This window comes from Massilia sp. LjRoot122, assembly GCF_964252725.1.
Classification (GTDB): domain Bacteria; phylum Pseudomonadota; class Gammaproteobacteria; order Burkholderiales; family Burkholderiaceae_D; genus Telluria.
In genome coordinates this window covers 115,344-170,146 of sequence record NZ_CAXUPB020000002.1, presented here as the reverse complement: position 1 = coordinate 170,146, position 54,803 = coordinate 115,344, and the positions used below count along the sequence as shown (strand labels likewise).

Sequence of the window (54,803 nt, the reverse complement as noted above, 5' to 3'; positions counted from 1 at the left end):
ACCTGGCTTTTAAAATCCTCTTTGCTGCGCCATGCCGCCGTCTTGCGGCGCGCCACCAGGGCGTTGGCCTGCGACAGCGACAGGTTCTTCACCAGCGCCGACAACAGCTCGGGCGGCACGGTATTCACGTTCAGCTGCGTCACTTCGGTACCTTGGGGCAGCACAATCACGAAGGGCCGCAGTTTCGCCAGCACCTCGGGCGTGATTCCCTGCACCGCCAGCAGGTCGTCCACCTGCAGTACCGGGATCGGTATGCCGTTGACGGCCGGCACCGGAGGCAGCGTCGATGGCGGCGGCGGTGGCGGCGGTGGCGGCGGATTGGCCGGGTCCACCGTCGCCGTCCCTACCTGCTGCCCCTGCGCGACGAAATTCGCCACCTGGTCGGCCAAGCGCGCATCGAGGCGCAGATTGTCCAGCAGCCGGCGGAAGATCTCCACCTGCGCAGGGTCCTTCTGACGGTCCCTTGCAAGATTGACGAGATTGTAACGCGACGTGGCGTCAATAATGTTGCCGGACAGTGTCGCGTCAAAACTTTCACCCTGCACCCGTTCGCGCTCGATGTACTGGTCGAGCCGGGTCTCGGCCAGCGGCGTGGCCCAGACCTGGTCGAGCGAGGTGTACTGCGAGGTATACGCGTCCTGGCGCAGCACCAGGCTGGCCCAGTCGAGGGCACCGCGCAGGATCCATTTGGTCTGCAGGTGCAGGCGCTGGTTTTCCATCGAGCGCACTTGCACCTGCTGCTGCCAGAACAGGCTGGCGACGATCGAGATCGCGAGCGTGGTCAGCAGCAGGGCCGTGACGACGGCGACACCGCGCTGGCGCAAGCTGGTGGGTGCGCGCATCAGGTGCCTCCCAGCAGGAAGAACTTGATCATTGGGACGTCCTTGCCCTGCACCACGAGGCCGACCTGCAGGCCGGTCGGGTCCTCGGCCTGGGCACCATCGGCGGCCGGTGCAGGCTCGTTGCGCCATTGGTTGCCCTGGTAGACCAGTACGTTCATGCCGGTCAAGCCGCTTTGCAGCGCCACCGGCGGCGCCGATTCGGACGGAGCGTCACCGGCGGCCGCCTGCCACAGCGCCTCCAGCTGGGCCAGGTCGCGCGTACCGCGCGATTCGCGCCGTACCAGGGTGCCGTCCACCACGCGGTAGGACACGACCACCAGCTGCGAGGCTTCGTTCTCGTTATAGACCTTGCGCACCAGCGTGAAGCGGGCGTCGGCATACTGCAGGTTGGGACGGCGGCCGAGGATCTCGCGCCCGGCCAGGTGCTCGCAGTCGCTCTGCATCTGGGCAAAGGCCAGCTGCAGGCCGCGCGTGACCTCCATCTGCTCGACCAGCGCGATACGGGCGCGCACGATGCCGTCCAGCCCGCGCCAGCCGAGCACGGCCAGGATGGCGAGGATGCTGATCGCCACCAGCAGTTCGACCAGGGTGAAGCCCCGACGGCGTTTGTGGATGCGTGTCGTCATGTCCGCGAAGGCCTCAACACGAGCTGGACCAGTTTGACGATGCGGCGGGTCGGACGTTCGGCGTCAAACACCGAGACTTCGATCCGGCGCAATTGCGGGTTGGGGCTGGTCAGCACTTCCTCTTCACAAACCAGGTTCAGCTCGCCCTGCGGACAGGGGAAGTTACGCTTGCCGACCTCGGGGAATTCGCGGTTCAGGCGGATCAGCACCAGGCGGTTCTCGGCCGACCAGGTGGCCATCATGGAGGCGCGCAGGCCGTCGCTGTTGGAAGTCAGGCTGCCGACGGCGCGCAGGCCGGCGCCGAGCGCGGTGCCGACGATGACGAGGGCGACCAGCACTTCGAGCAGGGTGAATCCGCGTGCGCGCATGTGCATGCCCTATTCCACCGTGAAGTGGCCGATGCCGTCGGCACGGATCGCGACCGCATTGCCGCCGGTGGCAAGGGTCAGCACGAAAGGCTTGTCGACCGGTTCGCGCCCGAAGGTGATGCGCACCTGGTTGGGATCGGCGCCGGTGGTCGGCTGCAGCACCAGCTGCAGCGGGGCACTGCGGAAAGTGCGTTCACGCAGCAGGTCGTCGCGCGTGACCGGCTCCCAGCCGGTGTCGTTGCGCACCACGAAGCGGTAGCGCTCGGGATTGGCCTCGAAGGCGACCTGGCGATTGCGCACGATGGCTTCGTCACGCGCCAGCTGGAGCAGCAGGGCGATGCGCTGGGCTTCCTGCTGCAGGTCCTGGCGCGGAGAAGGGATGGCGTTGAGCGAAGCGAGGCCCAGCGTGATGCCGATGATGACCATCACGACCAGCAGCTCCACCAGGGTGAAGCCGTTGCTGCGTTGGGCGGCGCGGGCCCGCATCGGAATCCTTATTCCCAGGAACCGACGTCGGCATCCTCACCGGTGCCGCCGGGCTGGCCATCGGCGCCCAGCGAGAACACGTCCACTTCGCCGTGGATGCCTGGCGACAGGTACTGGTAAGCATTGCCCCACGGGTCCTTCGGCAGCTTCTCGATGTAGCCGCCGTCTTTCCAGCCGCCGGCGGACGGGCCCGCGGTCGGCTTGGTGATCAGGGCCTGCAGGCCCTGCTCGGTGCTCGGGTAGCGCTGGTTGTCGAGCTTGTAGAGCTTGAGTGCCTGCATCATGGTGGCGATATCGACCTTGGCGGCGGTGACGCGCGACTCGCCGGTACGGCCCAGCAGCTTCGGCACGACCAGGGCGCCGAGGATGCCGATGATGACCACGACGACCATGATCTCGACCAGGGTGAAGCCGCGTGCGCGGCGCTGCTTACGTTGCGAATCAATGTGCATGGGTTAATCTTTGTAAGGACGTCGGTTGAAGACAGACAGTATAAGGCCACATGCGGGCATGGGCTACCACGTGCGCGTAGGCAATTGTACTCGGGACGGCCTGGTTAACCCTGTCTTAATGAGAGCTTGTTCAGATGCTCATGCCGCCTGGCTGGCGCGGGCGGCGCAGACGGGGCAGGACGGGTTGCGGGCGACCTTGAGCGCGGTCCATTCCATGGCACGGCCGTCGAGCAGCAGCAGGCGCCCGGCCAGCGGCTCGCCGATGCCGGCCACCAGCTTCATGGCCTCGGCCGCCTGCATGGCGCCGACCACGCCGACCAGGGGCGCGAACACGCCCATGGTACTGCAGGCAACATCCTCGAAGTTGCTGTCCTCGGGGAACAGGCAGGCGTAGCAGGGGGCCTCGGGCCGGCGGATATCGAAGACCGAGAGCTGGCCGTCGAAACGGATCACGGCGCCCGAGACCAGCGGCTTGCGCGCCTCGACGCAGGCGCGGTTGACGGCGTGGCGGGTGGCGAAGTTGTCGCTGCAGTCGAGCACGACCGTCGCGGCGCGCACCAGTTCCCGCAGGCGCTCGCCTGCAGCCCGTTCGCGCAGCGCGGTGACATCGATGTCGGGATTGATGGCCAGCAGGGCTGCGCGGCCGGAATCGACCTTGGGCTGGCCGATGCGCGCGGTGGTGTGCATGACCTGGCGCTGCAGGTTGGTGAGGTCGACCTCGTCGTCGTCGACCAGGGTGATGCGGCCGATCCCGCTTGATGCCAGGTAGAGCGCGGCGGGGGAACCGAGGCCGCCGGCGCCGATGATGAGGGCGTGGGCGTCGAGCAGGGCTTGCTGGCCTTCGATGCCGATCTCGTCGAGCAGGATGTGGCGGGAGTAGCGCAGGAGTTGGGTGTCGTTCATCGTGCGTAGGGGTGTGCGACGAAGGTCAACTTGGGTTCCCGCCTGCGCGGGAACGACGGTCTTGAAGCTAGAGGTTTAAACAGCGCTGCGGCCGGCTACGCACAGAAGCACGTCGTCCCCGCGCAGGCGGGGACCCAATTTGCATGCGAAACGCAAACCTTATTTCTTGGCCGGCGCCTTGATCTCCGGCGGCTTGGTCTCCGTCCCCGGCAAGACCTTCGGCGCCGCCGGCTTGGCCTCGTCCGGCTCCGCCTTGGCCAGCTGTACCGGCTGCCCCTTGAAGTGATTGATCGCCTGCGCCAGCTGGAAATCGTCCTTGCTGCCGTAGTCGAGCGGCTTGCGGTCCTTCAGCTGGGCGATGGCGCGCTGCTGGGCCTCGAAGGCGTCCTTCTTCTCCTTGGCAGCAGGCGACTGGGTTTTCGCAAGCTCGCCTTCGCTGGCCAGGTGGCGCTGCAGGTCGGCCTCGCGCACGCGCAGCACGGCCAGGGCGTCGCCTTCCGCCGTTTCGTCCACGCGCATGTCGGGCACGATGCCGGTCGCCTGGATCGGGCGGCCCTTCGGGGTGTAGTAGCGCGCCGTGGTCAGCTTGACCGCGGTGTCGGCCGACAGCTGGCGCAGGGTCTGCACCGAGCCCTTGCCGAAGGTCTGGCTGCCCATGATGATGGCGCGCTTGTAGTCCTGCAGCGCGCCGGCCACGATCTCGGAGGCCGAGGCCGAGCCGCCGTTGACCAGCACCACCATCGGCACCGTCTTGAGCGAGGCAGGCAGGCCGGCCAGCGGATCGGCGCCGCGCTGGGAATAGAACTCGCGGCGGCCGTAGAACTGCTGGTTCGAATCCGGTAGCTGGCCCTTGGTCGAGACGATCAGTTGTTCCGGCTGCGGCAGGAAGGCCGCCGAGACGCCGATCGCGCCCGGCAGCAGGCCGCCCGGGTCGTTGCGCAGGTCGAGCACCAGGCCCTTGATCTGCGGGTTGTCGGCATACAGGGACTTGGCCTTCTTGGCCAGCTCCTCGACGGTGTTTTCCTGGAACTGGCTGACGCGCAGCCAGGCGTAGCCCGGCTCGATCATCCTGGCCTTGACGCTCTGGACCACGATTTCCTGGCGCTGCACCGGCACCACCCAGGGCTTGTCCTCGCCGCGGCGCGCAATGGTCAGCGTGACCTTGCTGCCGGCCTTGCCGCGCATGCGCTTGATCGCTTCGTCGAGCGACATGTTGCGCACCGGGACGTTGTCGATGCGGGTGATCAGGTCGCCGGACTTGATGCCGGCCTTGTGCGCGGGGGTATCCTCGATCGGGGCGACGATCTTGACGTAGCCGTCTTCGCTGGCCACCTCGATGCCGACGCCGACGAACTTGCCCTGCACCGCTTCCTTCATCTCGCGGAAGGCTTTCTGGTCGAGGTAGCTGGAATGCGGGTCGAGCGAGGCGACCATGCCGCCGATCGCTTCCGACAGCAGCTTCTTGTCCTCGACCGGCTCGACGTAGTCGGACTTGATCAGGCCGTAGACGTCGGCCAGCTGGCGCAGCTCGTCGAGCGGCAGCGGCGCGCCGGTTTCCTTTTGCGCATGGGCCGAGAACTGGAAGGAGGCGGCGACGCCGGCCACCATGCCCAGTCCGATCAGCCCGAAATTCTTTGCCTTACCCATGTGTGGTGCCCCTAGAATTTGATCCAGCTTGCCGGATCGAAGGCCTTGCCGCGATGCCTGAGCTCAAAGTATAGCCCCGATTCCTCGATACCGCCGGTATTGCCCGCGCTTGCGATCACCTCGCCGGCGCGCACCATGTCGCCGGGGCGCTTGAGCACCGCCGAGGCAAAGCCGTAGGTCGACAGGTATTCGCCGCCGTGGTCGATGATGACCATATTGCCCCAGCCGCGCATCCAGTCGACGTGCACCACCCGTCCCGGACCCACGGCCCGCACTTCGGCACCCTCCGGGGCAGTGAAGAACATGCCCTTCCAGGTCAGGCTTTCGGTACGGCGCGCGCCGAAACGGGCGCGGATATTGCCGCTGATTGGCGAGCTCAAGCGTCCCTTGAGGGCGGCGAAGGCGCCGGCCGGCGCCGGCGGTGCCAGCGGAACCTCTTGCTCCACCGTGCCCGGACGGGTTTCAGCCGGCTTATCGGCCGGCTTCTGCTCGGCCACTTTCGGCGGCGGCGCCTCGGGCTCGGGCTTGGCGACCGGCTTGCCGTTCTGGCGCGCGATGCGGTCGCGCTCGGCCTTCTCGGCGGCGGCCTTGGCGCGGGCCAGGGCGCGCGCCTGTTCCTCGGCCTGCGCCTTGGCCTTCGCCGCGGCCAGGGCCGCCTGGCGGCGGCGCTCGGCCTCGGCCTGCTCGCGGATCAGGCGCGACAGCCGGTCCACCAGCTCGGTCATGCGCTGCTCGTCGCGTTGCAGACGGTCGGCCTGCTTGCGCTGGTCGCTCAGGCGGGTCGACAGGTTCTGCATCAGCGCCGTGCGCTTGGCCTTTTCCTTTTCCAGCGTCTGCTTCTGTTGCTGCTGCTCGCCGGCGATTTCCTGCAGTTCCAGCTGGGCGTTCTCGACCTTGTCGCGATTGGCCTCGACTTCGACCAGGTTGGCGCGCAGCGAGCTCAAGAGCTTCGCCTGGGCCTGCGACACGTAGGCCATCATCTGCAGGTCGCGGTTGATGCGGTTCGGGTTGTCGCCCGACAGCAGCAGCTTGATGCGGTCTTCGTTGCCAGCCACGTAGTGCTCGCGCAGCAGTTGTGACAATTGTTTCTTTTGATTAACAATTGTCTGCTGCAGCCGCTCGCCCTGGGTCGACAGCTCGTTCAGGCGGGTGCTGGTCGCATCCTGTTCCTCGGCCAGCTCGCGCAGCGCGCGGTTGGCGTCGGAAATCGCGGCCTCGGACTCCGCCAGCTCGTCGGCGGCATCGGCCCGCGCATCCTCGGTGCGGGCGATGTCGCGCTTGATCGCCTCCAGCTTCTGCTGGATACCGGTGCGCTGCTTCTCCGCAGTCACCTTTTGGCGGCTGCGTTCGGTCTGGCGTTGGGCAAAGGCGGAATCGGACAGCGCGACCGCCAGTAATGCGCACAGGAGCGCACTACCGGCTGACTTCGTGAATGGCAAACGCAAGCTTACTTCGCCTTCCCTTGGTTGGCCACGGCCGCCACGGCGGCGGCGATCGCTTCCTGGTCGCCCAGGTAGTAGTGCTTGATCGGCTTCAGGTCGGCGTCCAGTTCATACACCAGCGGCTGGCCGTTGGGGATGTTCAGGCCGACGATGTCGGTGTCGCTGATGTTGTCTAGCATCTTGATGATGGCGCGCAGGCTGTTGCCGTGGGCCGAGATCAGGATCTTCTTGCCGGCGCGGATGGCCGGGGCGATTTCCTCGTCCCAGCATGGCATCACGCGGGCGACGGTGTCCTTCAGGCATTCGGTCAGCGGAATCTGCTCTTTCGACAGGCCGGCGTAGCGCGGGTCCTTGAAGGAGGTGCGGTCGTCGCCCTCTTCCAGCGCCGGCGGCGGGGTGTCGTAGCTGCGGCGCCAGACCAGCACCTGCTCGTCGCCGAACTTGGCCGCGGTCTCGCCCTTGTCCAGGCCCTGCAGGGCGCCGTAGTGGCGCTCGTTCAGGCGCCAGTCGTTCTTGACCGGCAGGTACATCATGTCCATCTCGTCCATGGCCAGCCACAGGGTGCGGATTGCGCGCTTGAGCACCGAGGTATAGGCCACATCGAAGCTGAACCCGGCTTCCTTGAGCACGCGGCCGGCGCTTTTCGCCTCGTTGATGCCCTTCTCGGTCAGGTCGACGTCGGTCCAGCCGGTGAAGCGGTTCTCGAGGTTCCAGGTGGATTCGCCGTGGCGCATGAATACGATTTTGTACATAAGCTCTTCTTTAGAGAATAAAAAATGCGATTGAAATCCGGTCCAGCATCTATTTTATAATGCGCCGATTCAGTTCAACCATTGGAACCCTTGTGAATTTCATTCTCGATAATATCTTCGTCGTAGCGATCGCCGTGATTTCGGGCGGCGCCCTGCTCTGGCCGGCCCTGGCTCCACGCGGCAAGCGCGCCACCCCGCTGCAGGCCACGCAGATGATCAACCGCGGCAAGAGCCTGGTGCTCGACGTGCGTACGTCGGACGAATTCGCTGCCGGCCACCTGCGCGACGCGAAAAACATCCCGCTGGCAGACTTGAGCAATCGGATCGGCGAGCTGGAAAAGTCGAAGAGCCGCACCGTCATCGTCGTGTGCCAGAACGGCGCGCGCGCGGACAAGGCGGTACGCCAGCTGCAGGCCGCCGGCTTCGAGGACGCGCATGCGCTCGAAGGCGGCCAGGCAGCCTGGGTCGCGGCCGGCCTGCCGGTGACTAAGTAAACATTTGGAAGGAAGCACCATGACCGCACACGTCGTTCTCTACCACACCGCCAGCTGCCCCTATTGCGTCCGCGCCGAGCGCCTGCTCGAAGCCAAGGGCGTGACCGACATCGAGCGCATCCGCGTCGACCTCGATCCTGAGCAGCGCCAGATCATGATGCAGCGCACCGGCCGCCGCACCGTCCCGCAGATCTACGTGGGCGATACCCACGTCGGCGGTTTCGACGACCTGTACGCGCTCGACCAGGCGGGCCGCCTGGATCCGCTCCTGGCCGGCCAGTAAGTACGCACTCAGCCTGGATTGACGGGCTTTGGTGACCATGACCGCGGGGGTATTGCATCAGAATTGATTTTGATACAATTGCCCTCGCGTTTGACCAAAGTACCGGGACGGCGCGTCCGTCCACCATCATTTAAAACGAAAGCGTTCCATGTCCGACGAAAACCTGCAACCAGTATTCCAAATCCAACGCGTCTACCTGAAAGACATGTCGCTGGAACAACCGAATTCCCCGGCTATCTTCCTCGAGCAGGAAGCACCGACCATCGAAGTGTCGCTGGACGTCGGCGCCGAATCGATCGCCGAAGGCATCTACGAGTCGACCGTGACCATCACCGTCACCGCCAAGCTGAAAGACAAGGTCGCTTTCCTGGTCGAAGGCAAGCAGGCAGGCATCTTCGAAGCCCGCAACATCCCGGCCGAGCAAATGGATCCGCTGCTGGGCATCGGCTGCCCGAACATCGTTTACCCTTACCTGCGCGCCAACATCGCTGACGTGATCAGCCGTGCCGGTTTCCCGCCGGTGCACCTGGCCGAGATCAACTTCGAAGCCTTCTACCAGCAGCGCCAGCAAGCCATGGCACAAGCTGCTGCTGCTCCGGCACAGTAAGTTCTACCATCCACGGGCATCGCTTGCGGTGCCCGTGCCTCCGGCGCCCCGGTCCACCCAGTCCTTCGGCCCGCCATGATTCCATCCCATCTCCTCGCAAGCCTGCTCCTGCTGGCAGCACCGGCTGCGTTCGCCCTGGATTTCAAGAGCGTCGGCGCGGCGCCGGTGGTCCTGTACGACACGCCATCCAGCAAGGGCACCAAGATGTACCTGGCGCCGCGCGGCATGCCGCTGCAGGTGGTGTCGAGCTATGGCGAGTGGGTCAAGGTGCGTGACGCCAACGGCGAGCTGGCCTGGACCGAAGCCAGGGGCCTGAGCGCACGCCGCAACGTGGTGGTGCGCACGCCGGGCGCCAAGGTCTTTGCCGGCCCCGAGGAGGGGGCGCAGGTGCTGATGACGGCCGACAAGGGCGTCGTGCTCGAACTGGTCGACCCGACCGCGATCACCTGGATCCGGGTACGCCACCGCGACGGCATCGACGGCTATGTCCGCTCGAACGACGTGTGGGGCCTGTGATTCCTTAAAACTATGCAGAAAAAACCATCCAAGATCACCGTCCTGGGCGCGGGCGCCTGGGGCACCGCCGTGGCCATCGCCCTGGCCGCCCGCCATGAGGTGCTGCTGTGGGGCCGCAATCCCGCACAGATGGCCGAAACCGAGGCAGCGCGCGAGAACCTGCACTACCTGCCGGGTTACCCGCTGCCGGCCGGCCTGCGTGTCGGCGCCGACTTCGAGGCCGCACTGGCGCACGTGAGCGATGCCGGCGAGGATGAGGCGCCGCTGCTGATCCTGGCCTGCCCGGTGGCCGGCCTGCGTCCGCTGCTGGGGCAGTTAAAGGGCCGCGCGATTCCGAATGTGGTCTGGCTGTGCAAGGGCTTCGAAGCCGGCACCGGCCTGCTGCCGCACCAGGTCAAGACCGAAGTGCTGGGCGATGCCGTGCCCGGCGCGGCGCTGAGCGGTCCCTCGTTCGCACAGGAAGTGGCGCGCGCCCTGCCCTGCGCACTGACCGTGGCCTCGAGCTCGGAAACCCTGCGCGAGCGCGTGGTCGCCGCGGTGCATGGCAACAACCTGCGCGTCTACTCCTGCGACGACATGATCGGCGTGGAAGTGGGCGGCGCGGTGAAGAACGTGATGGCGATCGCCACCGGCGCGGCCGACGGCCTGGGCCTGGGGCTGAATGCGCGCGCGGCCTTGATTACCCGCGGGCTGGCCGAGATCACCCGCCTGGGCGTGCACCTGGGCGCGCAGGCCGGCACCTTCATGGGGCTGACCGGCATGGGCGACCTGATCCTGACCTGCACCGGCGACCTGTCACGCAACCGCCGCGTGGGCCTGGCCCTGGCGCAGGGCAAGCAGCTGGACACCATCGTGGCCGAACTGGGGCACGTGGCGGAAGGCGTGCCGTGTGCGAAGTCGGTGCGCGCGCTGGCGCGCAGGCTGGGGGTGGACATGCCGATCACCGAGGCGGTGGCGGCGGTGCTGTTCGATGGGGTGTCGGCGACGGAGATGGTGCAGCAGTTGCTGGCACGGGATCCGCGGGATGAGTTGGCGTGAGCTAGTGGCTGCTCACGCAAAATTGGGTACCGGCCTTCGCCGGTACGACGTTGGTTTTGTCAGTGAGACACCGGCTTCGATCACGCAGCTAGCCGAAAGACCGTCGTCCCCGCGCAGGCGGGGACCCAAGTTCGTCGCGTTACGCTAACTCGTCAGAGCGCCGCGAATCATTCGTCGGCCCACCCGTCCTGACCGGCCCCAGCAAGATGGTCATCAAGGCCACCGCATCCTGGTTGGCCCGGATCGCATGCGGCACCCCGCCCTCCAGGTAAACCATCTCGTTCGGCCGCAACACGGTGGTGCGGCCATACGCGTCGAACGCGATCTCGCCTTCCAGGCACACCAGGGTCATCTCGCCCTCGACCCAGTGCTCGGGCATCGGCTTTTCCTTCGGTACCACGAGCCGGATCAGTTCCATGTGCTCGGTCTTCGCGAGCGCGATCGAGGTGAAATGGGCGATGTCGTCGTCGCCGCGCTGCAATGCGATGCGCTCGCCCGAAACTGCGTGTTGCAAGGCCATGTCGCCCTCCTTATTCGGTTGTATCGTCTTCTCTTGCCTCCGGCACGCTGCGCAGCCAGCTGACCAGCGCGAACGCATCCTTCATGCCGCTCGCCAGCTGCGGCACCAGCAGTTCCGGTGCGTTCAGCAGCAGCGGCACCTCGACCCACACGAAAAAGCTCTTCAGCTTCAGGTATTCCACCAGTGGGTGGTTGGGGTCGACGCCCTTCGGTGGACGCTGCAGCTTGTCTTCTTCCTGCAGGTCGCCATAGGTCGTGCGGAGATGCTTATTCTTCAACATTTTGCTGAAGCCTGTCGCATCGTTGACCACGTGTTCACGGATCGCCTTCAGGCGGTGCGCCGGCGGCAGGTATTCGCCCGCGCCGAACAGCAGGTTGCCGTTGGCCTCGATGTGGAAGTAATACGTCGGTCCGCCGGCCGCGCTCGGACGGCGCTTGTTGAGCGGCGCTATGCCGGCCGAGAAATGGGTTTTATAAGGACGCTTGTCCTTGGCGAAGCGCACGTCGCGGTGGATGCGGAACAGTGCCTTCTTGGGATCGCAGCCGGCCACCTGCTTATCAAACGTGCCCAGCTCCTGGATCAGTTCGGTGACCACTTGCAGGAATTCGGCGCGCAGGATGTCGTAGCGTGGTTTGTTCCAGAGGAACCAGGGCCGGTTGTTGTTTTCGCTGAGCTCGCTTAAGAATTGTGTGAGGTCACGCAGGTGCATGCAGGGTCCGGAATGAAGGTTTTTTATTGAGGCTGGCGCGGGCGCTTGCCGACGGTGACGTCGAGCGTGGACTCGCGGTTCTTGCGCAGGATGCGCAGCGGCGCCTTGTCGCCCGGTTCGAGCTGGGCGATGAGGTTGAGCATCTCGCTGGTATTCGCTACGTTCTTGCCGCCGACGGCCACCAGGATGTCGCCCGGGCGCATGCCGGCGCGGTCGGCCGGGCCGCCGCGCACCACGCCGGCAATGATCGCTCCGCTCGAGCGTCCCAGGCCGAAGCTTTCGGCCAGTTCGGGCGTGATGTCCTGCGACTCGATGCCGATCCAGCCGCGCACTACCTGGCCGTGCTCCACGATCGAATCCAGCACCTTCTTGGCGGTACTGACGGGAATGGCGAAGCCGATGCCGACCGAGCCGCCGGTCTGCGAATAGATGGCCGAATTGATGCCGAGCAGGTGGCCATTGGTGTCGACCAGGGCCCCGCCCGAGTTGCCGAAGTTGATCGCGGCGTCGGTCTGGATGAAGTTCTCGAAGTGGTTGATGTGCAGGTTGTTGCGCCCCAGTGCCGAGATGATGCCGAGGGTGACGGTCTGGCCCACGCCGAAGGGATTGCCGATGGCCAGCACCACGTCGCCCACGCGCGCCGCTTCCGGGTCGCCCAGCACCATCACCGGCAGCTTGTCCGCCGCGATGCGGATCACGGCAAGGTCGGTCTCCGGGTCGGTGCCGACTACGCGCGCCGCGGCCTTGCGCCCATCCGCCAGGCCCACTTCGATGACGTCGGCGCCTTCGATGACGTGGTTATTGGTCAGGATGTAGCCGTCGCCGCTGACGATCACGCCCGAGCCGAGGCTGGCCAGCTGCTCGTCGGGCGGCAGGCGGTCGCCGAAGAAGCGACGGAAGAAGGGATCCTTCAGCAGCGGATGGGTTTCACGCGAAGCCTTGCTGGTGAGGATGTTGACGACGGCCGGCATGGCGCGTCCGGCCGCATCGCGGTAGCTGCCGCTGGCCGGCAGGCGCGGGCCCTGCAGCACCGGCACCGCGGACGGGCCGAGCGCGACCTGGGTCGGCGCCCGCTGCAGCCACTCGGGCCGCATGGCGGAAATCACGAAATACAGCGCCAGCGCAACCGTGACGGCCTGCGCGAACAGCAGCCAGAAGCGCTTGATCGCTCCCGGCTGGCGCCGCGGGCGGATGCCCTGCGGCTTGAGTTCGTGGACGCTGTCTTTCACACCATTACTTCCTCAAGGAGTCGCGAATGTCGCGCAGCAGCAGGATTTCTTCCGCTTCCGCCGCGGTGGGCGCTTCGACCGGGCCGCGCAGGCGGTTCACCATGCGCACCATCAGGAAGATGATGAAGGCCAGGATGATGAAGTTCAGCAGGATGGTCAGGAAGTTGCCGTAAGCGAGAACGGCGCCGGCTTTTTGCGCCTCGGCCAGGGGCAAGTCCATGCCCTGGCCGTTCAGCGGCAGGTAGTAATTGGCGAAATCGAGGCCGCCGAACAACATGCTAATCGGCGGCATGATGACGTCCTTGACCAGCGAATCGACGATGCGCCCGAAGGCGGCGCCGATGATCACCCCGACGGCAAGATCGACGACGTTGCCGCGCATTGCGAACGTTTTGAACTCTCCCAGCATGGACATGTCTGTTCCCTTCGTTGTTATTGAGTCAAGCGATTTCATGATACCGCAAGCGGGAATGCTGCGGATGCACACGTGTATAACGGGTCTAAGCAGGTAAGGATATTCCTCTTGGATGTGTCCGCTTGATAATTTTTTTCCAATCGGTATTGCCCTTCACATATAATTTTGTGTTGCTGGAAGCTCTTTATTGATTCTTAAGATTCGTATTTTCACGGAGTGGGGTTGGTATGAGTATTGAAAAGCAGGTCGATTCAGGCCGACGCGGACTGCTCGTCGCGACATGCGCTGCAGGTGGCGTCGTCGGGGTGTCCACGGCGGGAGTTCTTGTTAGTACCTTCCAGCCGTCAGAGCGCGCGAAAGCCGCCGGCGCCCCGGTCGAGGTCGACATCTCCGACGTCAAGCCAGGCGATATGAAGGTGGTCGAATGGCGCGGCAAGCCGGTCTGGATCCTGCGCCGCACGCCCGAGATGATGGCCACCCTGGACAAGGCCGTGCCCGAGCTGGCCGATCCGAACTCCGAAAAACCCTATCAGCTGGAGACGCCGGAATACGCCAAGAACGCTTGGCGCGCCCGCGAAGAGCACAAGGAAGTGCTGGTCACGGTCGGCATCTGCTCGCACCTGGGCTGCTCGCCATCCTCGCGCCTGGCGTCGGGCCCCCAGCCCAACCTGCCCGACAACTGGCCGGGCGGCTTCCTGTGCCCCTGCCACGGGTCGACCTTCGACCTGTCGGCGCGCGTCTTCAAGAACAAGCCGGCGCCGACCAACATGGACGTCCCCCCTTACATGTACCTGTCCGATAACCGCCTGGTGATCGGCAAAGACGAGAAAGGCGAGGCATAACATGGGCGGACCATTCAAGGAAACCCAGGTTCCAGCGAACGCACCGGCCGGCGCCAAGGCCCTGGCCTGGGTCGACGACCGCTTCCCGCTGTCGAAGCTGTGGAACGACCAGTGGGGCAAGTACTACGCCCCCAAGAACTTCAACATCTGGTACCTGTTCGGCTCGCTGGCGATGCTGATCCTGGTGCTGCAGATCGTCACCGGCATCTTCCTGACCATGCACTACAAGCCGGATGCCAACCTGGCCTTCGGTTCGGTCGAGTACATCATGCGCGAAGTGCCGTGGGGCTGGCTGGTGCGCTACATGCACTCCACCGGCGCCTCGATGTTCTTCATCGTGGTCTACCTGCACATGGCGCGCGGCCTGATGTACGGCTCCTATCGCAAGCCGCGCGAGCTGATCTGGCTGTTCGGCTTCGCGATCTTCCTGTGCCTGATGGCCGAGGCCTTCTTCGGCTACCTGCTGCCATGGGGCCAGATGTCCTACTGGGGCGCCCAGGTGATCGTCAACCTGTTCGGTGCGATCCCCGTGATCGGCCCGGACCTGTCGCTGTGGATCCGCGGCGACTACGTCGTGTCGGACGCCACCCTGAACCGCTTCTTCGCCTTCCACGTCATCGCCCTGCCGCTGGTGATCCTGGGCCTGGTTGCCGCCCACCTGATCGCGCTGCACGAAGTCGGCTCGAACAACCCGGACGGCATCGAGATCAAGGACAACATCGGTCCGGACGGCCATCCGGTGGACGGCATTCCGTCGCACCCGTACTACTCGACCAAGGACTTCTTCGGCGTAGCGGCCTTCCTGGTGATCTTCACGGCGATCGTGTTCTTCGCGCCTGAAATGGGCGGCTACTTCCTGGAATACAACAACTTCCTGCCGGCCGACTCGATGAAGACCCCGCCGCACATCGCGCCGACCTGGTACTTCACCCCGTTCTACTCGGTGCTGCGTGCAACCACCGCCGACTTCATGTACGTGCTGATGGCCGCGGTCGCCGCCTACGTCGTGTTCATCTGGCTCAAGTCGCGCCTGGCCTTCAAGACTAAGCTGATCATCGCGGTGGTCGGCCTGGTGCTGGTCATCGGCATGCTGCCGCAGGTGCTGGATGCGAAGTTCTGGGGCGTGGTGCTGTTCGGTTCGTCGGTGGTGATCATCGCCTTCCTGCCGTGGCTCGACCACTCGCCGGCACGCTCGATCCGCTACCGTCCGGACTGGCACAAGTGGGTCTACATCCTGTTCGCGCTGTGCTTCGTGGCCCTGGGCTACCTGGGCACCCAGCTGCCGACGCCGGCCTACACGATCATCTCGCAAGTGGCGACCCTGCTGTACTTTGCGTTCTTCCTGTTGATGCCGTGGTGGAGCACGATGGGCCGGTTCAAGCCGGTCCCGACGCGCCTGACCTACTCGGCCCACTAATCGCAGACCAGAGCACAAGGACAAGAACATGAAATTTGCGAAGAAACTGATCGCGGTCCTGGCGCTGCTGCCGGGACTGGCATTTGCCTCCGAGGGCGGCTTCCCGCTCGAGCAGGCACCGGAGCGCAGCGACCTGTCGTCGCTGCAGAACGGCGCCAAGCTGTTCATCAACCACTGCCTGAACTGCCACTCGGCATCAAGCATGCGCTACAACCGCCTGCGCGACATCGGCCTGAGCGAAGAGCAGATCAAGAACAACCTGTTGTTTTCACAAGACAAGGTTGGCGGCATGATGACGACGGCGATGCGCCCGGACGACGCCAAGACCTGGTTCGGCGCCGTGCCGCCGGACCTGTCGGTGATGGCGCGCGCCAAGGCTTCGCCTTCGGGCACCGGCGCGGACTACCTGTACACCTACCTGCGCACCTTCTACAAGGACGACACCCGCCCGACCGGCTGGAACAACATGATCGTGCCGAACGTCGCCATGCCGCACGTGATGTGGCAGCAACAGGGCGTGCGCCAGGCGAAGTTCGCCGACGTGCCTGACCCGCACGAGGCCGGCAAGACCATCCACAAGTTCGTCGGTTTCGAGCAAGTCCAGCCGGGCACGATGTCCCAGAAGGAGTTCGACACCGCGACCGCCGACCTGGTTGCCTACCTGGTGTGGATGGCTGAGCCAGCGCAAGACCAACGCAAGAAGTTAGGCGTTATTGTGTTGCTCTTCATGACGCTTTTCGCCTTCATGGCTTGGCTCTTGAACAAGTCGTACTGGAAAGAAGTGAAGTAAATTCGCTTTCATTGCCCGGTTGGCTATAATACGGGCAATCATTTTTCGGGGTGAATCGCTAGGCGCTTCACCCCATTGTTTCTTAAGGAACTATAAACCATGATGGTTCTCTACTCCGGCACCACGTGCCCGTTCTCCCAACGCTGCCGCCTCGTCCTGTTCGAAAAGGGCATGGACTTCGAGGTGCGCGACGTCGACCTGTTCAACAAGCCGGAAGACATCTCGACCATGAACCCCTACGGCCAGGTACCGATCCTGGTCGAGCGCGAACTGATCCTGTATGAGTCGAACATCATCAACGAGTACATCGACGAGCGCTTCCCGCACCCGCAGCTGATGCCGGCCGATCCGCTGATGCGCGCCCGTGCCCGCCTGATGCTGTTCAACTTCGAGAAGGAACTGTTCGTCCATGTGCACGTGCTGGAAAGCGAGCGCAACAAGATGAACGACAAGAGCCACGACAAGGCCCGCAATGAAATCCGCGACCGCCTGACCACGCTGGCTCCGCTGTTCCTGAAGAACAAGTACATGCTGGGTGACGAGTTCTCGATGCTGGACGTCGCGATCGCCCCGCTGCTCTGGCGCCTGGACCACTACGGTATCGAGCTGTCGAAGACCGCGGCCCCGCTGATGAAGTACGCCGAGCGCATCTTCTCGCGTCCGGCCTACATCGAAGCGCTGACCCCGTCCGAGAAGGTGATGCGCCGCTGATGCAGTCTGCGGGCGCTGAGCGCGCCCGCATGCCGCATCGCCGGCTTCAGTGATTCAGTACGCGCCGGTTTCGGACGCCGCACAGGCGAATCCGCTAAACTGGCGCGCAAGCTTTGCTTTTTTTATCACGTCCATGTCAGAGATTTCCACCAAGCCCTACCTGCTGCGCGCCATCTACGAGTGGTGCACGGACAGCGGCTATACGCCCTACCTCGCGGTCAAGGTCGACTCCGCTACCACGGTGCCGATGGAGTACGTCCGCAAGGGCGAGATCATCCTGAACATCAGCTACGGCGCCACCTCGGGCCTCAAGATGGACAATGACGCGATCCACTTCCGGGCGCGTTTCAATGGCGTGTCGCGCGAGCTCTACATTCCGGTGCAGAACGTGCTGGCGATTTATGCGAACGAGAATGGCCAGGGGATGGCGTTCGAGGTGAATGTCACGGCGTCGGAGATGGCGCCTTCGTCTGCAGAGGAAGCTTCGGCACCTACCTTGTCCTCGGTGCCAGGCAAGCAGGCTGAATCGCCCGTCGAAACCACGACCGCGCCAGATGGCGATGACGAGCCGCCGAAGAAGGGTGGACGCCCAACGTTGACGCGCATCAAATAGCGTATAATCGTTGTTGCAAGATTAAGCCGACTTAGCTCATCAGGTAGAGCAGTTGATTTGTAATCATCAGGTGGCGGGTTCGAGTCCTGCAGTCGGCACCAGGTTTCATGTAAAAGCCCAGCTTCCCCAGCTGGGCTTTTTGCTTTCCAGCGCCGGCTAGTTCGCGGAGGCGAGTTCGCGCCCCGCAGCCGACGCCAGCGCCTGGCGGCCGCGCGCCGTTGGCGCAGGCCTGTTACGAGCCACCAGCTGATGGGAATGCCCTTGCACGCCCGGGGCGCCGGCAAGGCGGAAGTGGGAAACCAGCTGTTCCAGGCGGGCCGATTGTTCCTGCATGCTGGCGGCGGCAGCGGCGGCTTCTTCGACCAGCGCCGCGTTCTGCTGGGTCGTTTGATCCATCTGCACGAGCGCCGCATTGACCTGGTCGATGCCGATGCTCTGCTCGCGGCTGGCAGCCGCGATCTCGGCCATGATGCCGGTGACCCGTTCGACGCTGCTAACCACCTCGCCGATGGTGGCGCCGGCCTGCTGCACCAGGCTGGTGCCGTTGTTGACCTCGGAGACCGAATCGCCGATCAGCGCCTTGATTTCCTTGGCCGCGGTCGCGGAACGCTGCGCCAGGTTGCGCACCTCGCTGGCCACGACAGCGAAACCACGGCCCTGCTCACCGGCCCGTGCCGCCTCGACCGCGGCATTCAGCGCAAGGATATTGGTCTGGAACGCGATGCCGTCGATGACGCCGATGATGTCGACGATCTTGCGCGAGGCGGCATCGATGGCGCCCATCGTGTCGACGACTTGTCCGACGATCTGCCCGCCCCGCACCGCGACCTGGGCGGCATCCTGCACCAGCTTGTTGGCATGGGTGGCGCTGTCGGCGTTCTGGCGCACCGTCGAGGTAAGCTCTTCCACGGAGGCCGCGGTTTCCTCGAGCGCTCCGGCCTGCTGTTCGGTGCGGGCGGACAGGTCGAAATTTCCGCTGGCGATTTCCATGGAGGCGCCGGCAATCGCGCGCGTGCCCTGCTGCACCTCGGACACCACAGTGGCGAGGCCGTCGTTCATCGTCTGCATGGCGCGCATCAGATCGCCCACCTCGTCGCCGCGGTGCTTGTCGAAGCTGCCGCTCAGGTCGCCACCGGCGACCGACTCGGCCACACGCACGGCCTCCTTGAGGGGCCGGGCGATGCTGCGCGTGATCGCCACGGCAGCCAGGACGCCCAGCACCAGCATCAGGCCATTGAGCAGCAGCACGAGGCGTGCATGCGTTTCGAAGGATGCCTGGATCGCCTTGTTCGCCTCGTCGATCGTCTGGCGCTGCAAGGCATGCAGGCCCTGCACCGCTTCCGAATAGGTTTGCGCGGCCGGCTCGAATTCGCTCGTGTACAGGCGCTCGGCGGCGGCGGCATCGCCGGCCTTCTTGGCATCCATGACCGCCACTTTGGCCGCCTGGTATTTGGCGCGCAGCGACTTGATGTTCTCCAGCTTGGCCTTTTCTTCGGGAGAAGTGAGCAGCGGCTCGATCTGCTTGATCAGTTCGGTGGAACGGGCGACGCTGTCGGAAATCGTTTTGGCGAACACTTCGCTCAGGCTATTGTCGCTGCTGCGGGCGATCAGGGAAGTCCGGGCGATCGCGGAGTAGGTCATCGTGTACCAGCTCGACACCAGGCGCTCCTTGGCCAGGGGCACGGCCATCATCTGCTCGGTAGCCTGCGCACTGGACCGCGCAGCCAGCAGGGCAGAGCCCGTGGCGATCGTGGCAAGCACGAGGATCAGTGCGAAAGCGAATGCGAGGCGCGTACCGATGCGCACGTTATGAAAAAAGTAATTCATGGTTCAGCCGTGTCTCCTGGATATTTTTCTGACCCACGTCAAACGTCGCGTAGGATTATTCTTACAGGGTAAATATAGCTTGTGTCTTGGACAAAGGAGGAAAAGCTTGGATGATGAACAAGGAAATTTCCTGTCCATAGGAACTTTTGGTTGCTAGAATCCAACAAACACCATTTCCAGCTCAGCTTGGGCTGCCCTTGCCCAGCCGTCCGCCCGCCGCCAGGTAGGTCGACACGAAGCTGTCGAACCCGACATACCGTTGTGGAGGGTAGTGATTGGCCTGCCCCGGCCCTTTCGGCAAGGCCGCCCAGGTCCGTGCCACCTTGGGCATGACCTCGACGATCTCCCCCGCCTTGATCTCCTCGACGACGCCGAGGCCATGCAGGATCTCGACCGCGATCAGGTCTTGCGTCCGGGGCGAAAAATCCACGAGACCCAGCTTGCCGCCGTGATGCTGCCAGGTCGGCCGCGTGATCTGGTACATGCCGGCGGCAGTCGTCTTGCCGTCGATACCAGGTCCGGGGTGCGTCGACATATCGGTGAAGCGCCATCGGTCATTCGGCCGTCCTTTGAGGGCCCCATACTTGAAATCGTAGCCACCCCCTTCCGCGGCGGCGATCGCCTTGAGGAAGGCGGCGACATTCGGGTGCCGCAGATCTTGCGCATTGCGGGCGACACGCTCCTGCCGGGTGCCGGGCGGCTTCGCCTGGGCGCTGGGCTGCTTGTCCGACATGGTTCCTCCTGCTGGCGGCCGCTCTCACATCCATCTTAGGAAAACGGCACTGCATACGCTTGAGCAGGCGCAGCACCGGGCGCTGCGCTTGACCAAGATCACAAAGCCCACACCGCCAACTTGCGGCGGAGTAAAACGGTCTTTCAGGAAATGCTTGCTTAAAAGGACTTTAAACTGTGCCAAAATCCAGCACTGGAATATTTGTTTGACCACGATTTCACCCGGTGCTATAGTCGGGCCAAGCCAATGGTAACGTTTCCAAATTACCGAAAAATAATGGCGCAGAACGGAGACACGATGTTCACAGGACGCACCCTGGCGGCAGCCTGCGCATGGCTGTGCGCTGCTGCTTTGACGGATACAGCTTCGGCACAGGCTGCCGCATCGCTGCCATCCGCGCCCAAGGCAGAAGTCATCCACTGGTGGACATCCGGCGGCGAATCGGCCGCAGTGAAACAGGTCGCCCAGGCCTACCGCAATGCCGGCGGCATCTGGATCGACACCGCGATCGCCGGCGGCGACCAGTCCCGTGCCGTGACCATCAACCGCATCGTCGGCGGCAATCCGCCCACCGCGGCCCAGTTCAACACCTCCAAGCAGTTCCTCGACGTGATCGAAGCGGGGATGCTCAACAACGTCGACGCCGTCGCGCGCGCCCAGAACTGGGACCGGATGCTGCCGCCGCCGATCATCGACGTCATCAAGGTGGACGGCCACTATTACGCGGTGCCGCTGAACATCCACATGCAGACCTGGTTCTGGTATTCGAAGTCCGCCTTCCGGAAGGCCGGCATCACGAAGGAACCCGCGAGCATGCTTGAGTTCTTCGCCGCGCTCGACAAGCTCAAGGCGGCCGGCATCATCCCCCTCGCCCACGGCGGCCAGTCCTGGCAGGAGACCGTGCTGTTCTCGGCAATCCTGGCCAACATGGGCGGCAAGGAGCTGTACCTGAAGGCGATGCGCGACCGCGACCAGGCGACCCTGCTGTCGCCGGAGTTCCGCAAGGTGCTAACGGCCTTCAAACGTTTGAAATCCTATGTCGATGCCGGCTCGCCTGGTCGCAACTGGAACGACGCCACCGCCCTGGTCATCAGCGGAAAGGCCGGCTTCCAGGTAATGGGCGACTGGGCCAAGGGCGAGTTCACGAATGCACGCCAGGTCGCGGGCCAGCACTACGGATGTATGGCCGGCTTCACCTCGTCCGCGCCCTACCTGATCCAGGGCGACGTCTTCGTCTTCCCGCGCACCGACGACAACGGCGCCATCAAAGCGCAGCAGCTACTCGCAAACGTCGTGTCACAGCCGGCCCTGCAAGTCGGCTTCAGCAAGCTGAAAGGCTCGATCCCGGTCCGCACCGACGTCGACGCGGCCGAACTGGACCTGTGCGCCCAGAAGGGCATCGAAATCATGAAGGACCGCGCGCGCCAGGCCGGCGTGACGGAGGTCTACCTCACGCCGGACCAGAACGGCGCCATGCAGGACGTCCTTACCGCCTACTGGAACACGAACATGCCGGTCGAACGCGCCCAGAAGAGCATCGCCAACGCCCTCAAATACTGACCGTCATGCTCACCCTGCGCGCCCACAAGATCAGTCCACACCTCGCCTTGCTGCCGATGGCGCTGACGGTGCTGGTCGCCTATGTCGGCGCGGCCTTGTGGACCTTCCGCACCTCGTTCACCGCCTCGCGTACCTTCCCTTCCGATCACTTCATCGGCGCCGCCCAATACGTGCGCCTGTTCGACAACGAGCGCTGGCTGATCTCGCTGAACAACCTGGCCGTCTACGGCGCGCTGTTCATCGCCGCCTGCATGGTCCTCGGCTTCCTGCTGGCCGCCTTCATCGACCAGAACGTCAATGGCGAAGGCTTCCTGCGCACGGTCTTCCTCTACCCTTACGCGATGTCCTTCGTCGCCACCGGCCTGGTATGGCAGTGGATGCTGGCGCCGGGCGCCGGCATCGAAGGGGCGGTGCGCCAGCTCGGCTTCGCGGATTTCAGCTTCGATTGGATCATCGACCAGGAAATGGTCATCTACACCATCGTCATCGCCGCCGTCTGGCAGGCGTCCGGCCTGGTGATGGCGATGATGCTGGCCGGCCTGCGCGGGGTCGATCCCGAGATCTACAAGGCGGCGCGCCTGGACGGCATCCCTGCCTGGCGCGTCTACCTGCGGATCGTGCTGCCCATGCTGGGGCCGACCATCGCCACCGTCTTCCTGCTGTTGTGCACCGCCGTGGTCAAGCTGTATGACGCGGTGGTGGCGATGACCGGCGGCGGCCCCGGTACCGCCAGCGAGGTGCCGGCCAAATTCATCATGGACCACCTGTTCCTGCGTTCGAACATCGGGCTGGCCTCCGCCGGCGCGGTCACCCTGCTGATCCCGGTACTGGTCCTGCTGGCGCCCTACGCCTACGCACGCAGCCGGAGGAACCGCGCATGAGCGACACCACCCTGCAGGCCCCCGTGATGACATTCGCCGCACCAGCCACCAGCCGCAAGCGTATTCGTCCTGCGCGTATCGGCGTCTACGCTTTCCTGTTCAGCGCCGCGCTGTACTTCCTGCTGCCGCTGTACGTCATGATCATCACCTCCTTCAAGTCGATGGACGAGATCCGCAACGGCAATGTGTTCGCACTGCCGCTGCTGGCGACCGTCGAGCCGTGGACGAAGGCCTGGAGCCAGGTCAGCGGCGGCTTCTGGAATTCGGTGGCGATCACGGTGCCGAGCACCGTCATCCCGATCCTGCTGGGCGCCATCAACGGCTATGCGCTGTCGTTCTGGCGTCCGCGCGGCGCGAATGTCCTGTTCGGCGTGCTGCTGGCCGGCGCCTTCATCCCGGTGCAGGTGATGATCTACCCGCTGGTGTGGATGATGGCGCGTGCCAGCGTGTTCGGCTCGCTGCCGGCCATCGTGCTGGTGCACGTCATCTTCGGCATGCCGATCATGACCCTGCTGTTCCGGAATTACTACGCCTCGGTGCCGCACGAGCTGTTCCAGGCCGCGCGTATCGACGGCGGCGGCTTCTGGCGCATCTTCCTGCAGGTGATGCTGCCGATGTCGCTGCCGATCGTGGTGGTCGCCGCCATCATGCAGATCACCGGCGTGTGGAATGACTACATCCTGGGCCTGGTGTTCGCGGGCCGCGACAATGCGCCGATGACGGTGCAGCTGAATAACGTGATCAACACCACCACCGGCACCCGCCTGTACAACGTCAACATGGCCGCGACCATCCTGACGGCGGCGCTGCCGCTGGCGATCTACTTCATCTCGGGACGCTGGTTCGTGCGCGGTATCGCCGCCGGCGCCGTGAAAGGCTGAACTCCATGTCGAACGTCCATCTGCGCAAGCTGTGCATCACCCGCGGCAGCAACCAGGTCATCCGCGACCTCGACCTGCACATCGAGCCGGGCGAATTCCTGGTCCTGCTCGGGCCCTCGGGCTGCGGCAAATCGACCCTGCTGCACAGCATCGCCGGCCTGATCGACCTGGCCGAGGGGTCGATCGAGATCGGCGGCCGCGACATGAGTTACGCCGACCCGAGCGAACGCGGAATCGGCATGGTGTTCCAGTCGTATGCGCTCTACCCGACCATGACGGTCGAGAAGAATATGTCCTTCGGCCTGCGCATCTCGGGCGCGCCAAAAGCAGAGATCCAGCGCCGCGTACAGAAGGCGGCCGAGATGCTGCAGCTCGAGTCGCTGCTGGACCGCAAGCCGGCCCAGCTCTCGGGCGGCCAGCGCCAGCGCGTGGCGATCGGGCGTGCCCTGGTGCGCGAAGCCGGCGTCTACCTGTTCGACGAACCGCTCTCGAACCTGGACGCCAAGCTGCGCGCCGAACTGCGCCGCGAACTGAAACTGCTGCACCAGAACCTCGGCTCGACCATGGTCTATGTGACCCACGACCAGGCCGAGGCGATGACCCTGGCCACCCGCATCGTCGTGATGCAGGGCGGCCGCATCCAGCAGATCGGCACCCCGGGCGAGGTCTACGAGCGCCCGGCCAACCGCTTCGTGGCCGGCTTCCTCGGTTCTCCTTCGATGAATTTCATCGAAGGAGAACTCGACGTGCAGCGCCGCTTCAGCGCCGGTGCGCTTGCCTTGAACCTGGCGCCGGACTGCGTGGCGCCGTCAGGCGCGGTGACGCTGGCGGTGCGGCCGGAAGACATCCACCTCGGCGAGGACGGTCCTCTGCAGGCCAGCGTGACGCTGGTCGAGCCGATGGGGAACCACCAGGTGGTCTGGCTCGACTGTGGCGGGCACCAGCTGTCCAGCATCGTGCATGACCCGCGGCCACTCGCGAGCGGGCAAGCGCTGCGCTTCGGCATCGATGCGGCACGTGTGTCGCTGTTCGATCCGGCCAGCGGCAAGCGCCTTTAAAGACAGGTGTCAGTGTCAGATGAATGCAGTATGCTTCAGTGTTTTTCGAATAACCGTTTACCGATGAAGGATCGTCAGTGGCAACCATCAAGGACGTAGCGCGTCTCGCCGGCGTCGGCCTCGGTACCGCCTCGCGCGTGGTCAGCGGCAAGGGTTCGGTGTCGCCGGCCACGCTGGAACGCGTGCGCAAGGCGATCGACGAGCTCGGGTTCCGGCCTTCGCACGCGGCGCGCGCCCTGCTGTCCGGCACCAGCCGGATGGTCGGCGTCTACATCCCTGTCCTGAGCGGTACCTTCTACACCCCGATCCTGCAGATCATCGACACCGAGCTGCGCGCCGCCGGCCTGCACATGGTGGTGGCCTTCGGGGTCGGCCTGGGCGACGCACGCCGCCAGGCCATCGAGGGCATCGAGTTCCTGATCGAGCGCGGCTGCGACGGCATCGTCATGATGACCAGCGCCCTCACCGACGAGGACCTGGCCACCCTGGGCGGCAAGCAGAAACAGATCGTCGCGCTGAACCACGAGTTCAGCCAGATCCCGGACCAGTGCTTCACGGTCGACCACGCGCTGGGCGGACGTCTGGCTGCGCGCACCCTGCTCGACTACAAGCACCGCGACATCGCCGTCATCGCCGGTCCCGCGGCGCTGGCCGACAACGTGGCCCGTGTCGACGGCTTCATGCGCGAACTGGAAGCGGAAGGTATCGACACGGACAAGGTCTGGGTCACCGAGAGCGACTTCTCGCCGCAAGGCGGCTGGTCCGCGGCCAAGGAGCTGGTCGATTCGGGCTATCAATGCACCGCCCTGTTCTGCGCCAACGACGAGATGGCGGTGGGCGCCCTCGCCTACTTCCAGGAGGCCGGCATCAGCGTGCCGCGCGACCTGTCGGTGATCGGCTACGACGACACGCCGAGCGCCGCGTTCTCGGCCCCGCGCCTGACCTCCGTGCACATGCCCTGGCGCGAGATGACGCTGAACGGCCTGAACGCCCTGCTCAACCGCTGCTACGACCTGCACCGCCCGGTGACACGCACTTTCCCGGTGAGCGTGACGCTGCGCGCTTCGCTGGCAAAAGTGCCTGGTACGACGCGAAACAAGAAGAAATAAGAAGGCACGGCCGCGCGCCGTCCTTTTTTTTAGATTGCAATTGGAAAGCTTTCCAAATATCCTAGCGTAACGAGCTAACACAGACCAGACCATGACAAAAGCATCCCGTCCCGAGCCGAGCGCGCCAATGCGCGGCGATTTCGCCCCCGACTTCTTGTGGGGCTGCGCCACCTCCTCCTACCAGATCGAAGGCGCCGGCCAGGAAGACGGCCGGGTCGAATCGATCTGGGACCGCTTCGCCGCCACCCCGGGCAAGATCAAGGACGGCTCGAACGGTTCGGTCGCCTGCGACCACTACCACCGCTGGCCGGAAGACTTCGACATCGGCCGCGACATGGGACTGAACGCCTACCGCTTCTCGATCGCCTGGCCGCGCATCTTTTCGGAGGTCGGCGGCAAGCCGAACGAAAAGGGCCTGGATTTTTATTCGCGCCTGGTGGACGGCATGCTGGAGCGCGGCCTGCAGCCCTGGGCCACGCTCTACCACTGGGACCTGCCGCAATTCCTCCAGGACCGCGGCGGCTGGAACGAGCGCGCCACCGTCGACGCCTACCTGGCCTTCGTCGATGCGGTGACGCGCCGCCTGGGCGACCGCGTGCAGCACTGGATCACCCACAACGAACCCTGGTGCACCTCGATCATCGGCAACTTCGAAGGCTGGCATGCGCCCGGCAATACCGACTTCAAGACGGCGCTGCAGGTGGCCCACCACGTGCTGCTCTCGCACGGCAAGGCGGTGCCGCTGATCCGCGCCAACGTGCGCAATGCGAAGGCCGGCATCGCCCTGAGCCTGCATCCGGTGCGCGCGGCCAGCAATCAGCCCGAGGACATTGCTGCGGCCGAGCGCCACGACGGCCTGCGCTACCGCTGGTTCCTCGACCCGCTGTACGGCCGCGGCTATCCGAAGGCGACGCTGGACGCCATCGGCGACGCCGCCCCGGTCGTGCTGCCGGGCGACCTCGAGGCCATCGCCGTGCCGACCGATTTCCTCGGCGTGAACTACTACTTCCCCGAGACCATCCAGCACGACCCGGCCCATGCGCCGCTGTCGGCGCGCGTGCTGCCGCCGGCGCCTGGCGCCGAGACCACCTACATGGGCTGGGAAGTGGCGCCGCAGGGCCTGGCCGAACTCCTGCTGCGCATCGAGAACGACTACCATCCGGGCCCGATGTACATCACCGAGAACGGTTCCTGCTATGCGGACGAAGTGAATGCGCAATGCGAGATCGACGACGTCGAGCGCCGCCACTACCTGATGCGCCACCTGGCCGCGCTGAAGTCCGCTATCCAGGACGGCGTGCCGGTGAAGGGCTACTTCGCCTGGAGCCTGCTCGACAACTTTGAATGGGCCGAGGGCTACCTGAAGCGCTTCGGCCTCACCCACATCGACTACACGACCCAGGAGCGCCGCCTGAAGGGCAGCGGCAAGTGGTACCGCTCCTTCCTGCGCGGCGAATAAACCAACAAACAGCGAGACGACCCATGACACCCATGCTTCGCAACCCGGTATTGGCGCTTGCCATTGCGCTTTCCTTTCCAGCCGCCGCGGCACCCTTGAGCGACTGGCCGCAGGTGCGCAGCGCCATCGCGAACGATGCCGCGCTCGAGCAGCGCGTGCGCGACATCGTCGGCAAGATGACGCTGGCGCAGAAGGTCGGCCAGATGACCCAGCCCGAGATCAAGAGCGCCACGCCGGAAGACGTGAAGCGCTACTACCTCGGCTCGGTGCTCAACGGCGGCGGCAGCTGGCCGAACGGGAACAAGCATGCGAAGGCGGCCGAGTGGCTGGCGCTGGCGCAGCGCTACCACGAGGCCTCGATGTCGACGGACATGACGGTCAAGGTGCCGGTCGTGTGGGGCACGGACGCGGTCCACGGCCACAACAACGTGTTCGGCGCCACCCTCTTCCCGCACAATATCGGCCTCGGCGCGGCCCGCAATCCGAAGCTGCTGGAAGAAATCGGCGCGGCCACCGCCAAGGCCACGCGCGCCAGCGGCATCGCCTGGGTGTTCGGTCCGACCCTGGCCGTGGTGCGCGACGACCGCTGGGGACGCACTTACGAAAGCTATTCCGAGAACCCGGAGGTCGTCAAAAGCTATGCCGGCGCCTACGTACGCGGCATGCAGGGCATGCTGAAGGACGATGCCAACACCATCGCCACCGCCAAGCACTTCATCGGCGACGGCGGCACCGAACACGGCAAGGACCGCGGCGTCAACAAGTCCAGCAAGTCGCAGATGATCAACATCCACGGCGCCGGCTACTACCCTGCATTGGCGGCGGGCGTGCAGACGGTGATGTCCTCCTTCAACTCGTGGAACGACGTCGCCGGCGGCAGCAACTACGGCAAGATGCATGGCAGCCGCGTCATGCTCACCGAGGTGCTCAAGACGAAGATGGGTTTCGACGGCTTCGTCATCACCGACTGGAACGGCCACGGTGAAGTACCGGGCTGCAGCAACGACAGCTGCGCTGCGGCGATCAATGCCGGCAACGACATGGTCATGGTGCCGGACGACTGGAAGGCCTTCATCGCCAACACGATCAGGCAGGTGGAAAGCGGCGCGATCCCGATGGCGCGCATCGACGACGCGGTGAGCCGCATCATCCGCGTCAAGCTGCGCGCCGGCCTGTTCGGCAAGAGCCCGGCGCAGAACGCCTATGCGGGCAAGGATGAGGCGATGCAGCCGCGCGAGCTGGCCCGCCGCGCGGTGCGCGAATCGCTGGTGCTGCTCAAGAACGACAGCCCGGTGCTGCCGATCGCACGCGGCAAGAAGATCCTCGTGGTCGGCAAGACCGCGGACGATTTATCGAACCAGACCGGCGGCTGGTCAATTACCTGGCAGGGTACGGCCAATACCAATGCCGATTTCCCGAATGCCGACACGGTGCTGGCCGGTATTCGCGAGGCCGCCGGCAAGGACAATGTCACGTTCAGCGCCGACGCCAAGGGTGTCGATGTAGCGAAGTTCGACGTAGTGGTGGCGGTGATCGGCGAGCGTCCGTATGCGGAAGGCGACGGCGACATCGGACCCAGCGGCACCCTGCGCCACAGCGGCCGCTATCCGGAAGACCTGGCTGTGCTGCAGGCGGTTGCCGGCAAGGGCAAGCCGGTCGTCACCGTGTTCGTCTCGGGCCGTCCGCTCTACGTGAACGACCTGCTCAACCTGTCGGACGTCTTTGTCGCCGCCTGGCTGCCGGGCACCGAGGGAAAAGGTGTGTCCGACCTGCTGGTCGGCGGGTCCAAGCGCTACGACTTCACCGGCAAGCTGCCGTTCTCGTGGCCGAAGTCGGCTTGCCAGACCGACCTGAATGTCGGCGACAGGAACTACGCTCCGCTGTTCGCCTACGGCTACGGGCTGAAGGCATCCACCCGCTCGAAGGTCGGCAAGCTGGACGCCACCTACCCGGCCGGCGGCTGCGGCGCGAGCAGTAGCTTACCGGTGTTCAGCCAGGCCGACCGCGCCAGCTTCCCGCTGACGATCCGCAGCGGACAGCAGCAGCTGGTGCTGGGCGCCGACCTGAATGCGAGCTTCAGCCTGCCGGGCGTCACCGTGCAGACTTCGCAAGTGAACACCCAGCAGGATGCCAAGCTGGTGACCTGGACCGGCCCGGCCACCGTCGAGGCGCGTGGTGCGCGGCCGATGGTGTTGCCAGCGGCGGCCAGCGCCAACGCGGCCCTGCGCTTCGACACCATCGTGTCCGCCGCGCCAAGCGGCAAGGTTTCGATGCGCATGGGTGGCGGCACGCTCGACACCACGGCCCTGTTCAAGCGCCTGGCCGGCAAGGGCAAACAGACCGTCAAGATTCCGCTGGCCTGCTTCCAGGCGAAAGGTACCGATCTCGCCAGGGTGGACACGCCGTTCAGCGTCAGCAGCGACGCGGCCTTTGCCGCCGCCTTCACCAATATTGAGATCGTCGGTGGTGCAGCGGACGAGCCGGACGCTGTGCGCTGCGAGGAACTGCAATGAAGCTGCTGGCCGACATCGGCGGCACCAATGCCCGCTTCGCCCTGCAGTCGGGCGATGGCTTCGACGATATCGAGGTGCTGGCCTGCGCCGACTACCCAACCCTGGGCGACGCCATGCAGGCCTACCTCGCCAAGGCTGCAGCGCGCGGGCTCGCGGCCGACAGCGTGCGCCACGCGGCCATCGCGATCGCCAACCCGGTCGAGGATGACCGGGTCAGCATGACCAACCACCACTGGAGCTTTTCCATCGAAGCATTGCGCCGGCAGCAAGGGCTGGAGACGCTGCTGGTGGTGAACGATTTCGCCGCGCTGGCGATGTCGCTGCCGCACCTGGCGGCGGAGGGACGCGAGCGCATCGGCGGCGGCATCGACCTGCCGAACCGTCCCATCGGCCTGATCGGCCCTGGCACCGGCCTGGGCGTATCCGGCGTCATCCCGGCGGCCGGCCGCTGGTTTGCACTGGCCGGCGAAGGTGGCCACGTCAGCTTCGCGCCGTCGACCAGGGAAGAAGTGGCGATCCTGGAAACGCTGTGGAGTGAATACGGCCACGTGTCGGCCGAGCGCCTGCTGTCGGGCATGGGCATGGAACTGATCCACTGGGCGCTGACCGGCAAGCGCCTCGACGCACCCAGCATCACCGGCGCCGCCATCGATGGCAGCGACGCCGACTGCGTGAAGACCGTCGAGACCTTCTGCAGCATCCTCGGCAGCGTGGCCGGCAACGTCGCGCTGACCCTGGGCGCGACCGGCGGCATGTACATCGGCGGCGGCATCGTGCCGCGCCTTGGTAAAATGTTTACCGAGTCAAGCTTCCGCGCGCGCTTCGAGGACAAGGGGCGCCTCAGCCCCTACCTCGCACGTATCCCGACCTATCTCATCACCGAGCAGTACCCGGCGCTGCGCGGCGTGTCCGCGATGCTGTCGGATCACATCGCGGCACTGCAATAACCACGGAGACCCCATGCACAACGCAGCCCAGAATCCTTCGCCCGCGGCGGCGCAGGCCCTCGAGTCCGAGCATAACCCCCATACCGGCGCGCTCGTCATCGTCACCATCCTGTTCTTCATGTGGGGCCTGCTCACCTCGCTGAACGACGTGCTGATCCCGCACCTGAAGTCGATCTACACCCTCACCTACCTGCAGGCGATGCTGGTGCAGTTCTGCTTCTTCGGCGCCTATTTCGTCGTGTCGCTGCCGGCCGGGATCTTGATCAAGAAGATCGGCTACCAGAACGGCGCCGTCACCGGCCTGATGATCGCGGCGGCCGGCTGCGCCCTGTTCTATCCGGCCTCGACGCGCGGCTACGGCCTGTTCCTGTTCGCCTTCTTCGTGCTGGCGAGCGGCATCACGATCCTGCAGGTGGCGGCCAATCCTTTTGTGACCGTGCTCGGGCCGGCGCGCACCGCGTCGAGCCGCCTCACCCTGACCCAGGCCTTCAACTCGCTCGGCACCACGGTGGCACCCAGCTTGGGCGGCATCCTGATCCTGTCGACCGTCGCGCTGAGCGCGGACCAGCTGGCGACCCTGCCGGCAGCCGAACAGGCGGCGCACAAGGCGGCGGAAGCGGCCGCGGTGCAGGGTCCCTACCTGGGCCTGGCGGCGGCGCTGGCAGTGCTGGCGGTGCTGTTCGCGGTGGCGAAGCTGCCGAAGATCAGCCATGCGGACGACGGCAAGCCCGCCGTCGACGGCAAGGGCGGCGCCATGGCCTACCGCCACCTGGTGCTGGGCGCGGTCGCGATCTTCCTGTACGTGGGTGCGGAAGTCAGCATCGGCAGCTTCCTGATCAACTTCCTCGGCGAGGGCAACATCGCGGGCCTGAGCCACGCGGATGCGGCGCAGTACGTCAGCCTGTACTGGGGCGGCGCCCTGGTGGGCCGCTTCATCGGCTTCGCCGTGATGCGCTACGTCAGCCCGGGCAAGACCCTGGCCGTCAATGCGCTCGGCTCGATCCTGCTGGTGCTGCTGGCGACCTTCGGCGACGGCCAGCTGGCCATGTGGGCGATCATCGCGGTCGGCCTGTGCAATTCCATCATGTTCCCGACCATCTTCAGCCTGGCCCTGCACGGCCTGGGCAAGTTTACCGGCCAGGGGTCGGGCATCCTGTGCATGGCCATCGTCGGCGGCGCGATCGTCCCCTTCGTGCAGGGCATGTTCGCCGACACCATCGGCCTGCAGCCGTCCTTCCTGGTACCGGCCGTGTGCTACCTGTTCATCCTCTACTTCGGCCTGAAGTACGCGAACCTGCACAAGCAGCCTGTGACGGCTGCCTGAGTTCTAGGAATGCCCGCCGCTGCGCAGCGCGTTCATCAAGTCGATGAAGCGCCGCGCCGCCAGTCCCGGCGGGCGCTCGTTGTTCCAGATGACGTCGACGAAGAAGCGCAGCACGTTGGTGAAGTTCGCGGTCGGGATCTGCACCAGTTCACCGTGCTCCAAAGGCTCGCGCACGAAGCCGGAAGGCAGCCAGGCCCAGCCCAGGCCAGCCTTCACCAGCGCCAGCGCCGCGGCTGGGTTATCGGTCCGCCATTGCAGGCGCGCGACCGCGATGCGCTTGTCGACCTGCTCGGTATCGCGGCCGGCGACCAGCACCTGGCGCTCGGCGAGCAGGTCCTCGTCGCGGATGGCTTCCTTGCCCATGCGTTCGCACAGCGGGTGCGCAGGGGCGACCACGGCGACCAGCCTTTCCTCGGCCACCTCTTCGAAGGCTTCGTAGGGTTCGCGCCCGTAGCGCTCATAGACCAGGGCCAGGTCGGCGCGCCCGCTCTGCAGCATGGCCAGCGCGTCGGCCTGCGGCGCGGTGAGCACTTCCACCTTCAGCAGCGGGTATTCCAGCGCCAGCCGGCGCAGCGCTTCGCTCCAGGGCGTCGCCGCCAGCAGCTCGGGCACCAGGGCGACCCTCAGGGACGACTCCAGTCCCCGGGTCAGCGACAGCGCATGGCTGTTCAGGCGCCCCAGCTGTTCGAGCAGCAGGCGCGCCTGCGGAACCAGCACGGCGGCATGCGCCGTCGGCTTCGGTTCGCGGCCGCTGCGGTCGAACAGCTGCAGGTCGAGCTCCGCTTCCAGGTTGGCGATCGCCATGCTGACGGCGGACGGCACCCGCCCCAGTGCGCGCGCGGCGGCGGAGAAGGAACCGTGGTCCACCGCCGCCAGGAAGACAGTCAGCTTATCGAGATCGAAGGCCATCTTTCAATATTACTGACAACTCCTGACTTTTTCCATCTCCTTTGCAGATATATGATGCGGCCCATCGTATTTTTTGAAGGAAGCATCATGGCGTGGATCGTTCTCGTTGTCGCAGGCCTGTTCGAAATCGTCTGGGCGGTCGGCCTCAAGTACACGGAAGGCTTTACCCGCCTGTGGCCCACGGTCGGCACCGTCGTGGCCATGGCGGTCAGTTTCGGCTTGCTCTCTTACGCGCTGAAGACCCTGCCGGTCGGGACGGCCTATGCCGTGTGGACCGGCATCGGTGCGATCGGCACGGCGATCGTCGGCATCGTGCTGCTGGGCGAGTCGGCCTCGCCGGCGCGGCTGCTGTGCATCGCGATGATCGGCGCCGGCATCGTCGGCCTCAAGGTGGTGTCGTCCTGAGCCTCATTCGAGCTCGCGCCACCACGGCTTGCCGGCGTGCGGCGCCGTGAGGTCGAGCGGCTCGCCCATCTCCGGCGTCGTCAGCTTCACGTCGCTGGTGGAGGCCAGCGCCGAGATCCGCTCCAGCGGGTCCTGCCAGCGGTGCAGGGCCAGGTCGAAGGTGCCGTTATGGACCGGCAGCAGCCACTTGCCCTTCAGGTCGAGGAAGGCTTGCAGGGTCTCTTCCGGCTGCATATGCACTTCGGGCCACTGCTTGTCGTAGGCGCCGGTTTCCACCATGGCGACGTCGAAGGGACCGAAACGCTCGCCGATCTCCTTGAAACCCTTGAAGTAGCCGCTGTCGCCGCTGAAGAACAGGCGCAGCTCATCGTGCAGGATCACCCAGGAAGCCCACAGCGTGGTATCGCGGTCGCCCAGGGTACGGCCCGAGAAATGCTGGGACGGCGTGGCGATGAAACGCACGCCATCGATCGTCGCCTCCTCCCACCAGTCGAACTGGCGCACCTTGCTTGCTTCGACACCCCACTGGACCAGGCGGTCGCCGACGCCGAGCGGCGCCAGGAAGTGGCTGGTTTTGGCGGCGAGCTGCATGATCGCGGCATGGTCGAGGTGGTCGTAATGGTCGTGCGACAGGATCACGGCCTGGATCGGCGGAAGCTCCTCGATGGAGACCGGCGGCGCATGGAAGCGCTTCGGGCCAGCCCAGCCCACCGGCGAGGCACGCTCCGAGAACACCGGATCGGTCAGGTAGAAGGCGCCGCCCAGCTTGAACAGGATGGTTGAATGGCCCAGGCGGAACAGGGACTTGTCCGGCGCGGCGAGCAGGTCGGCACGGCTCAGGGCGCGCACCGGGATGGCCTGCGCCGGCATGGTGCCCGCCGGCTTGTTGATCATGGCGTTCCACCACAGCCCGACCATTTCGCCGAAGCTGTACTCGCGCATCTTGATCGCGTTGCGGAATTTGCCGTCCGCGAACTGGGGAGACTGCGCATGCGCAGGAACGGCGGCGGAAGCGAGGCTGCAATAAGTCATGATGGCGGTGATCCCGAGGATGAGGGTGGCGAGCAGGGTGCGCATGGGGGTTCGATTCCTTAAAGTACACTACACAGTGTAGTTTCACTTTTTGGAAAAGTAAACTGGTCGGTGTAAAATTAAGCGATGAACGAGATCCGCCTCACCGACCGCAAACGCTTGGCCATCATCACGGCGGCCGCCGCGCAGTTCCGCGCCAACGGCTTCGAGGCCACCAGCATGGACAAGATCGCCCTCGAAGCGGGCGTGTCGAAACGGACGGTGTACAACCACTTTCCCAGCAAGGAAGAGCTGTTCACGGAGACCGTCGTGCAGCTGTTCGAGCGCAGCGCGTCGCTGCTGGAACTGCCCTACCGCAGCGACGCGGGCCTGCGCGAACAGCTCACGGAACTGGTGCGCCTGAAGATGCGCTCCTTGGCGGACCAGGATTTCCTCGACCTGGCGCGGGTGGCGATCTCGGAAGCGATCCATGCGCCCGAGCGCGCGCTGCCGATCTTTGCGCGCCTGAACGAGCGCGAGGAAGGCGTAACGGCCTGGATCCGCGCGGCCCAGGCCGACGGCCGCCTGAAACCTGGCGACCCGGCCTTTGCCGCCACCATGCTGCAGGGGCAGATCAAGGCCTTCGCCTTCTGGCCGCAGGTGGCGATGGGCGCCGCCCCGCTGGCGCCTGCGCAGCAGGCGCCCGTGATCGAGGCGGCGGTGTCGATGTTCCTGTCTTATTTCGGCGCCGAGCAGTAACGCTCGACGTAGGACTGGTGCGAAGGCAGGCCCGCCACGGTGCGGTCGATCTGCCCCTTGATCCCGCCAAGGAATTGCGACAGCTCTTCGTCGCCCATCAGGTCGGCCGTCTGGTGATGGCGATAGGGCATGATGCCCTGCCCCAGCATCACCTGGATCCATGAATTCTCGGCGAACAGCTCGGTGGGCGCGCGGAATACGCGGCCGGTTTCGCGGAACAGGTCGATGCGGTGCTGCAGCGACTTCGGCACTTCCATGTTGCGCGCATCCCTCCAATACGGCGCGTCGATCCGGTTGTTGACCTTGTAATGCAGGATGATGAAGTCGCGGATATGCTCGATCTCGGACGCGGCCTGCCGGTTGAATTCCTCGACGTCGGCCTGCACGATGCCCTCCGTGGGGAACATCTGCATCAGGCGGATGATGCTGCGCTGGATCAGGTGGATGCTGGTCGATTCGATCGGTTCGAGGAAGCCGCTCGACAGGCCCACCGCGACCACGTTGTGCTTCCAGACCTGGCGGCGCTGGCCTGGCGTGAACTTGATCACGCGCGGCTTCATGAGTGCTTCGCCTTCGATATTCCCCTGCAGCGCCTGGATTGCCGCCTCTTCGTCCACGTAGCGGCTCGAGAACACGATGCCGTTGCCAACCCGGTGCTGTAGCGGAATGCGCCATTGCCAGCCGAAGGGATGCGCGATCGAGCGGGTCAGCGGGACGGCGTCACCGACGGAGGCGGTCTGCAATGCGGCGGCGCTGTCGTTGAACAGCCACTCCGACCAGTTTTCATATTCGACGCCCATCGCCTGGCCGATCAGCAGGCCGCGGAAACCGGTGCAGTCGATGAACAGGTCGCCCTCGATGTCGACGCCCGAATCGAGCGTGATCGAGCGCACCTGGCCGCTCAGGGCGCTGGTGCTCACGTCGACGATCTTGCCCTCGATGCGCTGCACGCCGAAGCGCTCGCTGAACTTGCGCAGGTAGCGCGCATAGGCGCTTGCGTCCAGGTGGTAGGCGTAGTTCATGCCTCCGCGCGGCAGGTGGGCGAACTTGTTCTCCTGGGAGGCGCGCAATTCGAGGCAGTAGTCGCCATACTCGCCAGCCAGCCCGCGCTCGCGGCCCTTGTGCCAGAAGTGCTGGAAGCCGGCGGTCCAGTGGTCGGTGCCGGTCAGGCCGAACGAGTGGATGTAGTCCTCGTTCACGTTGCGCCAGTGTTCGAAACTGATCCCGAGCTTGAAGGTGGCCTTGGTCTCGGCCATGAACTCCTGCTCGTTGATCTCGAGGAGGTTGTGGAAGTTCAGCAGGGTCGGGATGGTCGCCTCGCCCACGCCCACGGTGCCGATCTCGTCGGATTCGACCAGCTTGATGTCGAGGCGCTTGCCCAGCACCTTCGAGATGCAGGCGGCCGCCATCCAGCCGGCGGTGCCGCCGCCCGCGATGACGACCCGGCGCACGGGCTTGCCCATGCCGTTCAGTCCTTGTTCCATGTCTCCCTCCTCAGCGATTCATTCTTTTCAGTAATTGGGCGCGGATGCTGCGCACGCTGTCGGCATCCATCGGCGCCAGGGCGCGGCGCGCGTTCGGCGGAATATGGGCGGCGGTCTTCTCATCCGCTTCGAACACGTAGTGGCGGAACAGCCCGGCCCAGGCCTTGCGCTGTTCCGGCGGCAGGTCGCGCACGCTCATCAAGGCATGCATCAGCGCGTTCATCGGCGTGTCCATGTAGCCAGGCGACTGGCGCCACCAGTAGTTCACCAGCACGTTGAAGTCTTCCAGCGCCTGAATGTGGTGCCACCACATGCTGGGGATGAACAGCGCGTCGCCCGCTTCCATCTCGACCGCCAGCGCATGCTCCATGGCCGTGGCAAAACGCGGGAAGCGTTCGAGATCGGGTTTCAGGAAGTCGACCAGGCTGATGGCCTGTCCGGCCGGCGTCAGGTCGAGCGGGCCGATGTACAGGTTCTCGACCTGGTCGGGCGGGAACAAGGTGAAGCGTCGCCTTCCGGCCACCACGCAGGCCAGGTTGTCCGGCAGGTCGTAGTGGGCGGCGATGCGGGTACGGTTGCCGATCCAGATCGAACCCAGCGCGTCGCGCCCGCCGAGGTCGAGGGGGTTCTCGTCGTGGAAACCGGGCAGGCAGGTGTCGATCGTGGTCGAGCCGACGTAGATCGCCGGCTGCTGTTGCGGGGCAGCGCCGCGGTAGCGTTCAAGCTCGGCCAGCACCTTGTCCAGGCGCACCGACACCGGTGCGAAGTTAAAGCCATCCATCGCTTCGTTGTAGAAGAAGCGACCTTCGATCTCGGGCGGGCCCAGCATGGCATTGACGGTGGCGTCGCGGTAGAAGCGGCGCAGGTAGGCGTCGGCAGCAAGCGCGGACTCGCGCGCGGCCCGGACCATCGGCCATTGCGCCACCAGGCCGCGCAGCACCACCGGCTCGGTGGACGCAAGAATGCCGGGGCCGAGGTCGCGCGGCGTCAGGCCGGCCAGCTCGCGGATGGGTTTAGGCGCGTGCACGGCGGGCATTTTTGCGGTCGATCAGCGCGCGGAAGTTGGACAGCGAAGCGAGCTGGAAGTAGATCGCGCTGAGGTAGCCGGCCTTGTGCAGGCTGTCGAGAGTTTCGGCGTCGAGCGCGGCCAGGCGGTCTTCGTTGATGGTGTAGAAGCCGGCAAGGCGGTTCTGGGAACCGTCGTCGAGCGTCACGTCGAGCGAGAAGCCTTCGATCAGCTCGTGCTTCACCAGGGCCTCGACGAAGGCGGCATTCGCTGCCATGCCTTCGTGGATGGCGAGCAGCATCGAGTTGACGTTCTCGAGGTAGGGGCTCATGCCGCCGTGCGGCAGGAAGATCGGCTCCCCTTCGTGCTTGCTGACGCGCGGGCTCTCCAGGTCGATGTGGATCATCAGCTCGTCGCCGTCGCGGCCGATCATAAAAGGCAAGCGGTCAACCAGCAGTGGGATTGTGCTGGCATCCCAGCGTTCGTCTTCCAGGAACAGGTTTTCGTCGGACTCGAAACCGAGCAGGGCCACCGGCTCGAAGGCGCTCGCTTCGCTCTCCTTGCGGAAGATGATCGGATAGTGGGCCTGCAGCAGCCGGAATTCAGCGGGGAAGGTCGGCACGAAGGCGTGGCTGTCGGTGATGTCGCGGCCGTGGCGGGTGATCACGCGCAGGTCCTTGTGATCGATGTTATTCAGCAGTACGGGATTGGCCATCGGTGTCGTCTCTTTCGTTCTCGTTGTTTATGTCGTCGGAAGCCCGTGGCGCACGATGTGCGCGATGAGCGTGCGGTTGTCCGGCAGTGCGGGCAGCATCCGGCGGGTCAGGTCGGCGGCCTGGCGCAGGAAGCCGTCGGCCATGGCGCCGTTGCCCTCCCCGATGCGCTCGCGCCGGGCCAGGCCGGGCTCCGGCTTGAAGCCCATCCCGTACAAAATATACTGGTAGCTCGCCGCCGGGAAGACTTCCTGGATGCGGTTGAAATCGTAGCGCGAGGGCGGACGGTGGCGCCACAGCGCCAGCAGGTCGTCCAGGCGCTGCGGGATGGTTTCGCTGCGGCGGTTGTCGCGCCAGTAGCCATGCGGATCTTCCGCGCCCTCGCGGCGGCTCAGGACATAGTGCAGTTTCAGGAAGTCGATCACCCGTTCCCAGCGGTAGGTGAAGGTTTCGTTGAAGCGCTGGGCGCTGAGCTCCATCTGCGCGCGCGTGACCGGCATCTCGTCGGCCAGCATCGCTGCCGACAATTCGACCATGGCCAGTGCCGAGGCTTCCAGTGGCTCGATGAAGCCGGCGGACAAGCCTATCGCGACGCAGTTACGGTGCCAGAAGCGCTCGCGGTAGCCCGGTTCGAAGGACAGCTTGCGCGGCGTCGGGATGTCGTCGGGGCCGCCGGTCGCGCGGATGTATGCGCGCAGCGCGCGTTCGGCCGCATCGTCGCCGGTGTGCGCACTCGAATACACGTGGCCGATGCCGCGCCGGGCAGGCAGGCCGATGTCCCAGATCCAGCCGGCTTCCTGCGCGGTGGACGTGGTCTGCGAGGCGATCGGATCATCCTCGCGCACATAGGGTACCTGCACCGCCAGCGCGCTGTCGTTGAACAGGACGCCACGCTGCGGGAGGAAGGGCACGCCGTAGTGCTTCCCGAGCAGCAGCGACTGCATGCCGGTGCAGTCCACGAACAGGTCGCCGGCCAACTCGCCATGCGCCCTGGTATGCAGGGCGGCGATGTCGCCATTGTCGTGGGAGCGGATGCCGGTGACGTGGTCCGGTACGTAGTCGACGCCGAGCTTTTCCAGGCAGTGCTTCTTGAGGAACAGGCCGAACTTGCCGGCGTCGAGGTGGTAGCCGTAGTTCGCCACCGCTGCGAATTCGGGCGTGGCGGCCTGCTTGGGCGCGCGCCCGTGCACGCACAGGTGCGGCTGGTAGCTCACCAGGTCGGCGAAGGGAACGCCGGCATGGCGCTCGAGCCAGCTGCCGGCCATGTCGGCCTCGCCCCAGCCCTGGGGCAGCACGAAGGGATGGAAGTAGTAGTCGTGGTCGCCGCCGCTGACCCAGCGGTTGAAGCGCGAGCCCTGCTTGAAGGCGGCATCGCATTCGCGGAAGAAAGCGGATTCGGACAGGCCGGCCGCGCGCAGGGTGTCGCGCATGGTCGGCCAGGTACCCTCACCGACACCGATCGTCGGCACGTCGGGCGACTCGATCAGCGTCACGCGCAGGCCGCCATCCCCAAGCGCCTTGAAGCTCGATGCAAGGACGGCGGCAGTCAGCCAGCCGGCCGACCCTCCGCCCACGACGACGACATGCCTGATGGTGGTGATCGCCATATTTGTTTTCAATAAAACCAATGCTGGGCAAGTCTAACCTGAAAGTGAACACAGCGGACCGTGGCATCGGCCAGGGCCCGCTGGTTTTTTTGCTAGCCTCAGCTTAGAACTTGTAGCGAGCCGACAGCATGTAACGCGGACCAGACTGCTCCACATACAGCGCCTGACGCTCGTTACGGCCATGCACGCGCCGGATCTCGTCGGTCACGTTAATGCCTTCCAACTGGACACTGATGTTCTTGTTGACGTTGTATCCGATGCTCAGGTCAAGCTGGCCGTAGGCTTCGACATAGTTCGGGTTCGGGCCCACGCCGTCGAAGGTCCCGGACAGGAACTTGTCGCGCCAGTTGTAGGCCGCGCGCACGTTCCACTTGTCGTTCTCGAAGATACCCACCAGGTTGGCGGAGTCGCTCAGGCCCACTAGCGCGAACTGCTCGCCGATGCTGGCATTGTTGTACTGCAGGCCCGAGTCGACCTTGGTGAAGTTCGCCTGGACGCCGAATCCCGAGGTGCCGAACATGTGCTGCACGTTGAACTCCAGGCCGCGCAGGCGTGCCCTTTTCTGGTTCGAGTAGCTCGTGATCTGGAAGTTGGCGATCGGGTCGTTCGGCTGGCCTGCGATGGAACCGGTGGCATTGCCGTTGACATCATCCGGCCCGCGCGTCACGCCAGCACTTCCCGCGAAGTTGCGGAAGATGTAATTGCGGATGCAAGTCGTGTCCGAGCTCGCGCAGCCGGCGCCGATCGCCGCATTCCAGTAGGCGCCGCCCACCGGGGTATGCAGGCCGAAGGGCTGGGCGGTGACCTGCGACTGGCCGGCGTAATTCTCCAGGCTCTTGCGGAAGTGGCCGACCGAGATGAAGCTCGACTTTTCGTAGTACCACTCCCAGGCCAGGTCGATGTTCTTCGATTTGACCGGCAGCAGGCCCGGGTTGCCCTGGGTTCCCCGGCCGCCTTCGATACGACCCTGCACCTCGAGCACCTGGCCGCCGGTCAGCTGGTCATAGCGGGCGCGGCCGATGGTTTCGCCGTAGCTGAAGCGGCCCTTCATGTCGGAACGCAGGTCGATGTCGGCGTCGAAGCTCGGCAGCACATGGTGGTACTTGCCGGTCAGGGTGGTGAAGGACGGTGTGCCGAAGCCCACCGCGAACTCGTTCTGCGACAGCCAGGTGTAGGAGGTGGCGATCGGCACCAGCGCGGTCGAGGTGACGTCGGTCTTTTCGTAGCGCACGCCCAGGGCGGTATGCACCGGCATCGCGAAGTCCCAGTCGGTGTTGAACTGCAGGTACAGGCTCTTCGACTTTTCGCGGGTGCGCTGGTCGGTGGTGTAGTTCGGTTTCGGCAGGTACAGCTCCGGCTTGCCCGTGACGGTCGCGGCGAGCTGGCGCAGGGCAGCGAAGTCGAAGGTGTAGAAGGTGTTGAACAGGTTCGGGCTGTCGTGGCCATCGATGTTGTCGAAGTACTGACGCAGGCTCTCCTGGTGGAAGAAGCTGGCCGGGTAATCCGATGCCTTGGTCGCGCCGCCCCAGGTGTCGTCACGCTGCTGAACCGAGAAGGCCGAGCGGTTCTTCACGTCGGTCGAGGCCAGGCCGAACTTCAGCTCGGATGCTTCCAGCATCTTCCAGCTGCCGTGGGTCTGCACCTGGGTGATTTCGCTCTTGACGTAGCCGTTCTCGAAGACCGAACCGGTCACCTGCTGCGGGGCGCGCTGGAAGTCGGCGCCCTGGATGCTCAGGACCGGCAGATCCTTCGAGAAGTCGACGCTGGTGGTGCCGCGGCTGAAGCTGGCGGTGCCCAGGACGTTGGACGAGCCGAACGGGCTGTCCGGTACCGATTCGGCGGTCGAGCGGTGCGCGTCCAGCTCGAGGCGGACATCGCTGTTGACCTTCCATGCCGCGTTGAAGCCGAGCGACTTGTTCTGGGTCTTGGTGGCGAAATCGGCGCCGCCCATGGCGATGTCGCTGTTGGCCGGGTTGATGATCTCGGTGTACACCAGCGGCGCGGCGACCGGACCGTCGGTCCAGGTGCTCGAGGACGGACCGAAGTTGAACCAGGCCGAGAGGTCCTGGCGGCGGGTCTGGATCTTGTTTTCGGAGTAGGTGTAGTCGAGGGTTGTGGTCAGGGCCTTGCTCGGTGCGAACTGGAACACCAGCTGGCCGTTGGTGCGCTGGCGCTGGATGCCGTTCATGGCGTAGTTCATGTTCTGCGGCACCTGGTACAGGTCACCCGGCTCCGGACGGTTGGTGATGTTCTCGGAGCCCGGGGTGCCCGGCTGCGGGATGGTGCCCCAGTTGTTCTCGTCGCCGCGGAACGGACCCCTCCAGCCGTTGCCGACGGACGCCACGTTGTAGCCCAGATTGCGTTCCTGGTAACTGGCCGACAGGCCGATACCGAAGCGGCCGTCGGCCGAGGTGTTGCTGTAGATGCCAGACACTTCGGGGGTGACCTTGCCGCCGCGCTGGACATCTGCCGGCAGGTTGTCGGCCGAGCGGTCATACACGCCCTTGACGCCGATGCTGGCCTGCAGGCCCGGACGCGAGAGCGGGCGTGCGGTCAGCACGTTGATGGTGGCGCCGATACCGCCGGTCGGGGTCTCGGCGCGCGCCGATTTATACACCTGCAGCTGGGAGATCGCTTCCGAAGCGATGTTGGCGAAGTCGTAGGCGCGCCCCGGGCGGTCGCCCAGGCTCGAAGTCGGCATCTGGCGGCCGTTCAGCAGCACCAGGTTGAAGTCGGGACCGACGCCGCGCACCGTCACCTTCGAGCCTTCGCCGATGCTGCGGTCGATCGACACGCCGCTGATGCGCTGCAGCGATTCGGCCAGGTTGGTATCCGGGAACTTGCCAATGTCTTCGGCGACGATGCCGTCCACGAAGCCCTGCGCATTGCGCTTGAGGTTCATCGACGATTCGAGACTGGCGCGCAGGCCGGTCACGACGACGGTCTGGACGCCGGCCGGCGAGGAGGGGGTGCTGGCTTCCTGGGGGGTGACCGCGGCCGGATCGGTGGTGGCGGCAGCGCCAGGGGTCGAGGCGACTTCCTGGGCATAGGCCGGGATGAATGCCGCGCACGCGCTGGCTACTGCCAGGCTCATCAATGTCTGTTTAGCCTTGGGGTAATACATGGTGCTCTCCTGTTTTTTTTAAAATGACCGTCACCCAATCCAACGGTGTCTCCACTACCTGTGCCGGGCTGCACGCTGCCGGCGCTCGATGCTGTCGTCCCTGCTGCCGCCCCTATCGCCGGGCACCTCCTCGCCACCTCGCTGCCAGGTAGCGGGTAAAAGCTTGCGCGTCGCGCTCGTTCATCTGTGTTCGCTCAGGCTTGCGTGGAAACGTTTCCATGTCGCTTGTCTGAATATTAGGGTTAGCAAAAAAAATTGTCAACGGAATATTCCACGTCGGTATGCGCCGAAATGCGGCTGATTTGCAACACTCGGCCGGATTTTATGGTAACGTTTCCAATATTCGACCAAAAGGGGTAAGGAATGGCGCGACGCGGGGACAGGCCGGAGGCGCGGCGATGGTGCCGGCGACTTGCGCTGCTCGTCGGACTGCATGCGGGCATGCCGGCGGTCCAGGCAAGCGAAGCAGTGCCGACGTTCACCTGGCCGCATGGGGCGCGCGCCGCGGTCAGCCTTGCCTACGACGATGCCCTGGATTCACAGCTCGACCACGCCCTGCCCGCCCTCGACAGAGCCGGATTCAAGGCCAGCTTTTACCTGCAGCTGTCGAATCCGTCGGTAGCTCGGCGCATGGAAGACTGGCGCGCGGCCGCGCGGCGTGGGCACGAGCTCGGCAACCACAGCCTGTTCCACCAATGTGCGCGCAGCAAACCCGGGCGCGACTGGGTCGCACCGCACCGCAACCTCGACACCACCAGCGCGGAACAGATGCGCGACCAGGTCCTGCTGGCCAATACCATGCTGGCGGCGATCGACGGGCGCCAGGAACGCACGTTCACGGCCCCCTGCGGCGATACCCTGGCGGGCGGCCGCGACTACCTTCCCGCGCTGCGCGACAGCTTCGTGGCCATCAAGGTCGGCAACAACAGCGGCATCATCGACGCGATGCAGTCGCTCGACCCGCTCGCGGTGCCGGTGGCGGCGCCCAGCGGCAGCAGCGGCGCGCAGCTGATCGCCATCGTCCGCCAGGCGATGCAGCGCGGGACCATGGTCAATTTCACCTTCCATGGCATCGGCGGCGACTACCTCAGCGTCTCCACGCAAGCTCACGACGAACTGCTGCGCTTCCTCGCCGACCACCGCCGCCAGGTCTGGACCGACAGCTTCATCAACATCATGAAACACGTCAGGCAGCAGCAGGCCCGCAAGCCTGTGACGCCCTGAAAGCACAAGGAGAAGCATGAGACCGATCCGCTTGTTCGCTGCAGCGCTGGCTGCCCTGCTCATGCTGGCCACTGCCGGCTGCGCCACGGCACCCCGCTGGACCCTGGCCTGGAGCGATGAATTCGATGGCGCCCAGCTCGACCGCACGAAGTGGGTGGCCGAAACAGGTGGCCATGGCTGGGGCAACAAGGAACTGCAGCATTACACCGACCGTCCGGAAAATCTCCGAGTGGCGGACGGCATGCTCGTCATCGAAGCGCGTCAGGAAGGCTATGGCGGTAAGGATTACACCTCGGCGCGCATCAAGACCGCCGGCCTGATGGAGCAACTGCATGGCCGCTTCGAGGCGCGCATCAAGGTGGCGAAGGGCCAGGGGATCTGGCCAGCCTTCTGGATGCTGGGCGCGAATATCAAGCAGGCCGGCTGGCCACGCAGCGGCGAGATCGACATCATGGAAAACATCGGCAAGGAGCCGGCTATCGTGCACGGCACCCTGCACGGGCCCGGCTATTCGGGCGACAAGGCCTTCGGCAGTCCCTCGCCGCTGGAGCGCGGCATCTATGCAGACGATTTCCACGTGTTCGCGGTGGAATGGGAACGCGGCGAAATCCGCTGGTATCGCGACGGCATCCTGTACCACACGGCGCGGCCAAGCCTGGTCAAGGGCGACTGGGTGTTCGAACACCCCTTCTTCGTGCTGCTGAACCTGGCCGTCGGCGGCCTGTGGCCCGGCTACCCGGACAGCACGACGGTCCTACCGCAACAGATGCTGGTGGACTATGTACGCGTCTACCGGCGCGCCACGCCTGCGCAATAGCCAAGGCAGCAGAGCCAGCAGGCGCCGTCCCCGTCATTCCGGCTTTTTTACGCTCCAGACCGCAAATTGCGCAGTTCATCGCAATCGCTTCGGTGACGGCGCGGCAGCGCCCTATAGTGCTTCCATCGCCACCCTACCGGAGAACAAGCATGAAAAAAATGTTGAGTGCCGCCGCCGTCGCCGCCACGCTCGCACTGGTCGCCAGCCCAAGCTTTGCCAATGACCTCGTGCGCGAAAACCGCAGCGTCGATGCCAAGGTCACCAAGGTGAAACTGGACGGCATCGTCGACCTCGTTGTACGCCAGGGCAACACGCCCTCGCTCGTCGTCTCGGGCGACCGCCGCTTCGTCCAGCGCATCACCACCTCCCAGCGTGGCGACACGCTGGAAATCGGCACCGAATCCTTCAATACCCGCCGTGGCGACATGAACGAGAAACTGCGCGCCGAGCTGACCGTCCCCAACCTCGCCGAATTCAGCTCGGAAGGCGTGGGCGCCTCGACCCTTACCGGCTTCTCGGGCAATTCCATCCAGGTCGCCCTCGATGGTGCCGGATCGGTGACCATGAACAGCAATTACCGCAACATCGACGCACGTCTGGGCGGCGTCGGCGGCCTTGCCCTGAACGGCGTACGCGCCGAGCGCGTCGACCTCAGCCTGCGCGGTGCCGGCCGCATCAGCATCAACGGCGAGAGCAAGCTCCTGCGTGCCAAGCTGGCGGGTGTCGGCAGCCTGGAAGCACAGGGCTTGCGTGCCGAGTCCGTCGACCTCGACATGAGCGGCCTCGGTGGCGCGACGGTGCACGCGACCCGTGCGGCCGAGATCGACCTGAACGGCATGGGTTCGGCCACCGTCTACGGTAACCCGGCAACACGTAAGGCCAACACCAACGGCATGGGCAAGGTGGCCTGGAAGTAAGCCGCGCAAGTGTTGTCAGGGTTCGGCGCTACTGCTTGAGCCGCTCCTTGACCACCATGCTGTTCCGCACTTCCTTCACCCCCGGCACGTCACGGGCAAGCTGCGCCGCCCGTGCGGCGCTTTCGGGCGACTCCACGAAGCCGCTGAGCTGTACCGTTCCCTTGTAGGTTTCGACCTGGACTTCGGTTGCCTTGACCTGGGCGTCGGCAGCAAAGGCCGTCTTGACCCGGGTGGTGATGGCGGCATCGTCGATGTATTCACCGGTGCCACGTTGCGCGGTCGAGGGTGCGCAGGCACTGAGGATCGCCAGCACCAGACCGAGCAGGATCAAATGGATGCGGTAGGAAAAATTCATGGGAGGCTCCCGAGAGAAGGCAGACCAGCCCATTCTCTCGGCAGCCCTTGATTCGCGTTTGATGCCGAACAAACGTGCGAGCGGACCTTTTTTCAGTCAGCTTTGTTCAATGCCAGTACCGGCGCTGCGGCGTCGCTGGCCGGCGGCCGCAGGGCAAAGCCGCGCCGCGCGAGGTCGCGTCCGAGCACCACGCGCAGCTTGGCGGGCGCGCAGCTGGCCACTTCCTGCAGCTGCACCTTGCCGAAGCGGCCGGCCAGGCGCTCCGCGGCTTCGCGGTAGGCCGCTTCGAATTCGATGCGGGTCTGGCGCACACCGAAGCCCGGCTGGTTCGACAGGCGCGCCACCTTCATCCCGTCCGTAGCGAGCTGGCGTGCCAGCTTGCGTGCCATGCCCCGTACGCCATTTCCATTGCGTACTTCGACGAGCGCGAGGGCTGGAGCATTGCCGTCCGGCATGGCCGGCGCCGGTGCAGGCAGCGAAACCGGCGCTGACGCGCTTGCCGGCAATGCACCCCGCCGCAGCTCCAGCATGCCATCCGGTCCGGCGGCCAGTTGCACCTGGCCCCATCCATCCTCCTCACGCCCGGGTGCCTTGAGCGCGCGGTCGAGCGCCGCGACCGTGGTCTGGCCGCCTGCTGCGGCATAGTCCGCGCGCAGGTCATGGGAGCGCAAGGCGTCGGCCTGGCTCAGCATCTGCTGCGCGCGCTCTTCCTGCCCGAGCTTGCGCAGGGTCTCGCCCAGCAGCTGCCAGGAACGGTGGTTCAGCGGATCGAGCAGGCAGGCCTTCTCGAGCGCGACCAGCGCCTGGTCGTACTCTCCCTTCAGGAAGTAGGCATGCCCGAGGTTGCTGAACAGGTAAGCCTTGCCCGGACCCGAGGACAGCGTGAGCGATTCCGTCAGCGCGCGCCACAGCGCGATCGCCGTCGTGAATTCGCGCTGTTCCGCATACAGCGTGGCCAGCCCGTTGCGGGCGTTCACGTGTCCGGGAGCGGCCTGCAGCGCGGCCTGGTAGGCGGCGCGCGCTTCGTCGTAGCGGCGCGCGAGGTGGTGATTGCGCCCCGCCAGGTAGGCATCATCGGCGGCCAGGGCGGCGCCGTCGAAAGCGGGGTGCGTACCGAACGGCGCACATGCCGCCAGTCCGGCGCCGGCGCACAGCAGCGCCAGCCGCATGAATAAGTTGGTTCGCATCACAGGCTCCTTGGTGTTCATTGCGCGCCGGTCAGTTTGCCCAGGGTCCGCGTAATCTGGATCATCGCCGGGCCGAGCAGTACCATCAGCAGCATGGGGAATATGCAGAAGATCAGGGGGAACAGCAGCTTCAGGCCGATGCGGGCGGCGCATTCCTCGGCCACGATGCGCCGCTTGTGACGCAGGCTGTCGGACTGTACGCGCAGCGCGTCACCGACGCTGGTACCGAAGCGCTCGGACTGGATCAGCATGGCCACCAGCGTGTCGACATCCTCGACACCGGAACGCAGCGCGAAGTTGCGCAGCGCCTTCTCCTTGCTGAAGCCGGCGCGCATTTCCATCAGGACGAGCTGCAATTCCTGCGCCAGCACCGCGCTCTTGATGTGGATTTCGCCCGCTACCTTGACCAGCGCGCGCTCCAGGCTCAGGCCTGCTTCGACGCACACCGTGAGCAGGTCGAGCGCATCGGGAATGGTTTCGAAAATCTCGCGGCGGCGGCGTTGCACGATGCGTTCAAGGAGAAAGTTCGGCAGGTAATAGCCGAGCGCGGCCGCGATCAGCAGCAAGGCCATCAGGCGTGTACCCGGCAGCACCCTGCTGTAGGCAACGGTCGACGCTGCCGCCATGGCCGGCAGCACCAATGCGAGCGCCGTCTTGGACGCGAAATACAGCGCCAGGGCGGACGGATTGCGCCAGCCGGCGTTCATGAAACGCGTGCGCAGGCTGGATTTTTCCCAACCCTCTTCGGGCACCGACAGCTTGGTCAGCGGTTTGGCCGCGCTGGCGACGCGTTCGACCCAGCCGCCCCCGGCATCGAGCTGGCCCTGCTCCGCATTGCCGAGGAAGCGGCGCAGGCGCTCGCGCAGGGCCAGCGGCGCGAACAGCACCACGCCGAGCCAGGCCAGGCCGGAGACGACGCACAGGACGATGAGCAGGAAAATCAGCTGGGAGGATGTCATGTTCACCTCTGGATGGAATGCGGGGCGGACTCAGATGCGGATCCGGATGATCTTGCGCATCCAGACGCCGCCGGCCACCATCAGGCCAAGGCCGTACCACATCATGCGCATGCCGCTCGGGTCGGTCCAGAGCAGGCTGACATACTTCGGGTTCATCACCAGCATCATGCCCAGCACGGCGAACGGCAGCAGGGTGAGGATCAGTGCCGACATCCGCCCTTCCGCCGACAGCACGCGCACGTGCGCCACCAGCTTCAGGCGGGCACGGATGATCTGGCTGATGTTCCCCAGGATCTCGGCCAGGTTGCCGCCCGATTCGCGCTGGATCAGCACTGCGATGATGAGGTAGCGCAGGTCGGTCAGCGGAATGCGCGCGGCCATGGCGTGCAGCGCCTCGTTCATCGGAGCGCCGTAGTTGATTTCCTCGCGGGCGATGCGAAACTCTCCGCTGAGCGGCTCGGGCAACTCGTTACCGACGATCTGGAGCACGTTGCTGAACGAGTGGCCGGCACGCAGTGCGCGTGCGATGAAATCGGCGGCATCCGGCAGCTGCTGTTCGATGCGGACCAGGCGCCGCTGGCGTGCGCGGCGCAGCAGCACCCACGGCACACACAAGCCGAGCAGGGCCACCAGGACGCGCAGCGAGACCGGCAGCTGCCACCCGAGCGAGGCCAGGCCGGCAGCAAGCATGCAGCCGAACGACCAGGCCAGGAACTGTCCGACCGTGTTGCCGGTGCCGGACTGCACCAGCAGGGCATCGATCCGGTGTGCCAGCGGGATGTGGTGCAGGACCCGGTCGAAGGCTGCGTTGCGGCTGTAGGGACGCTGCTTGAGGATCGAGATCCGCTCGCCGCTGCGCCCTGAAGAGCCGGACATGACCTGCAGCCGGCGCGCGATGCGCCGCGCCGCCGCGCCATGGGTGCCCATCCACCACAGGTAGGCGCCCTCGATCGCGAGGACCGAGGCCGCGAACAGGAATACCACGAAAGCGTAGAACAGTGCGTCCATGCTTCCTCCTCAGTCGAAGGTCCGGTCGGGATCGAAGCTGTCTTCCGGCACCGGCACGCCATACATCTTCAGGCGGTCGGCGAAGCGCGGACGGACCCCGGTGGCGCTGAAGCGCCCTTTCACCTTGCCGTCGGCATCGACGCCGCTCTGCTCGAAGCGGAAGATCTCCTGCATCGAGATGATGTCGCCTTCCATGCCGGTGATCTCCTGCAGGCTGACCACCTTGCGCGTGCCGTCCGTCAGGCGCGAGGCCTGTACCACCACCGTCACGGCCGAGACGATCTGCTGGCGGATCGCACGCGCGGTGAGGTTCACGCCGGCCATGCTGACCATGTTCTCCAGCCGCGACAGCGCGTCGCGCGGGGTGTTCGAGTGGATCGTCGCGAGCGAACCTTCATGGCCGGTATTCATCGCCTGCAGCATGTCGAGCGCCTCGGCGCCGCGCACCTCGCCCAGGATGATGCGGTCGGGGCGCATCCGCAAGGCGTTGCGCACCAGGGCGCGCTGGGTCACCTCGCCCTTGCCTTCGATGTTCGGCGGACGGGTTTCCAGGCGCACCACGTGCGGCTGGCGCAGCTGCAGTTCGGCCGCGTCCTCGATCGTCAGCACCCGCTCGGTGGGCGGGATGAAGCCGGAGATCAGGTTCAGCAAGGTGGTCTTGCCGCTGCCGGTGCCGCCCGAGATCAGGATGTTCACCTTGGCCGCACCCAGGCTTTCCAGCACCCGGATCATGGGCGGCGTCAGGCTTTTATAGTCGAGCAGGTTCTGCACCGACAGCGGCGTGGAACCGAAGCGGCGGATCGAGAGCAGCGGACCGTCGACCGCCAGCGGCGGGATGATCGCGTTGACACGCGAACCGTCCGGCAGGCGCGCATCGACCATCGGGCTCGACTCGTCGACGCGCCGGCCCACGCGCGAGACGATCTTTTCGATGATCTTGATCAGGTGGGCGTTGTCATGGAAGCTGATGTCGGTGAGTTCGAGCTTGCCACGCCGCTCGACGTAGACCTTGCTGGCGGTATTGACCAGGATGTCGGAGACGGTCGGGTCGTTCAGCAAGGGCTCGAGCGGACCGAAGCCGAGCATCTCGTGCTGGATGTCGAGTACCAGGTGGTGGCGCTCGTGCTGGTTCAGCACGATGCGCTCCTCTTCGATGATGCGCTGGATCAGCAGGGCCAGCTCGTGCTTGAACTGCTCGGCGGTGAGCCGCTTGAGACGCTCGAGATCGATGCGGTCCAGGATCATCTGGTGCATCAGCTTCTTCAGCTCCTGGTAGGCCTGGTTGGCGACTTCCGGCGGGACTGCACCGGGCTGGCGCTCCGGGCCGGAACTCGCAAGGCGTTCACGTAAGGACATAAGTGGCTCCGGTCGTTCTGTTTGCTGGGAATCAGTCGTCGGCTTCGCCGCGTCCGAACAGGCGGTCGAGCAGCCCCCTGCTCTCCTGGACGCGGCGGGTCGTCACCAGCTCGACCATGTCGGCCAGGCTGCGCGCGGCGGCGCTCGAGCGCGACAGCTGCAGCACCGGTACGCCCTGGTTGACGGAGTCGGTCACGGCGACGTAGTCATTGGGGAAGGTATGCACCACTTCGCAGCCGAGCGCGGCATGCAGGTCCTGCAGGCGCAGCTTGCCGCCCTTTTCGTAACGGTTGACGATCAGCCGGATGTGATCCAGCACGTAGCCGAGCGAGCGGAAGATGTCGAGCAGGCGACGGGCATCGCGGATGTCGGGCAGGGCCAGCTGCAGCACCGGATAAATGGTGTCGGTGACGTCCAGCGCGCGCAGCGACACCGCATCGATCTGGCGGCCGACGTCGAGCAGCACGTAGTCGTAGTGCTGGCGCGCGACGCGCAGGATGGTGTCGATGTGTTCCGGCTTGGCCTCCCTGGTATGCGAGGCATCGTCGGCCGCCGCCAGCACGCCGAAACCCGGCGTCACGTGTACCACGCAGGACTCGAGAAATGGCCCGTCCACGCGCGCTATCTGCGCGCAGACGTCGGACAGGGTCATGGTCGGCTTCTGGTCGGACACGTACAGCGCGGCGTCGCCGAACTGGCTGTGCAGGTCGATCAGCAGCACCTTCTTGGCGGCCAGGGTGGCGAGCGCGTAGCCGAAATTGGTCGAGATGAAGGTGGCGCCGCTGCCGCCCTTGCAGGCGATGAAGGCGAGGATCTTCCCGTCACGCAGGCCCGAGACCCCGGCGGCGGCCGATATGCGGTCCATCGACTCGTGGAAGGCGCGGTGCACCAGGGGCAGGGCCAGCACATCGCGCACGCCGGCACGCATGGCATGGATCAGGAGTTCCGGCTGCTGCTGGTCGGTCAGCAGCATCAGGTGGGCTTCGGGATACTGGCGGCTGAGGCGTTCGAGCAGGGCGGCTTCGGAAGGCTCGGTCTCGGTCGCATCGATGATGACCAGTTGGGGACTGTCGGCTTCGGGCCGGTCGAGTGCCTCGCGCAGGCTGGCACGGACGGCCCCGAGGTTCAGCGGCGGCACGCGTGCCGCTCCCTGGGAGGCGATCTCCGCATAGAGCTGGCTGTCGCGGCTGATGAGTAACGCTTTCATGGCGGGCCTCGTTGCTGGCGCATCGTGTCAAAGTGGAAGGCAGGCGCTCATCGCGCACCACCGGTGGTGATGAAGATCGGGGCCGGGGCGCTCTCCGGCTGCGCGAAGCTGCGCTGGTAGCGCTCGTGCGCACCCTTGGCCGCGCGGCCGTCCACCCCGGTAGCGGGATTGCGGTTGGCCGCCGCCGCCGGGTCGAGCACCTGGACGGCCAGGTTGGCGCGCGTGGCGCTGCCGAATTGCCGGTCCCACTCCGGCGTGGTATGCATGCAGCCCTGCAGGCAGGCGGCCACCAGCGCCGGCAGCAGGAAGTGGATCTTGGTCTTCACGGATGCCTCCTATTTGAGTTCGAAGCCGCCGGCGGTCTGCGCGGCGGGGGGCGCGGCCTGCGGCGTGGACGCGGCAGCAGTGGTCGCGGCCGGGGCATCCCCCTCGAGGCGGCCGCCGAGCAGCACCTCGCCGCGCGTCGGTATGCCCACCTTGTCGGTCGGCAGCGCGTAGCCGGCGCCCGCGATCGGCTTGACCAGCCGCGCGGTGATCACGAACACCAGTTCGGTGCGGTCCTGCTGGTAGTCGGTACTGCGGAACAGCGCGCCCAGCACCGGGACTTCGCCCAGCATCGGCAGGCCCTTCAGGTTGGCCACCAGGTTGTTCTTCACCAGACCGCCGATGGCGAAACTCTGGCCGTCATACAGCTGCACGGTGGTGCTGGCGCGGCGCGTGGTCACGACCGGCAGGATCGCGTTGCCGGCAATGCCGAACGCCGACACGCCGATCCCTTCGCGCGACAGCTCCGACACTTCCGGCGCCACCCTCAGGTTGATGCGCCCGCCCGACAGGACGGTCGGGGTGAAGCGCAGGCCGACGCCGAATTCCTTTTCCTCGAGCGTGATCCTGTTGTTGTCCTGGGAAACCGGGATGTAGAACTTGCCGCCGGCCAGGAAGGTGCCCTCCTGTCCGCTGATGGCCAGCACGTTCGGCTCGGCCAATATGCGCACCAGGCCGTCCTGCTTGTCGGCCTCGGCGATCAGGCGATTGCCGTTGGACTTCATGCCGCCTATCCCGCCGCGCGCCTTGCCGCTCAGGAAATCCGATACCAGGACAGCGGTCCAGCTGCCGGGATTGATGTTGAAGGCGGCATTGGTCTCGAGCCGCTCGATCAGGGTCTTCGACACCTCGGCGATCTTGACTTCAAGCTGCACTTGCTGCGGCGCGCTGACGTTGAGCAGGTTGACCACGCGCGTGCTTGCCGCGGCGACGGCTGCGCCGCTGCCATTGTTGTTGGCCAGCGGGATGACGCCGTCGTTGTCGTTGGCCTTGTCGGCGGACGGCAACTGGCGCAGCGGGCGCCGCACGTAAGCCGTCGCCAGCTCGACCGCGCGGGTGATGGCGCCGGCATCGCTGACGGTGCCGGTCAGGACCAGCGAATCGGCGGCGGCCATCACGCGGATATCCTTTTCGTCGGGCATCGCTGCGGCCAGGGTCGCCTGCAGTGTGGCGGGGTCCATCGAGACCACGATGTCGACCACGCTGCACAGGCCGCTTTTCCCCTGCACGATCATGTTGGTGCTGCCGACGTCGACGCCGGCGATGTACAGCGTGTCCGGCGACACCAGCATCGCCTGCACGATCGCGGGATTACCCACGCTGCGGTTGAGCACCCGTTCGGGCAGGCGCAGCATGGTCGATTTGCCCATGTTGAGCGACAGCGTGGCGGGGCGCGCGGCCTCGCCGCTGCAACCCATCGTGGGCAGCGGCCGCGTTTCCTGCGGTTTGGCCGGAGCCGGCTTGGCAGCTGCGGGAGCCGCATTGGAGGGCGCGGCGGCGGCCAGCGCCAGGCCAGCGGCAAACCGTGCAAGTGTAAGGCGTCTCTTCATGGCATCCATCCCGGATCGGTAAGGTCAGAAGCATTCCTGTGAAGCGTGCAGGCCGTTGATGACCTTGACGCAGTCACGCCGCGGCACTGCTGCAGGAGCCGGACGCGGCGCCTGCGCCCGCGGCCTGGGTGGGCGCACCGGCAGCGCCACCGTCCGGATCGGCGAGGCCTGCGCCGGCAGCAGGTTTTCCTTGGTGGCGCCCAGGGTCTCGGCCGGGGCCGGGTCGACCTGGTTGCGCAGTGCCAGCGACAGGGTGCCGACGCTGCGCGCCAGGTCGAGCTTTTCGGCCTGCTCGGGCGTGACTTCGAGCGTGACGGCATTCACGACCTTCGGTTTGGTTTCGTCGCGGTTGACTTCCTGTGCCACCGCCAGCACCAGGATCCGTTCCAGCACGATCTTGGAGATGCTCCGCTCGCGCGCCCGTCCGTCCTGCGCCTGCTCCTCGGTCTCGGTGCTGACGATGATGTCGACGTAGTTCCCCGGCAGGGCGAAGCCGGCCACGCCGATCACGTCGTTGACGCGCACCGTGATGGCACGCTTGCCCTCGGTGATCAGGGCCGACAGGCCGCCCACGGTGCCGGCCGGCGCCAGCTTGGCCTCGCTCAGCGGCTCGCCCGCCAGGATGCTGGACTTGAGCACCCGGCCGCCGAGCTTCAGGGGGTCGTCGAACGCGCCTTTCGGTACGCTGTGGGCCGGCCAGTCGACCAGCTTGAGCATCTCGGGCGCCAGGCGCTGGCCGATGCTGATGTCGGCCCCTGCTACCACGATGCGGCCGGCGCTCTTGGCCGGCTGGGTCAGGAGCCAGCGCGAGGCCAGCAGGACGGCCGCTACGCCGAACAGGATCGCGAGCGCCATCACGATCACGGCACGCTTGTTTTTCATCGGGT

General features: G+C 65.5%; 56 protein-coding genes and 1 tRNA gene (2 of these 57 cut by a window edge). 25 read left to right on the top strand and 32 right to left on the bottom strand.

The genetic code is table 11. The features are described from left to right. The 9 genes from gspK to gpmA all read right to left on the bottom strand — a co-directional run. Positions 1-842, bottom strand: the 5' portion of a protein-coding gene (gene gspK / locus ACSQ25_RS24070; protein ID WP_436108271.1) for a type II secretion system minor pseudopilin GspK. It extends 175 nt beyond the left edge of the window; 842 of the gene's 1,017 nt are visible here — the first part of the coding sequence; the start codon lies at positions 840-842; its stop codon lies beyond the left edge, outside the window. After that, on the bottom strand, positions 842-1,468 hold the full coding sequence (locus tag ACSQ25_RS24065) for a PulJ/GspJ family protein (RefSeq protein ID WP_436108270.1): 627 nt from the start codon (positions 1,466-1,468) through the stop codon (positions 842-844). Before ACSQ25_RS24065 ends, gspK begins: the two co-directional genes overlap by 1 nt. Then, positions 1,465-1,842 carry a type II secretion system minor pseudopilin GspI gene (gspI, locus tag ACSQ25_RS24060; protein ID WP_436108269.1) on the bottom strand — a complete coding sequence of 126 codons (378 nt, stop codon included), beginning with the start codon at positions 1,840-1,842 and terminating at the stop codon, positions 1,465-1,467. Before gspI ends, ACSQ25_RS24065 begins: the two co-directional genes overlap by 4 nt. 3 nt (positions 1,843-1,845) lie before the next feature. Next, positions 1,846-2,322 carry a type II secretion system minor pseudopilin GspH gene (gspH, locus tag ACSQ25_RS24055; protein WP_436108268.1) on the bottom strand — a complete coding sequence of 159 codons (477 nt, stop codon included), beginning with the start codon at positions 2,320-2,322 and terminating at the stop codon, positions 1,846-1,848. 8 nt (positions 2,323-2,330) lie between these two features. Next, positions 2,331-2,774 (bottom strand): type II secretion system major pseudopilin GspG, encoded by a 444-nt coding sequence (gspG, locus tag ACSQ25_RS24050; RefSeq protein WP_436108267.1) that lies wholly within the window; start codon positions 2,772-2,774, stop codon positions 2,331-2,333. A gap of 138 nt (positions 2,775-2,912) precedes the next feature. Continuing rightward, complete coding sequence (locus ACSQ25_RS24045; RefSeq protein WP_436108266.1) at positions 2,913-3,677, bottom strand: HesA/MoeB/ThiF family protein; 765 nt, start codon at positions 3,675-3,677, stop codon at positions 2,913-2,915. 159 nt (positions 3,678-3,836) lie between these two features. Further along, the gene (locus ACSQ25_RS24040; RefSeq protein ID WP_436108265.1) at positions 3,837-5,324 is read right to left on the bottom strand and encodes a S41 family peptidase; all 1,488 of its coding nucleotides are present in this window, start codon (positions 5,322-5,324) and stop codon (positions 3,837-3,839) included. 11 nt (positions 5,325-5,335) lie between these two features. Next, positions 5,336-6,763, bottom strand: a complete 1,428-nt coding sequence (locus ACSQ25_RS24035) for a murein hydrolase activator EnvC family protein (RefSeq protein WP_436108284.1) — start codon at positions 6,761-6,763, stop codon at positions 5,336-5,338. Between the two features lie 8 nt (positions 6,764-6,771). Beyond that, a complete protein-coding gene (gene gpmA, locus ACSQ25_RS24030) occupies positions 6,772-7,518 on the bottom strand; it encodes a 2,3-diphosphoglycerate-dependent phosphoglycerate mutase (protein ID WP_436108264.1) in 747 nt (248 codons plus the stop codon). 92 nt (positions 7,519-7,610) lie between these two features. On the opposite strand from gpmA, the gene ACSQ25_RS24025 reads away from it, so the two are divergent. The 5 genes from ACSQ25_RS24025 to ACSQ25_RS24005 all read left to right on the top strand — a co-directional run bounded on the left by ACSQ25_RS24025 (position 7,611) and on the right by ACSQ25_RS24005 (position 10,456). After that, the gene (locus tag ACSQ25_RS24025; protein WP_436108263.1) at positions 7,611-8,012 is read left to right on the top strand and encodes a rhodanese-like domain-containing protein; all 402 of its coding nucleotides are present in this window, start codon (positions 7,611-7,613) and stop codon (positions 8,010-8,012) included. Between the two features lie 19 nt (positions 8,013-8,031). Next, positions 8,032-8,295 (top strand): glutaredoxin 3, encoded by a 264-nt coding sequence (grxC, locus tag ACSQ25_RS24020; protein WP_436108262.1) that lies wholly within the window; start codon positions 8,032-8,034, stop codon positions 8,293-8,295. A gap of 148 nt (positions 8,296-8,443) precedes the next feature. Further along, complete coding sequence (gene secB / locus ACSQ25_RS24015) at positions 8,444-8,902, top strand: protein-export chaperone SecB (protein ID WP_369091439.1); 459 nt, start codon at positions 8,444-8,446, stop codon at positions 8,900-8,902. Between the two features lie 75 nt (positions 8,903-8,977). Continuing rightward, positions 8,978-9,418, top strand: coding sequence for an SH3 domain-containing protein (locus tag ACSQ25_RS24010; RefSeq protein ID WP_436108261.1), 441 nt, complete (start codon positions 8,978-8,980; stop codon positions 9,416-9,418). A gap of 12 nt (positions 9,419-9,430) precedes the next feature. Further along, positions 9,431-10,456 carry an NAD(P)H-dependent glycerol-3-phosphate dehydrogenase gene (locus ACSQ25_RS24005; RefSeq protein WP_436108260.1) on the top strand — a complete coding sequence of 342 codons (1,026 nt, stop codon included), beginning with the start codon at positions 9,431-9,433 and terminating at the stop codon, positions 10,454-10,456. Between the two features lie 139 nt (positions 10,457-10,595). Here the strand turns inward: ACSQ25_RS24005 and ACSQ25_RS24000 are convergent, their stop codons facing one another. From ACSQ25_RS24000 to mscL, 4 genes are all read right to left on the bottom strand, one after another. Beyond that, positions 10,596-10,976: a cupin domain-containing protein gene (locus ACSQ25_RS24000; protein ID WP_436108259.1), complete on the bottom strand. Its 381-nt coding sequence runs from the start codon at positions 10,974-10,976 to the stop codon at positions 10,596-10,598. A gap of 10 nt (positions 10,977-10,986) precedes the next feature. Then, positions 10,987-11,685, bottom strand: a complete 699-nt coding sequence (locus ACSQ25_RS23995; RefSeq protein WP_436108258.1) for a DUF2461 domain-containing protein — start codon at positions 11,683-11,685, stop codon at positions 10,987-10,989. A gap of 23 nt (positions 11,686-11,708) precedes the next feature. After that, a complete protein-coding gene (locus ACSQ25_RS23990; RefSeq protein ID WP_436108283.1) occupies positions 11,709-12,851 on the bottom strand; it encodes a Do family serine endopeptidase in 1,143 nt (380 codons plus the stop codon). Positions 12,852-12,918: 67 nt separating this feature from the next. After that, complete coding sequence (mscL, locus tag ACSQ25_RS23985; protein ID WP_436108257.1) at positions 12,919-13,329, bottom strand: large conductance mechanosensitive channel protein MscL; 411 nt, start codon at positions 13,327-13,329, stop codon at positions 12,919-12,921. Between the two features lie 227 nt (positions 13,330-13,556). On the opposite strand from mscL, the gene petA reads away from it, so the two are divergent. The 6 genes from petA to ACSQ25_RS23955 all read left to right on the top strand — a co-directional run bounded on the left by petA (position 13,557) and on the right by ACSQ25_RS23955 (position 17,803). Continuing rightward, entirely contained in the window at positions 13,557-14,171 is a 615-nt protein-coding gene (petA, locus tag ACSQ25_RS23980) for a ubiquinol-cytochrome c reductase iron-sulfur subunit (protein WP_436108256.1), read from the top strand. Between the two features lies 1 nt (position 14,172). Then, complete coding sequence (locus tag ACSQ25_RS23975) at positions 14,173-15,588, top strand: cytochrome b (protein ID WP_436108255.1); 1,416 nt, start codon at positions 14,173-14,175, stop codon at positions 15,586-15,588. A gap of 28 nt (positions 15,589-15,616) precedes the next feature. After that, positions 15,617-16,378 carry a cytochrome c1 gene (locus ACSQ25_RS23970; protein ID WP_436108254.1) on the top strand — a complete coding sequence of 254 codons (762 nt, stop codon included), beginning with the start codon at positions 15,617-15,619 and terminating at the stop codon, positions 16,376-16,378. 99 nt (positions 16,379-16,477) lie between these two features. Continuing rightward, positions 16,478-17,089 (top strand): glutathione S-transferase N-terminal domain-containing protein, encoded by a 612-nt coding sequence (locus ACSQ25_RS23965; protein WP_436108253.1) that lies wholly within the window; start codon positions 16,478-16,480, stop codon positions 17,087-17,089. Between the two features lie 133 nt (positions 17,090-17,222). Beyond that, positions 17,223-17,702 (top strand): ClpXP protease specificity-enhancing factor, encoded by a 480-nt coding sequence (locus tag ACSQ25_RS23960; protein WP_436108252.1) that lies wholly within the window; start codon positions 17,223-17,225, stop codon positions 17,700-17,702. Positions 17,703-17,727: 25 nt separating this feature from the next. Further along, positions 17,728-17,803 (top strand) — tRNA-Thr (locus ACSQ25_RS23955). A gap of 55 nt (positions 17,804-17,858) precedes the next feature. Here the strand turns inward: ACSQ25_RS23955 and ACSQ25_RS23950 are convergent. Both ACSQ25_RS23950 and ACSQ25_RS23945 read right to left on the bottom strand, forming a co-directional pair. Next, the gene (locus tag ACSQ25_RS23950; protein ID WP_436108251.1) at positions 17,859-19,529 is read right to left on the bottom strand and encodes a methyl-accepting chemotaxis protein; all 1,671 of its coding nucleotides are present in this window, start codon (positions 19,527-19,529) and stop codon (positions 17,859-17,861) included. Positions 19,530-19,710: 181 nt separating this feature from the next. Further along, on the bottom strand, positions 19,711-20,262 hold the full coding sequence (locus ACSQ25_RS23945) for a paar repeat-containing protein (protein WP_436108250.1): 552 nt from the start codon (positions 20,260-20,262) through the stop codon (positions 19,711-19,713). Positions 20,263-20,559: 297 nt separating this feature from the next. Here ACSQ25_RS23945 and ACSQ25_RS23940 point away from each other — a divergent pair, with 297 nt between their 5' ends. From ACSQ25_RS23940 to ACSQ25_RS23900, 9 genes are all read left to right on the top strand, one after another. Then, positions 20,560-21,822, top strand: coding sequence for an ABC transporter substrate-binding protein (locus ACSQ25_RS23940; protein ID WP_436108249.1), 1,263 nt, complete (start codon positions 20,560-20,562; stop codon positions 21,820-21,822). A 5-nt stretch (positions 21,823-21,827) separates the two neighbouring features. Then, complete coding sequence (locus tag ACSQ25_RS23935; protein ID WP_436108248.1) at positions 21,828-22,703, top strand: carbohydrate ABC transporter permease; 876 nt, start codon at positions 21,828-21,830, stop codon at positions 22,701-22,703. Then, the gene (locus ACSQ25_RS23930; RefSeq protein WP_436108247.1) at positions 22,700-23,584 is read left to right on the top strand and encodes a carbohydrate ABC transporter permease; all 885 of its coding nucleotides are present in this window, start codon (positions 22,700-22,702) and stop codon (positions 23,582-23,584) included. Before ACSQ25_RS23935 ends, ACSQ25_RS23930 begins: the two co-directional genes overlap by 4 nt. Before the next feature lie 5 nt (positions 23,585-23,589). Beyond that, the gene (locus ACSQ25_RS23925) at positions 23,590-24,642 is read left to right on the top strand and encodes an ABC transporter ATP-binding protein (protein WP_436108246.1); all 1,053 of its coding nucleotides are present in this window, start codon (positions 23,590-23,592) and stop codon (positions 24,640-24,642) included. Positions 24,643-24,719: 77 nt separating this feature from the next. Then, complete coding sequence (locus tag ACSQ25_RS23920) at positions 24,720-25,751, top strand: LacI family DNA-binding transcriptional regulator (protein WP_436108245.1); 1,032 nt, start codon at positions 24,720-24,722, stop codon at positions 25,749-25,751. 91 nt (positions 25,752-25,842) lie between these two features. Next, on the top strand, positions 25,843-27,210 hold the full coding sequence (locus ACSQ25_RS23915) for a GH1 family beta-glucosidase (RefSeq protein WP_436108244.1): 1,368 nt from the start codon (positions 25,843-25,845) through the stop codon (positions 27,208-27,210). A 23-nt stretch (positions 27,211-27,233) separates the two neighbouring features. Beyond that, the gene (locus ACSQ25_RS23910) at positions 27,234-29,723 is read left to right on the top strand and encodes a glycoside hydrolase family 3 N-terminal domain-containing protein (protein WP_436108243.1); all 2,490 of its coding nucleotides are present in this window, start codon (positions 27,234-27,236) and stop codon (positions 29,721-29,723) included. After that, positions 29,720-30,670: a glucokinase gene (locus ACSQ25_RS23905; protein ID WP_436108242.1), complete on the top strand. Its 951-nt coding sequence runs from the start codon at positions 29,720-29,722 to the stop codon at positions 30,668-30,670. Before ACSQ25_RS23910 ends, ACSQ25_RS23905 begins: the two co-directional genes overlap by 4 nt. A 13-nt stretch (positions 30,671-30,683) precedes the next feature. Then, positions 30,684-31,994, top strand: a complete 1,311-nt coding sequence (locus ACSQ25_RS23900) for a sugar MFS transporter (RefSeq protein ID WP_436108241.1) — start codon at positions 30,684-30,686, stop codon at positions 31,992-31,994. Positions 31,995-31,997: 3 nt separating this feature from the next. Here ACSQ25_RS23900 and ACSQ25_RS23895 read toward each other — a convergent pair whose 3' ends face one another. After that, positions 31,998-32,903, bottom strand: coding sequence for a LysR family transcriptional regulator (locus ACSQ25_RS23895; protein WP_436108240.1), 906 nt, complete (start codon positions 32,901-32,903; stop codon positions 31,998-32,000). 87 nt (positions 32,904-32,990) lie between these two features. On the opposite strand from ACSQ25_RS23895, the gene sugE reads away from it, so the two are divergent. After that, complete coding sequence (gene sugE, locus ACSQ25_RS23890) at positions 32,991-33,308, top strand: quaternary ammonium compound efflux SMR transporter SugE (RefSeq protein WP_436108239.1); 318 nt, start codon at positions 32,991-32,993, stop codon at positions 33,306-33,308. 3 nt (positions 33,309-33,311) lie between these two features. On the opposite strand, the gene ACSQ25_RS23885 is transcribed toward sugE, so the two are convergent. Next, positions 33,312-34,385 carry an MBL fold metallo-hydrolase gene (locus tag ACSQ25_RS23885; protein WP_436108238.1) on the bottom strand — a complete coding sequence of 358 codons (1,074 nt, stop codon included), beginning with the start codon at positions 34,383-34,385 and terminating at the stop codon, positions 33,312-33,314. An 81-nt stretch (positions 34,386-34,466) separates the two neighbouring features. Between ACSQ25_RS23885 and ACSQ25_RS23880 the strand changes: the two genes are divergently transcribed. Further along, the gene (locus ACSQ25_RS23880; protein ID WP_436108237.1) at positions 34,467-35,078 is read left to right on the top strand and encodes a TetR/AcrR family transcriptional regulator; all 612 of its coding nucleotides are present in this window, start codon (positions 34,467-34,469) and stop codon (positions 35,076-35,078) included. On the opposite strand, the gene ACSQ25_RS23875 is transcribed toward ACSQ25_RS23880, so the two are convergent. The 5 genes from ACSQ25_RS23875 to ACSQ25_RS23855 all read right to left on the bottom strand — a co-directional run bounded on the left by ACSQ25_RS23875 (position 35,057) and on the right by ACSQ25_RS23855 (position 42,982). Continuing rightward, positions 35,057-36,562 carry a tryptophan halogenase family protein gene (locus ACSQ25_RS23875; protein ID WP_436108236.1) on the bottom strand — a complete coding sequence of 502 codons (1,506 nt, stop codon included), beginning with the start codon at positions 36,560-36,562 and terminating at the stop codon, positions 35,057-35,059. The genes ACSQ25_RS23880 and ACSQ25_RS23875 overlap by 22 nt on opposite strands. A gap of 10 nt (positions 36,563-36,572) precedes the next feature. Next, positions 36,573-37,598 (bottom strand): cupin-like domain-containing protein, encoded by a 1,026-nt coding sequence (locus ACSQ25_RS23870; RefSeq protein WP_436108235.1) that lies wholly within the window; start codon positions 37,596-37,598, stop codon positions 36,573-36,575. Next, positions 37,576-38,283, bottom strand: coding sequence for a SapC family protein (locus ACSQ25_RS23865; RefSeq protein ID WP_436108234.1), 708 nt, complete (start codon positions 38,281-38,283; stop codon positions 37,576-37,578). The genes ACSQ25_RS23870 and ACSQ25_RS23865 overlap by 23 nt, the downstream gene beginning before the upstream one ends. A 27-nt stretch (positions 38,284-38,310) precedes the next feature. Further along, a complete protein-coding gene (locus ACSQ25_RS23860) occupies positions 38,311-39,888 on the bottom strand; it encodes a tryptophan halogenase family protein (protein WP_436108233.1) in 1,578 nt (525 codons plus the stop codon). A 103-nt stretch (positions 39,889-39,991) separates the two neighbouring features. Next, the gene (locus ACSQ25_RS23855; protein ID WP_436108232.1) at positions 39,992-42,982 is read right to left on the bottom strand and encodes a TonB-dependent receptor; all 2,991 of its coding nucleotides are present in this window, start codon (positions 42,980-42,982) and stop codon (positions 39,992-39,994) included. A gap of 471 nt (positions 42,983-43,453) precedes the next feature. Here ACSQ25_RS23855 and ACSQ25_RS23850 point away from each other — a divergent pair, with 471 nt between their 5' ends. The 3 genes from ACSQ25_RS23850 (at position 43,454) to ACSQ25_RS23840 (ending at position 45,970) form a co-directional block, all read left to right on the top strand. Next, positions 43,454-44,236 (top strand): polysaccharide deacetylase family protein, encoded by a 783-nt coding sequence (locus ACSQ25_RS23850; RefSeq protein ID WP_436108231.1) that lies wholly within the window; start codon positions 43,454-43,456, stop codon positions 44,234-44,236. Positions 44,237-44,252: 16 nt separating this feature from the next. Then, complete coding sequence (locus tag ACSQ25_RS23845) at positions 44,253-45,053, top strand: glycoside hydrolase family 16 protein (protein ID WP_436108230.1); 801 nt, start codon at positions 44,253-44,255, stop codon at positions 45,051-45,053. A 149-nt stretch (positions 45,054-45,202) separates the two neighbouring features. Beyond that, positions 45,203-45,970 carry a GIN domain-containing protein gene (locus tag ACSQ25_RS23840; RefSeq protein ID WP_436108229.1) on the top strand — a complete coding sequence of 256 codons (768 nt, stop codon included), beginning with the start codon at positions 45,203-45,205 and terminating at the stop codon, positions 45,968-45,970. A 28-nt stretch (positions 45,971-45,998) separates the two neighbouring features. On the opposite strand, the gene ACSQ25_RS23835 is transcribed toward ACSQ25_RS23840, so the two are convergent. From ACSQ25_RS23835 to ACSQ25_RS23790, 10 genes are all read right to left on the bottom strand, one after another. Further along, complete coding sequence (locus ACSQ25_RS23835; protein WP_436108228.1) at positions 45,999-46,325, bottom strand: BON domain-containing protein; 327 nt, start codon at positions 46,323-46,325, stop codon at positions 45,999-46,001. A 92-nt stretch (positions 46,326-46,417) separates the two neighbouring features. Continuing rightward, positions 46,418-47,512, bottom strand: coding sequence for a tetratricopeptide repeat protein (locus tag ACSQ25_RS23830; RefSeq protein WP_436108227.1), 1,095 nt, complete (start codon positions 47,510-47,512; stop codon positions 46,418-46,420). Between the two features lie 17 nt (positions 47,513-47,529). Continuing rightward, positions 47,530-48,471, bottom strand: coding sequence for a type II secretion system F family protein (locus ACSQ25_RS23825; RefSeq protein WP_436108226.1), 942 nt, complete (start codon positions 48,469-48,471; stop codon positions 47,530-47,532). A 30-nt stretch (positions 48,472-48,501) separates the two neighbouring features. After that, the gene (locus tag ACSQ25_RS23820) at positions 48,502-49,479 is read right to left on the bottom strand and encodes a type II secretion system F family protein (RefSeq protein ID WP_436108225.1); all 978 of its coding nucleotides are present in this window, start codon (positions 49,477-49,479) and stop codon (positions 48,502-48,504) included. Positions 49,480-49,488: 9 nt separating this feature from the next. Next, entirely contained in the window at positions 49,489-50,835 is a 1,347-nt protein-coding gene (locus ACSQ25_RS23815) for a CpaF family protein (protein WP_436108224.1), read from the bottom strand. A gap of 31 nt (positions 50,836-50,866) precedes the next feature. Continuing rightward, complete coding sequence (locus ACSQ25_RS23810) at positions 50,867-52,042, bottom strand: AAA family ATPase (protein ID WP_436108223.1); 1,176 nt, start codon at positions 52,040-52,042, stop codon at positions 50,867-50,869. 47 nt (positions 52,043-52,089) lie between these two features. After that, positions 52,090-52,368 carry a hypothetical protein gene (locus ACSQ25_RS23805; RefSeq protein ID WP_436108222.1) on the bottom strand — a complete coding sequence of 93 codons (279 nt, stop codon included), beginning with the start codon at positions 52,366-52,368 and terminating at the stop codon, positions 52,090-52,092. Positions 52,369-52,377: 9 nt separating this feature from the next. Beyond that, entirely contained in the window at positions 52,378-53,916 is a 1,539-nt protein-coding gene (locus tag ACSQ25_RS23800; protein WP_436108221.1) for a type II and III secretion system protein family protein, read from the bottom strand. A 24-nt stretch (positions 53,917-53,940) separates the two neighbouring features. Beyond that, positions 53,941-54,798, bottom strand: coding sequence for a Flp pilus assembly protein CpaB (gene cpaB / locus ACSQ25_RS23795; RefSeq protein ID WP_436108220.1), 858 nt, complete (start codon positions 54,796-54,798; stop codon positions 53,941-53,943). Next, positions 54,795-54,803, bottom strand: partial view of an ATP-binding protein gene (locus tag ACSQ25_RS23790; protein ID WP_436108219.1) — the final stretch only. Its footprint extends 1,287 nt past the window's final position; 9 of the gene's 1,296 nt are visible here — the last part of the coding sequence; its start codon lies beyond the right edge, outside the window; its stop codon occupies positions 54,795-54,797. Before ACSQ25_RS23790 ends, cpaB begins: the two co-directional genes overlap by 4 nt.

What these genes read in the sequence shown, in the direction of transcription:
- gspH (WP_436108268.1), bottom strand. Translation starts at nt 2,322, where the DNA reads ATGCGGGCCCGCGCCGCCCAACGCAGCAACGGCTTCACCCTGGTGGAG.
- ACSQ25_RS23875 (WP_436108236.1), bottom strand. Translation starts at nt 36,562, where the DNA reads ATGGAACAAGGACTGAACGGCATGGGCAAGCCCGTGCGCCGGGTCGTC.
- ACSQ25_RS24065 (WP_436108270.1), bottom strand. Translation starts at nt 1,468, where the DNA reads ATGACGACACGCATCCACAAACGCCGTCGGGGCTTCACCCTGGTCGAA.
- ACSQ25_RS23915 (WP_436108244.1), top strand. Translation starts at nt 25,843, where the DNA reads ATGACAAAAGCATCCCGTCCCGAGCCGAGCGCGCCAATGCGCGGCGAT.
- ACSQ25_RS23995 (WP_436108258.1), bottom strand. Translation starts at nt 11,685, where the DNA reads ATGCACCTGCGTGACCTCACACAATTCTTAAGCGAGCTCAGCGAAAAC.
- ACSQ25_RS23845 (WP_436108230.1), top strand. Translation starts at nt 44,253, where the DNA reads ATGAGACCGATCCGCTTGTTCGCTGCAGCGCTGGCTGCCCTGCTCATG.
- ACSQ25_RS23865 (WP_436108234.1), bottom strand. Translation starts at nt 38,283, where the DNA reads ATGGCCAATCCCGTACTGCTGAATAACATCGATCACAAGGACCTGCGC.
- ACSQ25_RS23925 (WP_436108246.1), top strand. Translation starts at nt 23,590, where the DNA reads ATGTCGAACGTCCATCTGCGCAAGCTGTGCATCACCCGCGGCAGCAAC.
- ACSQ25_RS23905 (WP_436108242.1), top strand. Translation starts at nt 29,720, where the DNA reads ATGAAGCTGCTGGCCGACATCGGCGGCACCAATGCCCGCTTCGCCCTG.
- ACSQ25_RS24010 (WP_436108261.1), top strand. Translation starts at nt 8,978, where the DNA reads ATGATTCCATCCCATCTCCTCGCAAGCCTGCTCCTGCTGGCAGCACCG.
- ACSQ25_RS23900 (WP_436108241.1), top strand. Translation starts at nt 30,684, where the DNA reads ATGCACAACGCAGCCCAGAATCCTTCGCCCGCGGCGGCGCAGGCCCTC.
- ACSQ25_RS23870 (WP_436108235.1), bottom strand. Translation starts at nt 37,598, where the DNA reads ATGCCCGCCGTGCACGCGCCTAAACCCATCCGCGAGCTGGCCGGCCTG.
- ACSQ25_RS24045 (WP_436108266.1), bottom strand. Translation starts at nt 3,677, where the DNA reads ATGAACGACACCCAACTCCTGCGCTACTCCCGCCACATCCTGCTCGAC.
- ACSQ25_RS23945 (WP_436108250.1), bottom strand. Translation starts at nt 20,262, where the DNA reads ATGTCGGACAAGCAGCCCAGCGCCCAGGCGAAGCCGCCCGGCACCCGG.
- ACSQ25_RS23820 (WP_436108225.1), bottom strand. Translation starts at nt 49,479, where the DNA reads ATGGACGCACTGTTCTACGCTTTCGTGGTATTCCTGTTCGCGGCCTCG.
- ACSQ25_RS23810 (WP_436108223.1), bottom strand. Translation starts at nt 52,042, where the DNA reads ATGAAAGCGTTACTCATCAGCCGCGACAGCCAGCTCTATGCGGAGATC.
- ACSQ25_RS23960 (WP_436108252.1), top strand. Translation starts at nt 17,223, where the DNA reads ATGTCAGAGATTTCCACCAAGCCCTACCTGCTGCGCGCCATCTACGAG.
- ACSQ25_RS23930 (WP_436108247.1), top strand. Translation starts at nt 22,700, where the DNA reads ATGAGCGACACCACCCTGCAGGCCCCCGTGATGACATTCGCCGCACCA.
- ACSQ25_RS23815 (WP_436108224.1), bottom strand. Translation starts at nt 50,835, where the DNA reads ATGTCCTTACGTGAACGCCTTGCGAGTTCCGGCCCGGAGCGCCAGCCC.
- ACSQ25_RS23950 (WP_436108251.1), bottom strand. Translation starts at nt 19,529, where the DNA reads ATGAATTACTTTTTTCATAACGTGCGCATCGGTACGCGCCTCGCATTC.
- mscL (WP_436108257.1), bottom strand. Translation starts at nt 13,329, where the DNA reads ATGTCCATGCTGGGAGAGTTCAAAACGTTCGCAATGCGCGGCAACGTC.
- ACSQ25_RS23940 (WP_436108249.1), top strand. Translation starts at nt 20,560, where the DNA reads ATGTTCACAGGACGCACCCTGGCGGCAGCCTGCGCATGGCTGTGCGCT.
- sugE (WP_436108239.1), top strand. Translation starts at nt 32,991, where the DNA reads ATGGCGTGGATCGTTCTCGTTGTCGCAGGCCTGTTCGAAATCGTCTGG.
- ACSQ25_RS23825 (WP_436108226.1), bottom strand. Translation starts at nt 48,471, where the DNA reads ATGACATCCTCCCAGCTGATTTTCCTGCTCATCGTCCTGTGCGTCGTC.
- ACSQ25_RS23965 (WP_436108253.1), top strand. Translation starts at nt 16,478, where the DNA reads ATGATGGTTCTCTACTCCGGCACCACGTGCCCGTTCTCCCAACGCTGC.
- gpmA (WP_436108264.1), bottom strand. Translation starts at nt 7,518, where the DNA reads ATGTACAAAATCGTATTCATGCGCCACGGCGAATCCACCTGGAACCTC.
- gspG (WP_436108267.1), bottom strand. Translation starts at nt 2,774, where the DNA reads ATGCACATTGATTCGCAACGTAAGCAGCGCCGCGCACGCGGCTTCACC.
- ACSQ25_RS23885 (WP_436108238.1), bottom strand. Translation starts at nt 34,385, where the DNA reads ATGCGCACCCTGCTCGCCACCCTCATCCTCGGGATCACCGCCATCATG.
- gspI (WP_436108269.1), bottom strand. Translation starts at nt 1,842, where the DNA reads ATGCACATGCGCGCACGCGGATTCACCCTGCTCGAAGTGCTGGTCGCC.
- cpaB (WP_436108220.1), bottom strand. Translation starts at nt 54,798, where the DNA reads ATGAAAAACAAGCGTGCCGTGATCGTGATGGCGCTCGCGATCCTGTTC.
- ACSQ25_RS23910 (WP_436108243.1), top strand. Translation starts at nt 27,234, where the DNA reads ATGACACCCATGCTTCGCAACCCGGTATTGGCGCTTGCCATTGCGCTT.
- ACSQ25_RS23975 (WP_436108255.1), top strand. Translation starts at nt 14,173, where the DNA reads ATGGGCGGACCATTCAAGGAAACCCAGGTTCCAGCGAACGCACCGGCC.
- ACSQ25_RS23860 (WP_436108233.1), bottom strand. Translation starts at nt 39,888, where the DNA reads ATGGCGATCACCACCATCAGGCATGTCGTCGTCGTGGGCGGAGGGTCG.
- petA (WP_436108256.1), top strand. Translation starts at nt 13,557, where the DNA reads ATGAGTATTGAAAAGCAGGTCGATTCAGGCCGACGCGGACTGCTCGTC.
- ACSQ25_RS23895 (WP_436108240.1), bottom strand. Translation starts at nt 32,903, where the DNA reads ATGGCCTTCGATCTCGATAAGCTGACTGTCTTCCTGGCGGCGGTGGAC.
- grxC (WP_436108262.1), top strand. Translation starts at nt 8,032, where the DNA reads ATGACCGCACACGTCGTTCTCTACCACACCGCCAGCTGCCCCTATTGC.
- secB (WP_369091439.1), top strand. Translation starts at nt 8,444, where the DNA reads ATGTCCGACGAAAACCTGCAACCAGTATTCCAAATCCAACGCGTCTAC.
- ACSQ25_RS23935 (WP_436108248.1), top strand. Translation starts at nt 21,828, where the DNA reads ATGCTCACCCTGCGCGCCCACAAGATCAGTCCACACCTCGCCTTGCTG.
- ACSQ25_RS23850 (WP_436108231.1), top strand. Translation starts at nt 43,454, where the DNA reads ATGCCGGCGGTCCAGGCAAGCGAAGCAGTGCCGACGTTCACCTGGCCG.
- ACSQ25_RS23835 (WP_436108228.1), bottom strand. Translation starts at nt 46,325, where the DNA reads ATGAATTTTTCCTACCGCATCCATTTGATCCTGCTCGGTCTGGTGCTG.
- ACSQ25_RS23880 (WP_436108237.1), top strand. Translation starts at nt 34,467, where the DNA reads ATGAACGAGATCCGCCTCACCGACCGCAAACGCTTGGCCATCATCACG.
- ACSQ25_RS24040 (WP_436108265.1), bottom strand. Translation starts at nt 5,324, where the DNA reads ATGGGTAAGGCAAAGAATTTCGGGCTGATCGGACTGGGCATGGTGGCC.
- ACSQ25_RS23800 (WP_436108221.1), bottom strand. Translation starts at nt 53,916, where the DNA reads ATGAAGAGACGCCTTACACTTGCACGGTTTGCCGCTGGCCTGGCGCTG.
- ACSQ25_RS23855 (WP_436108232.1), bottom strand. Translation starts at nt 42,982, where the DNA reads ATGAGCCTGGCAGTAGCCAGCGCGTGCGCGGCATTCATCCCGGCCTAT.
- ACSQ25_RS23840 (WP_436108229.1), top strand. Translation starts at nt 45,203, where the DNA reads ATGAAAAAAATGTTGAGTGCCGCCGCCGTCGCCGCCACGCTCGCACTG.
- ACSQ25_RS24005 (WP_436108260.1), top strand. Translation starts at nt 9,431, where the DNA reads ATGCAGAAAAAACCATCCAAGATCACCGTCCTGGGCGCGGGCGCCTGG.
- ACSQ25_RS24000 (WP_436108259.1), bottom strand. Translation starts at nt 10,976, where the DNA reads ATGGCCTTGCAACACGCAGTTTCGGGCGAGCGCATCGCATTGCAGCGC.
- ACSQ25_RS23830 (WP_436108227.1), bottom strand. Translation starts at nt 47,512, where the DNA reads ATGCGAACCAACTTATTCATGCGGCTGGCGCTGCTGTGCGCCGGCGCC.
- ACSQ25_RS23970 (WP_436108254.1), top strand. Translation starts at nt 15,617, where the DNA reads ATGAAATTTGCGAAGAAACTGATCGCGGTCCTGGCGCTGCTGCCGGGA.